Source organism: Limnothrix sp. FACHB-406, from assembly GCF_014698235.1.
GTDB lineage: Bacteria > Cyanobacteriota > Cyanobacteriia > CACIAM-69d > CACIAM-69d > CACIAM-69d.
Genome location: NZ_JACJSP010000023.1, coordinates 1 through 57,671 on the forward strand (window position 1 = coordinate 1; position 57,671 = coordinate 57,671).

At 57.9% G+C, this 57,671-nt stretch carries 38 protein-coding genes (1 of these 38 running past the window's edge); 27 read left to right on the forward strand and 11 right to left on the reverse strand.

From position 1 onward, the window contains the following. The 11 genes from H6G53_RS16710 to H6G53_RS16760 form a co-directional block, all read left to right on the forward strand. Positions 1 to 894, forward strand: an 894-nt coding sequence (locus H6G53_RS16710; RefSeq protein WP_190534899.1) for a transposase, incomplete at its 5' end; no start/stop codon positions are given. Positions 895 to 1,022: 128 nt separating this feature from the next. Beyond that, a complete protein-coding gene (locus tag H6G53_RS16715; protein ID WP_190534902.1) occupies positions 1,023 to 4,739 on the forward strand; it encodes a diguanylate cyclase domain-containing protein in 3,717 nt (1,238 codons plus the stop codon). Positions 4,740 to 4,845: 106 nt separating this feature from the next. Further along, the gene (gene sixA / locus H6G53_RS16720; protein WP_242030943.1) at positions 4,846 to 5,427 is read left to right on the forward strand and encodes a phosphohistidine phosphatase SixA; all 582 of its coding nucleotides are present in this window, start codon (positions 4,846 to 4,848) and stop codon (positions 5,425 to 5,427) included. A 17-nt stretch (positions 5,428 to 5,444) separates the two neighbouring features. Next, entirely contained in the window at positions 5,445 to 6,677 is a 1,233-nt protein-coding gene (locus H6G53_RS16725) for a citrate synthase (RefSeq protein ID WP_099535070.1), read from the forward strand. A 24-nt stretch (positions 6,678 to 6,701) separates the two neighbouring features. Further along, positions 6,702 to 7,658: an energy-coupling factor transporter transmembrane protein EcfT gene (locus H6G53_RS16730; RefSeq protein WP_190534907.1), complete on the forward strand. Its 957-nt coding sequence runs from the start codon at positions 6,702 to 6,704 to the stop codon at positions 7,656 to 7,658. 169 nt (positions 7,659 to 7,827) lie between these two features. Further along, a complete protein-coding gene (locus tag H6G53_RS16735; protein ID WP_190534910.1) occupies positions 7,828 to 9,870 on the forward strand; it encodes a hypothetical protein in 2,043 nt (680 codons plus the stop codon). 51 nt (positions 9,871 to 9,921) lie between these two features. Further along, positions 9,922 to 10,965, forward strand: a complete 1,044-nt coding sequence (gene tilS / locus H6G53_RS16740; protein ID WP_347343153.1) for a tRNA lysidine(34) synthetase TilS — start codon at positions 9,922 to 9,924, stop codon at positions 10,963 to 10,965. A gap of 274 nt (positions 10,966 to 11,239) precedes the next feature. After that, complete coding sequence (locus tag H6G53_RS16745; protein ID WP_242030944.1) at positions 11,240 to 12,409, forward strand: pentapeptide repeat-containing protein; 1,170 nt, start codon at positions 11,240 to 11,242, stop codon at positions 12,407 to 12,409. Positions 12,410 to 12,884: 475 nt separating this feature from the next. Then, positions 12,885 to 16,424 (forward strand): MHYT domain-containing protein, encoded by a 3,540-nt coding sequence (locus H6G53_RS16750; RefSeq protein ID WP_190534916.1) that lies wholly within the window; start codon positions 12,885 to 12,887, stop codon positions 16,422 to 16,424. A gap of 44 nt (positions 16,425 to 16,468) precedes the next feature. Continuing rightward, on the forward strand, positions 16,469 to 18,574 hold the full coding sequence (locus tag H6G53_RS16755) for a bifunctional diguanylate cyclase/phosphodiesterase (protein ID WP_199309295.1): 2,106 nt from the start codon (positions 16,469 to 16,471) through the stop codon (positions 18,572 to 18,574). A 23-nt stretch (positions 18,575 to 18,597) separates the two neighbouring features. Next, the gene (locus tag H6G53_RS16760) at positions 18,598 to 19,902 is read left to right on the forward strand and encodes a response regulator (protein ID WP_199291530.1); all 1,305 of its coding nucleotides are present in this window, start codon (positions 18,598 to 18,600) and stop codon (positions 19,900 to 19,902) included. 87 nt (positions 19,903 to 19,989) lie between these two features. On the opposite strand, the gene rbfA is transcribed toward H6G53_RS16760, so the two are convergent. From rbfA to H6G53_RS16785, 5 genes are all read right to left on the reverse strand, one after another. Beyond that, complete coding sequence (rbfA, locus tag H6G53_RS16765) at positions 19,990 to 20,511, reverse strand: 30S ribosome-binding factor RbfA (protein ID WP_190534919.1); 522 nt, start codon at positions 20,509 to 20,511, stop codon at positions 19,990 to 19,992. 82 nt (positions 20,512 to 20,593) lie between these two features. Next, positions 20,594 to 20,800, reverse strand: coding sequence for a DUF751 family protein (locus tag H6G53_RS16770; protein WP_099531454.1), 207 nt, complete (start codon positions 20,798 to 20,800; stop codon positions 20,594 to 20,596). 213 nt (positions 20,801 to 21,013) lie between these two features. After that, the gene (locus tag H6G53_RS16775; protein ID WP_234406415.1) at positions 21,014 to 21,985 is read right to left on the reverse strand and encodes an NAD(P)H-dependent glycerol-3-phosphate dehydrogenase; all 972 of its coding nucleotides are present in this window, start codon (positions 21,983 to 21,985) and stop codon (positions 21,014 to 21,016) included. Positions 21,986 to 22,043: 58 nt separating this feature from the next. Further along, on the reverse strand, positions 22,044 to 22,595 hold the full coding sequence (locus tag H6G53_RS16780) for a hypothetical protein (protein WP_190354885.1): 552 nt from the start codon (positions 22,593 to 22,595) through the stop codon (positions 22,044 to 22,046). A 221-nt stretch (positions 22,596 to 22,816) separates the two neighbouring features. Further along, positions 22,817 to 23,266 carry a tellurite resistance TerB family protein gene (locus H6G53_RS16785; protein WP_190534924.1) on the reverse strand — a complete coding sequence of 150 codons (450 nt, stop codon included), beginning with the start codon at positions 23,264 to 23,266 and terminating at the stop codon, positions 22,817 to 22,819. A 311-nt stretch (positions 23,267 to 23,577) separates the two neighbouring features. Between H6G53_RS16785 and H6G53_RS16790 the strand changes: the two genes are divergently transcribed. Then, complete coding sequence (locus tag H6G53_RS16790; RefSeq protein WP_099531451.1) at positions 23,578 to 24,561, forward strand: alpha-ketoacid dehydrogenase subunit beta; 984 nt, start codon at positions 23,578 to 23,580, stop codon at positions 24,559 to 24,561. Between the two features lie 180 nt (positions 24,562 to 24,741). On the opposite strand, the gene H6G53_RS16795 is transcribed toward H6G53_RS16790, so the two are convergent. Together H6G53_RS16795 and H6G53_RS16800 are read right to left on the reverse strand one after the other, a co-directional pair. Further along, positions 24,742 to 27,264: a GAF domain-containing protein gene (locus H6G53_RS16795; RefSeq protein ID WP_190534927.1), complete on the reverse strand. Its 2,523-nt coding sequence runs from the start codon at positions 27,262 to 27,264 to the stop codon at positions 24,742 to 24,744. A gap of 412 nt (positions 27,265 to 27,676) precedes the next feature. Next, positions 27,677 to 30,814: a hypothetical protein gene (locus H6G53_RS16800; RefSeq protein WP_190534930.1), complete on the reverse strand. Its 3,138-nt coding sequence runs from the start codon at positions 30,812 to 30,814 to the stop codon at positions 27,677 to 27,679. Between the two features lie 480 nt (positions 30,815 to 31,294). Here H6G53_RS16800 and H6G53_RS16805 point away from each other — a divergent pair, with 480 nt between their 5' ends. The 7 genes from H6G53_RS16805 to H6G53_RS16835 all read left to right on the forward strand — a co-directional run bounded on the left by H6G53_RS16805 (position 31,295) and on the right by H6G53_RS16835 (position 38,767). After that, positions 31,295 to 33,661, forward strand: coding sequence for an IMS domain-containing protein (locus tag H6G53_RS16805; RefSeq protein WP_190534933.1), 2,367 nt, complete (start codon positions 31,295 to 31,297; stop codon positions 33,659 to 33,661). Between the two features lie 115 nt (positions 33,662 to 33,776). Then, complete coding sequence (locus H6G53_RS16810) at positions 33,777 to 34,934, forward strand: AEC family transporter (protein ID WP_190534936.1); 1,158 nt, start codon at positions 33,777 to 33,779, stop codon at positions 34,932 to 34,934. Positions 34,935 to 35,143: 209 nt separating this feature from the next. Then, positions 35,144 to 35,872 carry a L,D-transpeptidase gene (locus tag H6G53_RS16815; RefSeq protein WP_242030945.1) on the forward strand — a complete coding sequence of 243 codons (729 nt, stop codon included), beginning with the start codon at positions 35,144 to 35,146 and terminating at the stop codon, positions 35,870 to 35,872. Positions 35,873 to 35,902: 30 nt separating this feature from the next. Next, positions 35,903 to 36,559 (forward strand): L,D-transpeptidase, encoded by a 657-nt coding sequence (locus H6G53_RS16820; protein WP_190534953.1) that lies wholly within the window; start codon positions 35,903 to 35,905, stop codon positions 36,557 to 36,559. Positions 36,560 to 36,825: 266 nt separating this feature from the next. Beyond that, the gene (locus H6G53_RS16825; RefSeq protein WP_099534409.1) at positions 36,826 to 37,056 is read left to right on the forward strand and encodes a DNA-directed RNA polymerase subunit omega; all 231 of its coding nucleotides are present in this window, start codon (positions 36,826 to 36,828) and stop codon (positions 37,054 to 37,056) included. Positions 37,057 to 37,243: 187 nt separating this feature from the next. Beyond that, positions 37,244 to 37,828, forward strand: coding sequence for a hypothetical protein (locus tag H6G53_RS16830; protein WP_190534956.1), 585 nt, complete (start codon positions 37,244 to 37,246; stop codon positions 37,826 to 37,828). 30 nt (positions 37,829 to 37,858) lie between these two features. After that, the gene (locus tag H6G53_RS16835; RefSeq protein ID WP_190527414.1) at positions 37,859 to 38,767 is read left to right on the forward strand and encodes a calcium-binding protein; all 909 of its coding nucleotides are present in this window, start codon (positions 37,859 to 37,861) and stop codon (positions 38,765 to 38,767) included. Between the two features lie 32 nt (positions 38,768 to 38,799). On the opposite strand, the gene H6G53_RS16840 is transcribed toward H6G53_RS16835, so the two are convergent. The 3 genes from H6G53_RS16840 to H6G53_RS16850 form a co-directional block, all read right to left on the reverse strand. Further along, entirely contained in the window at positions 38,800 to 41,691 is a 2,892-nt protein-coding gene (locus tag H6G53_RS16840; RefSeq protein WP_190534959.1) for an EAL domain-containing protein, read from the reverse strand. A 114-nt stretch (positions 41,692 to 41,805) separates the two neighbouring features. Continuing rightward, the gene (locus tag H6G53_RS16845) at positions 41,806 to 44,847 is read right to left on the reverse strand and encodes an HD family phosphohydrolase (RefSeq protein ID WP_190534962.1); all 3,042 of its coding nucleotides are present in this window, start codon (positions 44,845 to 44,847) and stop codon (positions 41,806 to 41,808) included. A 490-nt stretch (positions 44,848 to 45,337) separates the two neighbouring features. After that, positions 45,338 to 46,237, reverse strand: a complete 900-nt coding sequence (locus H6G53_RS16850; protein WP_190534965.1) for a hypothetical protein — start codon at positions 46,235 to 46,237, stop codon at positions 45,338 to 45,340. 226 nt (positions 46,238 to 46,463) lie between these two features. On the opposite strand from H6G53_RS16850, the gene H6G53_RS16855 reads away from it, so the two are divergent. Then, entirely contained in the window at positions 46,464 to 46,850 is a 387-nt protein-coding gene (locus tag H6G53_RS16855; protein WP_158234495.1) for a peptidoglycan-binding protein, read from the forward strand. Between the two features lie 483 nt (positions 46,851 to 47,333). After that, a complete protein-coding gene (locus H6G53_RS16860; protein ID WP_099534417.1) occupies positions 47,334 to 48,923 on the forward strand; it encodes an NAD(P)H-quinone oxidoreductase subunit 4 in 1,590 nt (529 codons plus the stop codon). A 155-nt stretch (positions 48,924 to 49,078) separates the two neighbouring features. On the opposite strand, the gene H6G53_RS16865 is transcribed toward H6G53_RS16860, so the two are convergent. Then, positions 49,079 to 49,321 carry a hypothetical protein gene (locus H6G53_RS16865; protein WP_190354973.1) on the reverse strand — a complete coding sequence of 81 codons (243 nt, stop codon included), beginning with the start codon at positions 49,319 to 49,321 and terminating at the stop codon, positions 49,079 to 49,081. A 474-nt stretch (positions 49,322 to 49,795) separates the two neighbouring features. On the opposite strand from H6G53_RS16865, the gene H6G53_RS16870 reads away from it, so the two are divergent. From H6G53_RS16870 to H6G53_RS16895, 6 genes are all read left to right on the forward strand, one after another. Then, complete coding sequence (locus tag H6G53_RS16870) at positions 49,796 to 51,283, forward strand: DUF2157 domain-containing protein (protein ID WP_190534970.1); 1,488 nt, start codon at positions 49,796 to 49,798, stop codon at positions 51,281 to 51,283. 130 nt (positions 51,284 to 51,413) lie between these two features. Further along, complete coding sequence (locus H6G53_RS16875) at positions 51,414 to 52,103, forward strand: GDYXXLXY domain-containing protein (RefSeq protein ID WP_190534973.1); 690 nt, start codon at positions 51,414 to 51,416, stop codon at positions 52,101 to 52,103. A 203-nt stretch (positions 52,104 to 52,306) separates the two neighbouring features. Then, a complete protein-coding gene (locus tag H6G53_RS16880) occupies positions 52,307 to 52,990 on the forward strand; it encodes a biopolymer transporter ExbD (protein ID WP_190534976.1) in 684 nt (227 codons plus the stop codon). A gap of 223 nt (positions 52,991 to 53,213) precedes the next feature. After that, positions 53,214 to 53,861 (forward strand): bifunctional phosphoribosyl-AMP cyclohydrolase/phosphoribosyl-ATP diphosphatase HisIE, encoded by a 648-nt coding sequence (hisIE, locus tag H6G53_RS16885; RefSeq protein ID WP_099533290.1) that lies wholly within the window; start codon positions 53,214 to 53,216, stop codon positions 53,859 to 53,861. Between the two features lie 161 nt (positions 53,862 to 54,022). Further along, on the forward strand, positions 54,023 to 54,877 hold the full coding sequence (locus H6G53_RS16890) for an SDR family oxidoreductase (protein ID WP_242030946.1): 855 nt from the start codon (positions 54,023 to 54,025) through the stop codon (positions 54,875 to 54,877). Between the two features lie 130 nt (positions 54,878 to 55,007). After that, positions 55,008 to 57,671, forward strand: the 5' portion of a protein-coding gene (locus H6G53_RS16895; protein ID WP_190534979.1) for an ATP-binding protein. 510 nt of this gene lie beyond the right edge of the window; 2,664 of the gene's 3,174 nt are visible here — the first part of the coding sequence; the start codon lies at positions 55,008 to 55,010; the stop codon falls past the right edge of the window.

Below are 57,671 nucleotides of genomic sequence, written 5' to 3' on the forward strand. Positions count from 1 at the left end.
TGCACTGCCGTTCGAGAAGCCAAGAAAAGCTTCAAAAAAGACGGACAAATTCGCAAATGTCGCTTCCGTAGTCGCAAAGATCGACAACAAACGATCTACATTCCCAAATCAGCCATCAGTGAAAACGGTGTTTACCACACCATCTTGGGAAAAGCAGCCCTAAAAGAATCAATTCCTGGTGGCTTCAGTGATGGTCGGTTGACACTTGCCTATGGCGAGTATTACCTGATCACCTCAACAGAAGTGCAACCCATTCAGTCCGAAAACCAAGGGCGAGTGGTTGCCTTAGATCCCGGTGTCCGCACATTTATGACCTTCTTTGCTGAATCCTTCTACGGATGGATTGGCAATGACTCGAACTTGCTGATTCAAAAGCTGTGCTTCAAGCTGGATCGCCTGATTTCCAAAATCACCAAGGCTAAATCAGCCCAGAAGCGCCGCTTCAAGAAAGCCGCCGATCGCTTGCGTTCCAAGGTGCAACACCTGGTGAAAGAACTTCACCACAAAACCGCACGGTTCCTGACTGAAAACTTTGATGTGATCTTGCTGCCCAGCTTTGAATCCTCTCAAATGGTGAGCAAATCACGTCGAAAGATTAAGTCGAAAACCGTTCGACAGATGTTGACCCTATCGCATTACCAGTTCAAGAAACATCTGGAGTGGAAAGCCTGGGAGTTGGGCAAGGTTGCCTTGACCGACATCAACGAAGCCTACACCTCTAAAACCGTTTCGTGGACAGGTGAAATCGTCAAGATTGGCGGCTCTCGGATCATCAAGTCAAAAATCGATGGGCGGTCAATGAATCGGGATCTAAATGGTGCTCGTGGGATTTTCCTACGGGCATTGGTTGATACGCCTTGGTTGAGAGACCATCTCAACTTATGCATTTGTTAGCATCCGTTAGCAAAAAAGTATCGGTTGAGTTTGGTCGCTGCTGGGCAAGCCTAGATGATGCCGCAACCTCAACTGAGCAGAAATTGAGCAGAAATTGAGCAGAAAACCTTGATCAGAAAACAGTTTTCATGATTCAGCAGTTGCGACGTTTGCCACTCCCGATCGTGTTGGTTGTGCCATTCATGGCGCAAATCTTGGTCATCGTGAGCTTGGTGGGATATTTGTCCTATGCTGGCGGCAAATCGTCCATTTTGGGTGTGTTGGCGCAAATGCAGCGGGATACGGCCGATCGCGCCGATGACCTGTTGCAGGAGGTTTTGCGCGGGTTACAAGACGCGAACCAACGAAATGCGAATAATTTGCGCCCGATCGTGGGCCAGCAGATTCAACAAACCAACACCATGCCCCAAGGGGGGCAACTCGATCGCCACCTGTGGAATCAGGTGATTACCAGTGATGATGTGGACTTGGTGGGGTTCGCAACGGCCACCGGGGAGTTCACGGGGGTTGAGCGTAACAGTCGGGGCAAGCTGCTGATCCGCAGCACCACTGATAACGGGGAACTTTGTCGCTATCTCGTGAACCATCAGGGCGATCGCCAGGCCCAGGTTGATTGTTTGCCCAACGTTCCCAATCCAGATTTTCGACAGCAGCCTTGGTATCGAATGGCGGTTGGGACAGGGGAACCCACTTGGAGCATTATTGATCCCCCTTTTCAGAAAATCACGACTTATTTAAGTGTGACTCAACCGTTGTGGGGCGATCAGGACCGCCCATCGGGCGTGTTGATGGCGGGGCTGCGGCTTTCGCATCTGGGGCAACGGCTGGCCACAATGCAAGCGGGAAAACCAGGGCAACTCCTGATCTTGGAACGGAGTGGCCATCTCATCGCTGCCTCCACGGGGGAAAAACCGGCGGTGCTGCCCTTGTCTGGGGGAGGTCGCCAGCGCCTGACGGCCACCAGCAGCGAGAACCCCGTGACGGCGGAGGCTGCCCGAACTACAATGCGGTTGATTCAGGGCCAGCAACCACTTCAGGATCGCCAAGCCACGATCACGGTGAACGAGGAACAGTACGCTGTTTTCTTGCGGCCGTTCAACGATGCCAGCGGTTTGGACTGGTGGTTGGTGGTGGTGACTCCCCATCAGGTCTACAGCAGCCCCCTGGAGCAAAATCGATGGCTGATTTTGGGGTTGTGTGGCGGTGCAATGGTGCTGGCGGGGTTAACGGGTTGGGGGTTGGCCCATTGGGTGACGCGGCCGTTGATGGAGGTGCATGAGGCAGCCCAGGCGTTGGCCAGTGGCCAGTGGCAGCGACGGGTGACGGGGGACGATCGCCCCGATCGCTTGGGGGAATTAGCCCGGGCCTTTAACTTCATGGCCAATTGCGTGGAGGGGGCTTTTATTCAACTGACGGCCCAAAATCAGGAGCTACGGCGAATCGATCGGCTCAAGGATGAGTTCTTGGCCAGTACTTCCCATGCCCTGCGATCGCCCTTGGCGGGGATGATTGCCATTGTGGAGTCTCTGTTGCGGGGGACGGGCGGCCCGCTGACTTCCCTGCAAAAAACAAATTTGGAACTGTTGTTGACCAGCAATCAGCGCCTGCAAAACTTGGTGAATGATTTGCTGGATGTGGCGCGGTTGCGCTACGGGGATGTGCGTTTGGATCCGCAGGCGATCGATTTGCGATCGGCGGTGCAGGTGGCGATCACGATGTTGCAGCCCCTGGCCGATCGCCGACACCTGACCCTGGTGATGCAAATTCCTGACCAGTTGCCGCCAGTGATGGCTGACCCCGATCGGCTCCAGCAGATTTTGCTGAATCTATTGGACTATGCCATTCAACAAGCTGCGGGCCAACAGATTCTGATTGCGGCTGAGTTTTTGTCTGAACAAGATATGGTGCGGGTTTCAACGCTCGATCGGGGCCCGGAACCGGCGATCGGGTCTTGGGGGCAAGAGTCGGCCCTTGCTCAGGAGGGTTCGGTGCTGCCCCTGATCGCTGATTCTCCCTCGTCCCTAGTCCTAGAGCCAGCTCAGTTAGATTCCATTGGTGGCCTGAGTGTAACCATCACCAAGCGCCTGGTGGAATTACATGGGGGAACGTTGGCTTTGGGCGATGCTTGCGGCCATGGCTGGCGGGATCCCTTGGGGAATCATCCGGAGAATGCCCCGGGAAATCAGGCAACGACTGCTGCTCCCACAATCCGCGAGCGCATCAGCTTCACAATCCCGATCGCCTGGACAGGGGAACCTCCCACCCTCCAGATTGCCCCCAGCGACCATTGGACAGCGCCCCAGCCCCAGCCCCCAACCACCGCCGATCCCGATTTGCTGCCGTCTCACATCCTGGTGGTGGACGATGACCCACTGATTTTGCAAGGGCTGGCCAATTGGTTGGCGCTGGAACCGGGGTTTCGGGTGTCTGTGGCCCTCAGCGGGCGATCGGCCCTGGCCCAAATTCAGCAAGGCCCGGTACCTGACTTACTGTTGCTGGATTTGCGAATGCCCGACCTCACGGGCTACGAGGTGATTGCCCAGTTGCGCCAAACCTGGTCACCCCAGGCCTTGCCGATCGTCCTGCTAAGCGAGCGAGCCTGTCCCCAGGAAATTGTGGCCGGCTTGGCGGCGGGAGCCAACGATCACCTCACCAAGCCGGTGACGGCCAGCGAACTGATTGCCCGCACCCGGGCCCATTTGCAAGTGCGCCAACTGCAACTGCAACAACAGCGAGCGGCCGCCGAGCATGAGCGCAAAATTGCCCTGTTTCTGGATGCGTTGCCCGTGGGGGTGGCGGTCTATCAAGCGGGGGGTGACCTGCTCTACCTGAACAGCTTGGGGCGACAACTGCTGAATTTAGATCCGAACTTAGACCCGAGTTTGGACCCAAGTTTAAATTCGGCTGTGCCCTTGTCGGTGTCGCTGGCCGATCGCCTGTATCGGGCCGGAACCGATCAACCGATTGAGTTGGCCCAGATCCCGGTGCAGTTGGGCGCAACGGGCCAAGCTGCCGTGACGGAAACCATTGAACTCGATCGGGGCAGCAGGCGCATTCCCTTTGAAATGCGGGCTGTGCCCATCACCGATGAAGCGGGGCAGGTGACCTATGCGGTGGTCACCTTTCAAGACATTACCGAGCGCCAAAAAACCGCTACCATTCTGGCCAACTATTCCCGATCGCTGGAAGCGGAAGTGGCCAATCGCACCGCAGCCCTGATTGAGTCGAATCGTCAGCTCGAAATTCAAATTTTGGAGCGGCAACGGGCTGAACAGGCACTCCAGCGGGCCAACCAAGAACTGACCCGCTTGGCGCAACTGGATGGGCTAACCCAAGTGGCCAATCGACGTGGGTTTGATGAGCACCTGGCGCGGGAGTGGGCCCGCTTGGCGCGATCGGGCCGTCCCCTGAGCCTGTTGCTGTTGGATGTGGACTGCTTCAAGGCCTACAACGACTGCTATGGCCATCCCTCCGGTGATGACTGCCTGATTCAAGTGGCACGGGTGTTAGCAGACATGATTTGCCGGCCGGCGGATCTGGTGGCTCGCTATGGGGGAGAGGAGTTTGCCATTATTTTGCCGGAAACCCCCTTGGAAGGGGCGATCGCCATTGCCCACCAAGTCCGCACCCGGATCCGTGGTCGTCAATTGCCCCATGAGCGATCGATCGTGGCCCCCTTTGTGACGGTCAGCATTGGCGTGTCTTGCCTCGTGCCTAGCAGTGACTGCAAACCTGCGACCCTGATTGCCATGGCCGATTCAGCGCTCTACTGTGCAAAACAGGCCGGGCGCGATCGCTATTGTGTGCGAGCCAATCACCCCTCGATCGGGCAAGCGGCGGTCTAGCCACGGTGAAAATTAGAAAATAATTAGAAACTCACTAGAAATTTTTGGAAACTTTTGGAAATTTGATGAGCACCCCGGAGTTGGCTAACCTGGTTTGGCTACTGGTTTGGCTAAAACCTCCATGTCCTCCGTAATTTCTGCCATTGAGCTGTATTTAATTCGCCATGGCATCGCCGCCGAACGCGGCACTTATGCTAACGATGATGATCGCCCCCTTACCCCCGTGGGCCAAACCAAAACCCGCGCCATGGCCGATCGGCTGCGGGAACAGAAGCTGTGCTTTGACACCCTGGTTACCAGCCCCCTCGTGCGGGCCCGGGAAACCGCCGCCATTCTGCAAGGGGTGGATTTGGCCGCCCAAGTGGAGACTTGGCCCGAACTGACACCCGATCGGGCGATCGACCCTTGGTTAGAGCGCTACGATCAGTGGCGAACCCAGCACCTGGCCCAAGCCGCCTTTCCCGCCAAGCCCTCTTCCCGGCTGCGGCTGGCCCTGGTGGGCCACGAACCCACCCTCAGCCAGTGGGCCAACCAACTAATCTGGGGCGATGGAAACCCGATCAATGATGCACGGGACACAATCGTGCTGAAAAAAGCAGGTATTATTGGTTTGATTTTGCCCCCCATGGGTTCTCCTCTTGGTTGCAGCCAGCTCTTTTGGCTGACCCCTCCCCGATTATTCCTATAGTTTTCTGCCCTTGCCCTATGGCTACACCAGCGACTTCCGATCGCGTCAACGAAAGCACTGGCGATTCAGCCAAAACGGCTGCCCCTGCCTGTGAATTCCGGCCGGGTCTCGAAGGTGTTCCCGCAACCCAATCGGCCATCAGTTATGTGGATGGCAAAAACGGCATCTTGGAATATCGAGGGATGGCGATCGAGGAGTTGGCGCGGCATAGCACCTTCCTGGAAACCACCTTTCTGTTGATTTGGGGCTGTTTGCCCACCCGGGAAGAGCTGGAAGAATTTGAGCATGACATTCGCTATCACCGGCGGGTGAAGTTCCGGATTCGGGACATGATGAAATGCTTCCCGGAAAGCGGCCACCCGATGGACGCGCTGCAAGCTTCGGCGGCGGCCTTGGGGCTGTTTTATTCGCGGCGGGCCCTGCCCAACCCGGCCTACATCCGCCAAGCGGCCATTCGGTTGCTGGCGAAGATTCCAACGATGGTGGCGGCCTTCCAATCAATCCGCAAGGGCAATGACCCAATTCAACCCCGGGATGATTTGGGCTATGCGGCCAACTTCCTGTACATGCTCAATGAGCGCGAGCCGGCTCCCCTGGCGGCCCGGGTGTTTGACACCTGCTTGATCCTCCATGCGGAGCACACGATCAACGCATCCACCTTCTCGGCCATGGTGACCGCTTCCACCATGACCGACCCTTACGCGGTGGTGGCTTCGGCGGTGGGCACGTTGGCGGGGCCGCTCCACGGCGGGGCCAATGAGGAAGTGATCGATATGCTGGAGGCGATCGGCTCGATCGAGAATGTGGTTCCCTACATTGATCGCTGTATCGCGGAAAAGCAAAAAATCATGGGCTTTGGCCACCGGGTTTATAAGGTCAAAGACCCAAGGGCTACGGTGCTGCAAAGCCTCGCAGAAGAACTGTTTGACAACTTGGGCCGCGACCAATATTACGACTTGGCCTTGGAAGTGGAGCGCGTCGTGTCCGATCGCCTGGGCCACAAGGGCATTTACCCCAACGTGGACTTCTACTCGGGCTTGGTTTATCGTCGCCTGGGCATCCCGACGGATCTGTTCACGCCGGTTTTTGCGATCGCCCGCGTGGCCGGGTGGTTAGCCCACTGGCGCGAACAACTGTCCACCAATCGCATCTTCCGGCCCACCCAAATCTACACGGGTGAGCATGGGGCATCGTACCAGCCGATCGAGCAGCGCCAATCTCTCGTGCGGTTTGATACGCTCGCCAACTAGCGCTGCCCTTAGGCGCTGCCGTTCATGGACCTAATGCGATCGCTCCCCTTGGGGCTGTATCTTGAACAACCGGTCACTTGGCTCCATCGCCTGGATTCTCGGGTGAAGCTGGGTTGGCTGCTGGCTTTCCTGCTGATGCCCGTTTTGGCCAGCGGGGTGGCCCGGTTGGGGTTGGTGGCCCTGTTGGTGCTGTTGACCGTGGGGGCCGGAATTCCCTGGCGAGTTTGGCGACAGCAGTTGGTTTGGTTGTTGCTGGTGGGCTTTTTTGCCACCTTGCTCACGGCCCTGTCTCCCGATGGCTATGGCCTGAAATATCAACCCCGATCGCCTGCGGACTTGAATTGGTCAAGTTTGAATTCGTCAAATAATCAAGACCCGGCCAGCGGTTCAGCCCCGGCGGGCCAGGCGATCGCCCCTGAAGCCTTGCCCCAGCCCACTCGATATCGATACTGGTTGGTACAACAGGGCTGGTTGAAAGTGTCCCGGCGATCGCTGGGTTTGGGCGTGCGGGTTGGCAGCTTGGTCTTCATTTTGATTTACAGCACCACGCTGTTTTTGTTGACCACGGCTCCCGAGGAAATTGCAGCGGGTTTAGAGAGCTTGATGGCTCCTTTGGGACGTTTGGGCCTGCCCGTGGCAGAAGTAACCCTGACGTTGACCCTTTCCCTGCGGTTCATTCCGCTGGTGTTGGAAGAGGTGCAAAATCTGGTGCGATCGATTCGCACCCGTGCCATCAACTGGCGGCGGCTGGGCTGGCGCGGCACGATCAAGATTTGGCTGATTTTGGCAGAACGCTTGCTGGAAAATCTGCTAATGCGGGCGGAACAGATGGCCACTGCCATGCAAGTACGCGGGTTCACCAGTCCCGATCGTCATTCTTTGCCCCTGTCTGTGCCTCGGCTGCGGGCCCGGGATGGGGTGGCGATCGGGGTGCTGTTGTTGATTGTTGGGGCGCGGCTCTGGTGGGGGTGGCAACCTTAAAATCAGGGGGCAAATTAGGGAGCGGCCCATTATGAATCTCGTCATCAAAACGTCAGATTAGCGTTTTGGGGATTGCACTCCAGAAAAAATTGCACTCCAGAAAATTGTATGCGTTACTGAGAAAGCCACCCTTTTTTGGGACGCTTGCGAAACGGCCCGAGCAGCGACTATGGATTTAACGCCCCCTTGCCCTGATTCTGACCAAGACTGGACGACGGTTAATTTTCCGGGAGCACTGTCTTTGGAAGCATTGGTTGAGGATGGAGCGGATGGCGGAGCGGATGCGGCCCTGGATCACCTGGCCGATCGGGGCGATCGCATGGAAGCGGGGGCGAACCCGGGTTCGGAGGTGAGCAACTCCCCAATCACCCATCCGACCAGCACCAACCCAGCAGCAACGGGGCCGGCGCGATCGGGCACGGACGTTTTGCAGCCCTATTGGTCAGGCAATCGGCCAGCCCGATCGCCTGCGGAGTTACCATTCCAGCGCGAGGAACCCAACCACGGCGGCTCTCGGTTGAGGGGGTCTCGGCCCAATGATGCCGCCTTGAATGGTTCCCGATTGGGTGACTCTCGACTCCGGGGCGATCGATCCTCAGGCGGTTTGCCCGCCGGGCCCACGGATGTGGCCCAGTTGGTGGCGGTGGCGGAGTCCCTGAACCAAGAAAACGAACAATTGCGGCAACAGGTGGCCCGGCTGGAAACGGCGGTGGCGGAATGCCGGGCCACGCTTGATTTGCAACAAATGCGGGCCCAAACCCAACAGGCCCTCTACGACGCGCGATCGCGAGATTTTGAGAGCACCAAACAGGAAGCGACGCGCTTGGCCGAAGCCTTGGCAGCGGCCCAAACCCAGTTGGCCCAACAGGATCAGGAGCGGGCGGAATGGGTGCAGCAGGAAGCCTGCGATCGGGGACGCATTGCCCAACTGGAACGGGCCTGTGCATTGCTGCAAGAGCAGTGCTTGAAGCAAGCCGATGAGCTGATGCAACTGCAAGGGCGGCAACAGGACTTGCAGGAACGACTCAAGCGCCAACAACGGCAAACCCTGCAACTGCGAACCGCCTTGGAACAATGCCTGGAGCAGGAATATGGGCGATCGGTGTTGCCGCCCCTGAACGAAACGGAACCCCGATCACTGGCGCAGCCGTTGACCTTGGCGCAATCTGAGCCGTCTTCCTTGGGCAGTGATGCCTTGACTGATGATCAAGGTGACTTGACTGATGATCAAGAGGATCAATGGGTTGATCAGGACTGGACTGATCAGGACTGGGCTGATCAAGATTGGGCAGCAGCGGTAACCCCGCCCCAAACACCGGAGCCACCTGCGGAACAGCCGGCCGACCCGATCGATGCCATTCGGACTGAAGAAATTTTGGCCTTGCTGAATTGGGACTTAGAGCAAACCGCTCCCAATTTGTCCTATCAAATCCGGCAGCGATCGCAATTGGCAGCGATCGATCAAGTAACAGCCGATCGCGCACGAACCAATCAGGCACAAGACATTACGCCCAAGGCTTTGCCCCCGATCGAGTCCAATGGGGCGGTCTCCGAGTGGGAATCCCTGCCGGACGCGGTTACAACCGATGACCTTGCTAGCCTGGATCGCGATGGCCTTGATGATCTAGCGGATGCCCTGTGGTTGAGTGATTGGCCCCGCCCCCTCAGTCCTACGGAGCAAAGCGATGTGTTGGCCCGGTTGATGGCCTTGGCGGAAACAGAGGAAGCGGATTTGCCCAGCCCTCTTTCCTCCACGCCAGCCCCCGCGCCGAAGCGATCGATCCAACTACCCTTGACCGAACCGCACCACAGCAGCTCGCCCCGATCGCTGGCGAATTTAGGGATGATCGAAGCCGAATCGGCCCAGCTCGATCGCCCGGCCCGCCCTTTGATTGACTTGTATCCCATTGACTCCCATTCGCCGGACTTCGATCCGCTGTCGGAGCCTGATCGACCGGATCGGAGCGATCGATCTCGGCAACCGGATTCGCTTGAATCTATTGATCTTGTTGATCTTGAACCCATTGATGGGGAAGATTTAGCAACACCTTTGGCGGAGGTGCTATCCCTAGAAGCGGAGTTGATGGATTGGCCGGCGCGATCGACTCCGGTGGCGACCTCAGAACCGTTGCCCCAATGGCCCGCCCCCACCTTGGCCAAACCTCGCAAGCGGCGCGATTCGCTGGCCGCCGTTGAGTTGCCCAAGTTTTAAATGAGAGTCCTCGGCAACTCAACTCTTTAAGGGGCAGGGAGAATAAGAAGGGTGGCGGAACCCTGGAGTGATCAACATGCCCGTTTTCATCAGACCCTGCGATCGCGCGGCTTACTCCCGATCGGAACCAAGGTGCTGGTGGCGGTTTCCGGCGGCCAAGATTCGATCGGCTTGTTGCGGTTGTTGGTGGATTTACGCCGCCTTTGGCACTGGGAATTGGTGGTGGGGCACTGCAACCACGGTTGGCGCTCCGATGCGACCGCCAATGGGGACTTCGTGATTCAATTAGCCAACGATTGGGGGTTGCCCGCCGCCCTGGCCAGTTGGGACGCACCCCAAGCCAACGAGGCGGCCGCCCGCGCCTGGCGGTACGATGCCTTGAGCAGCTTGGCCCAACAGCATCATTGCAGCACGATCGTGACGGGACACACGGCCAGCGATCGGGCAGAAACCTTGTTGCATCACCTGATTCGCGGCAGTGGGGGCGATGGGTTGGGGTCTTTGGATTGGCAACGATCGCTCGGGTCGCTGCAATTGGTGCGTCCGCTGCTGGATTGGACCAGGGCAGAAACGGCGGAATTTTGCCAAACTTGGCAGTTACCCTGCTGGGAAGACAGCACGAATCAGGATCAGCGCTATTTTCGGAACCGGTTGCGATCGCAGGTGTTGCCCCTGTTGCGAGCAGCGTTTAACCCCCAGGTGGAACGCCACTTGGCCCAAACGGCGGAACTGTTGGCGGATGAGGCCCAATGGTTGGAACAACTCACCGCCCAATGGCTGGAGACCCATGGGCACGATCGCGCTGGGCCAGGTCGGGGCAATGGGGGCGATCGGCTCGATCGCGCTCAACTGCAACGGGAGCCGATCGCCCTTCAGCGGCGGGTGTTGCGTCGCTGGTTAACCCAACAAACCGCCCGATCGCCCACCTATGCCCAAGTGGCAGCGGTGTTGGCTTTGGTGAACGCCCCCCAGGGCAGCCAAACCCGTTCCCTGCCTCAGGGGGCTGTGGTGCGGGTGCTTGATCGTTGGCTGATTTGGTTGCCGGCCGAGTCTTCCAGCGGTCAAACTGAGCAGGGCGATCGGTCACTGGGCTGACACTGGGCTGATCAGTTGATCAAAAGAGCAATCTTGATCGAAGGAGCGATCGAGGAGCCGATCAAAAACTGATCAAAAACCAATCGAGAACCGAATCAAGGGCTGGGGAAAGTTCTGCGCTCCTGAACCCGTTAGCTGCCACCCGATCGCTCGCCGTCTTCGCCAACGAATGCTAAAAACGAATGGATGCAAGAGCAGCTTGCCGCCAAACGACCGCGCCAAGAACGAATTTCCACTCGAATTTCAGCCAGCATTTCAACAATATTTCCCTGCCATGTCCGCGATCGAATCCCACTTCCGCAATCGTTCCCTGGCCATTGCTGCCGTTTCCGCCGTTGGCCGCTGGGGGTTAGCTGGCTCGATCGCCGCCCTGGCCATGGGATTTGCCACTCCCGCCCAGGCCAGCGACTTTAACCAAACCACCTTCAACCGGCGCAACTTGGTGCAAAGCAACCAATGCCCCAGTTGCAACCTGCAGGGCAATGATTTGAATGGGTTGGATCTGCGAGGGGCCAACCTGCGAGGGGCCAACCTGCGCGAAACGCTGATCATTCGGGCCAACTTGCGGGGAGCCGACCTGAGCGGCGCGGATCTGCGGGGTGCTTACCTGTGGGGCACAGATTTAACCGGAGCACGCCTCGATGGGGCGAACCTTTGCGGGGCGATCGTTCCCAGTGGTGCGCGATCGAACGTGGGCTGTGTGGACTTTTCCAGCTCTGATTTTCGGCCCTCGCCCCCAACGGCCAGTGGCCCGCAAGTGCTGTCTTTGAATGCAGCCGGGACGGCCGGCCGGGTCACCGGCACGGTCACGAGCGATCGCAGTGATGTGTGGTTGGTGAATGGGCGGCCCGGGCGAATGCAGGTGCTGATTTCTTCCCGCAATAGCAATGCTCGCTTTGATGTGTTGGGGCCCGATGGGTCTCGGTTGGCCACCAATACGGGCGAAGCATTCATTGAAATTCCCAGCGAAGGGCAATACCAAGTGGTGGTCAGCAGTTTACGCGGCCCGGAAACCTATGAACTGTCGGTGGAACTGTCCCCGATCGAGCAGCGGCCCCAATCCACCAACCGCGACGAGAGCAACCCTTGGGAGCGCGAGGTGGTGACTCGTCCTTTCCAGGCGGGCCCCACCCTGGCCGATCGCTCCAACACCTACGCCCTGTCGATCGACCCCCTCAGCCGCTACGGTACGGCCCAAGGAGAGGTGACCAGTGGCGAGCAAGATATCTGGCAAGTGGATTTACCGGCCGGGTCGGTTGAAATCCGGCTTGATTCTTACAATGGCCGCGCCAGGTTCGATTTAACCAATGATGACGGCCGCGTCCTGGCCCGCCAGGTCAGCAAAACGCGCTTCCGGGCCCCGGAAGACGCTCGCTATGACATTTCCGTGGGCACGATGGGCGGCTTCACCAATTACCGACTCTGGGTCAGCTTCGATCAATAATTCGATCAATAACTTGATCAATCAGCTCCACCAAATTCGCAGGAAAATCTATAGGTGCAAGATGCACAAATTGGCTCATTAAGGCACATTGCAAGAGGTACGTTGACAGGCTGTTGCCAGGGTTGAGACTCATCAAGCCTGTCAAGATTGATCATCATTTAGAAGATCATTGGGACTAACCAGCATGACCAATCGCCACTGATCAGCAATGTAGTAGCGCGACATCCTTAAAATATTGGGTCAAAGTTGCGGAGCCAGTCGTGGTAACAAGGGGCTTAAGCCCCTTGCTGCTTAACGATCAGGTGACGGTAACAGCTATGTCATTTAACCCAGTGAACTAAGGCAGCCATGCTAGTAGTTGTTTCCTCAGGGCCGAAATTCCCCGTGAGGCTGGGAAAACTATACAAAACAAGCTCTAATTGCCCGAGCTAATTGCTGCCCGCCACCATAGCCCTGAATTGCTAAACAATTGCCCATGGAGCCTCTGCTGAGTCCCGTTTTTGGGATGTATGACTGGTCGTTGGTTAGTGCTTCGCTGGCGATCGCGATCGTCGCATCCTACACGGCCCTCGATGTGGCGGGCCGGTTGCGCCTGGCCCAAACCGTGCGCCAACAGACGCTGTGGTTGGTCAGTGGCAGCCTGGCCATGGGGGTGGGCATTTGGTCCATGCACTTTGTGGGCATGTTGGCCTTTCAGTTGCCCATGGCCGTTCACTACGACCTCAACACCACGTTGCTGTCCTTGTTTTGGGCCCTGATCGCCTCGGGGATTGGCCTGTATGTCATGAGCCGCAGCACAGTGCGTTTTTCACTGTTGGTGGGGGGGCTGTGCATGGGGCTGGCGATCGTGGCGATGCACTATACCGGCATGGCAGCGATGCAGTTGCCTGGCGAGGTTCACTATTCCTGGCTGGGGGTTGGTGCTTCTGTGGTGATTGCCCTGGTGTCTGCCTATGGGGCGGCCTGGCTGTCGCTGCGGTTGGGGCGATCGGGCATGGAAGCGGCTGGCAGTGGCGTTCCCTTTACCTGGCAGTCCTTCAGCAGCGCCATCATTATGGGTTGCGGAATTGGGGGGATGCACTACACCGCCATGGCCAGCACGCAGTTTTGGATGGTGAATCACTCGGTTTTTGGGTTTTCGGAACAGACCCCGGATCTCCCGATCGGGAGCGGGGGTCTCAATCAGCCCTCCAACTTGCCCAGCATCACTTCAGCGGGGTTGGCGGTGGATGTGGCCTTGGGGGCGATCGTCATTTTGGTGATTGCTCTGGCCATTTCAACGTTTGAGCGGATGCTCGATCGACAGCGAGTGCGAGAGCAAACCCTCAGCGAAAGTGAGATGCGGTTTCGACTGCTGATCGATCGCCTGCCAACGGGGGTGTTGCTGGTGGACGCGGGTGGGCGCATTTTGTCTTGCAATCCCATGGCGGCCAAGCTGTTGGGCACTTCTGTGGAGGCCCTTCAGGGGCAAATTTTCCATGCGGGGTTGCCCACCCTCAATCCCAATGATTTCACCCTTGGCCAAGATCTGATGCCGCTTCAGCAGATTTTGGCGTTGGGGGAGCCGGATGCCACCGTGCCCGATCGCCCGATGGTGAACCGAGGCGTGGGCAACCTGCTGAAAGCCAATTTCACCGGCTTCAGTTCCAGCTTCAGCGCCAGTTTGGGTTGGGATGGGGGAGAAACCGGCAGCGGTGGGGCCACCAATCGATCGGCGGGGCAATCTTGGACAACCGATCGCACCACCAATCCCCAATGGCGCTTGGCCAACACCATCTTGAGCTTGAACGAAGGTGAACAGCGGCGCTGGTTGTTGGTCAACGCGGATCCAATTCTGAATGAAGATCAGCAGGTGGAGCGGGTGGTTTGTTCCCTAACGGACATTACCGATCGCCGGCTGGCTGAGTTAGCCCTCCAAAAAACTGCCCGCCGCGAAACCACCATCGCCCGCGTGATTCAGCGAATGCGGCGCACCTTGGAGCTGCAAACCATCCTGGACACCACCACCAGCGAGCTTCAGCAAATTATTGAGTGCGATCGTGTTTTGGTCTATCGCTTTGAGCCGAACTGGAGCGGGCGAGTGGTTTCGGAGGCCGTGGTTCCCGGTTGGACACCGGTTTATAACAACACCACCATTGAGCGAATTGCGGTCGATCGCCCGGAATGCATTATCAAAACGATCGATAGCCAAAACCTGTTGATCCAAGACACCTACCTCCAGGACACCCAAGGGGGCAGCTACCAAACCACCCGCAGTTGTCGCTGCGTCAGTGATATTTATGCCTACGGTTTCGATGATTGCTATCTCCGATTGTTAGAGGCCTTGGAAGCCAGGGCCTATATCATCGTGCCGATTTTCTGCCGGGAACAGTTGTGGGGCCTGTTGGCTTGCTACCAAAATGGCCAGCCGCGCAGTTGGACGGAGGTGGAAGTGGCCAGCGTGGTGCGGATTGCTGAGCAATTTGGCGTGGCCGTGCAACAGGCCGAACTGCTCGCCAAAACCCAACAGCAAACGACCGAGCTGTTGGCCGCCAAGGAAGAGGCCGATCGAGCCAACCGGGCCAAAAGTCACTTTTTAGCCCAAATGAGCCACGAACTCCGCACCCCCTTGAATGCGATTTTGGGCTTTACCCAACTGATGGCGCGTGATCCGTCCCTTTCCCTGACCCACCGCCAGCAGACCAATATTGTGAACCGCAGCGGCGAGCATCTCCTGGGCCTGATCAATAGCATTTTGGATATGTCCAAAATCGAAGCGGCCCAAATGACGCTGCAACTGGAACGGTTTGATCTGCACCGGTTGCTAGACACCTTGCAAGACCTGTTGACCGTGAAGGCGGAAAGCAAGGGGTTGGTGTTGCTTTTTGAGCGATCGGCCACCCTGCCGCAATTTGTGATCACAGATCAGAACCGATTGCGGCAAATTTTGCTGAATCTGTTGGGTAATGCGTTGAAATTTACCGATCGGGGGCGGGTGATTTTGACGGCGCGGGAACTGTCAACCACCCCGATCGGGGAGCGATCGTCACTGATCGCCGAGACCCCGGCCACCCGCGAGGCCGACCCCGCCGCCATTGGCCTGGAGTTCAACATCAGCGACACGGGGCCGGGCCTATCTGCCGAAGAAATTGCCCAACTGTTTCGGCCCTTTGAGCAAACAGCCGTTGGCCAGCGATCGGGTCAGGGAACCGGGTTGGGCCTGTCCATTTCTCGGGAATTTGCCCGTTTGTTGGGCGGCGACATCTCGGTTTATAGTCAACCGCAAACGGGAGCCACCTTCACGGTCACGATCCAAGCCCAGCGGGCAGAAATCAGCGGCGCGATCGACTCCGCTTCCCAGCAACCCATCCTGCGGCTGGCTCCGGGGCAACCGGCCTATGTGATTTTGGTGGCCGATGACCATGCGGACAGCCGCGCCCTGCTCACGGACTTGCTGAATCAAGTGGGCTTTCAGACCATCACTGCCATCAATGGTCAAATGGCTGTCGAACTGTGGCAACAGCACCACCCCCAGGCCATCTTTATGGATATGAAAATGCCTGGTTTGGATGGTTACGCGGCTAGCCGCCTGATCAAATCCCAGCCCGGCGGCCACCAAACTCTGATCATTGCTTTAACGGCCAGCGCTTTTGATCAAGATCGAGCGGCAATTTTGGCGGCTGGCTGTGATGATTTGATCTGTAAGCCTTTTAACTTCACCGATCTGCTGGAGTTGCTGGGTCAAAAATTAGGAGTGCAATACCTCTACCAAGCGCCTGCGGAACCAGAACCCAACACCGCCCCGATCGATGCGGATCCCCATACCTTGCTAGCCCAACTGGCGAGCTTGCCTGATCCTTGGCAACAACAATTCCGATCGGCCGTCACCCGAGGCAGTGATAGCCAAGCCTTGCAGCTTTTGGAGGCGCTGCCGGACAGTGCCAACGCCTTGCGGCAAGTCTTCAGCCAATGGATTGACGGTTTGCGGTTCGATCGGGTGTTGGAATTACTGGATGAAGCGCAATCCGCCCCCTAGATCAGTCCGTTTGTCTCAACATGCCGCCTGAGTTGTTGCCTGCCATGTCACATCCCCCATCTGACCAGCCACCACCGGACTCGCCTGCCGCCACTCACACACCGCTTGCGGGGCACTTGCCCAGGGGCGTGAGTGAATTCCAGGAGCCTGGCCTGGATCGATCGAGCGGCTGGCCCCACGCCGACCAACCGCTCGATCGACCCGCGGCCGCTGCGGTGATCGCTCCCGATCGGGCTGCGACCTCGGCAATGGCTGACATTAATGCTGACATTAACGCTGACACCCATATCGAGCCAGCTAGTTTTCAACAGGTGGATCTCCAGCCGGCCGATATCTTGATTGTGGATGATACCCCCGAAAACCTGAAGCTCTTGGCAGCCCTCTTAGCCAGTGAGCACTATCAAATCCGCAAGGCGATCAACGGTTCCATGGCCTTGCGGGCCGTGGCCGCCGACCCGCCAGATTTGATCCTGCTCGATATCATGATGCCGGACATGGACGGCTACAGCGTTTGCCAGGCCCTGAAGGCGGATCCCAGCACGGCCGACATTCCCGTCATTTTTCTCAGTGGCCTCAGTGATGCCTTCGACAAAGTGCGGGCCTTTGAAACGGGTGGCTCAGACTACATCACCAAACCCTTCCATGGCCAGGAAGTGCTGGCCCGGGTACGTACCCACTTGCAGGCGCGATCGGCTCAGCAGCGGATGGCCGAGCTGAACTTGGACTTGGAACGGCGTGTGCGGGAGCGCACTTGGGCCCTGGAGCAGGCGAATGCGGCCCTGCATACGGAAATTCAAGAGCGCCAACGGCTACAAGAACAACTGATGGATCTGGTGCTGCGGGATGACCTCACGGGGTTGCCCAACCGGACTGCTTTTACGCGGGAGTTGGCGGAACGGTTTCAAGCCGCTCGCCAAGCCCAAGCTGATCGGGTAGCAGTGCTGTTTGTTGACTGCGATCGCTTCAAAGTGGTGAACGATTCCTTGGGGCACTTTGTGGGCGATCAACTGCTAATTAGCCTGGCTCAACGGCTTCAGGGCTTGCTGGAGCCGCCCCACCTCATGGCGCGATTCGGAGGCGATGAATTCACCCTGCTGCTACAGGGGCCCGATCCCCTTGCCTTGGCCCAAACCTATGCCGATCGGGTCATGGAAGCCTTGCAGCGATCGTTTAAGCTCCAGGGCCATGAAATTTTCACCAACGCCAGCATTGGCATTGCCGTAGACTCCGACAACTACAGCCATCCGGAACACTTGCTGCGGGATGCCGATGCGGCCATGTACCAAGCCAAAACCATGGGCCGGGGTCAATACCAACAGTTCAACAAGGCCATGCATCGCTACGCCCTCCAAACCCTGGAGATGGAAACCGAGCTGCGCCATGCCCTCCAAAACCAGGCGCTGCAAGTGGCCTATCAACCCATTGTTTGCGTGGCCACGGGGGTGTTGGTCGGTTGCGAAGCCCTGGTGCGCTGGCCCCATCCCGTTCATGGTTATGTGCCCCCTTCGATGTTTATTCCCGTCGCAGAAGAGACAGGATTAATTGTGGCGATCGGGGAATTTGTGTTAACCGAAGCGCTGAAACAGATCCAACAGTGGAATCGCGATCGCCCGGGCGATCGACCTTTATTTGTGAGCGTGAATCTTTCGGTTCGCCAAATTAACCAACAGGATTTTTTGGAAAAATTCAATCAAATTGTTCAGAATTTGGCCGCAGATCTTTCCTGTCTCAAGCTAGAAATTACCGAAGGGGTGTTTATGGGTCATACCCCTCAAAACATTGCCGTTTTGAATAATTTGCGCGATCGACAAATTCAAATTTGCGTCGATGATTTTGGAACGGGCTACTCATCCCTGAGTTATTTACAGAAACTGCCCGTGGATATTCTCAAGATCGATCGCTCCTTCATCACGCCCCTGGATGAGTCCCACGAACGGGGCGAACTCGTGGCCGCCATCATCCACATTGCCCAAACCATGCAAAAACAGATTGTGGCGGAAGGCGTTGAAACGATCGCTCAACTCCAAAAATTACAAGAATTTAAATGTGACTTCATTCAAGGCTATTGGGTGGCTAAACCCCTCACGGTTGCCGAAATGGAGAATTTTTTGAGCGACTATCCCATTAAATCCTGGTCTCGTCAGGGTTGATATTTATTTCCTGAGTTTTGCCGATGAATGCCACGGTTGCACCCGCGATGTCTACCCAATCGGACACAAAAGAGGACATTCTGATTGTTGACGACACGATCGCCAACATTCAGTTCCTATCGTCCCTCTTAGTAGAACAGGGTTACTTGGTTCGCAAGGCCCTCAATGGCCCCATGGCTTTGCAATCAATCCATGCCGATCCGCCCAGCTTGATTCTGTTGGATATCAACATGCCGGGCATGAATGGCTATGAAGTTTGTCGAGTCCTCAAGGAAAATGATCAGCTTAAAAAGATTCCAATTATTTTCTTGAGCGCCCTGGATAGTGCCCAGGATAAAGTGCAAGCCTTTCAAATGGGCGGCGCTGACTACATCACCAAGCCTTTTCAGTTAGAAGAAGTCATTGCCCGCATTGAAAATCAGCTTGCTCTGAAGCGGGCCCAGGAGAGTCTTCTTGCCCAAAACTTAACCCTGCAAAGGGTTTTGGAAGAATTGCGCCAAACCCATTTGCGGCTGTTGCAGCAGGAAAAAATGGCCAGCATTGGTCAGTTGGCTGCGGGAATGGCCCATGAAATTAATAATCCCCTGAGTTTTATTGCGGGTAATTTGTCGCCTGCAAGGGAGTATTTGGCCACGCTGTTTGAGTTGCTGGATCAGTATCAAGCGGCTTGTCCTAATCCACCGGAGTCGGTGCAAAGGATTCTGAAAGAAATTGATTTAGAGTTCATTGCCCGTGACTTTAAATCACTGGTGGATGCGATGCAAAACGGGGTCGATCGCATTCAGTCAATTATTCTGGCTTTGCGCATTTTTTCGCGATTAGGAGAAGCCGAAATTAAGTCGGTGAACTTGCATGATGGGCTGGACAGCACTTTGCTGTTGCTGAATCAACCCCTAGCCGATTTAAAAATCCGCGTGATTAAAACCTATGGAGATTTGCCGCCTGTGAAGTGCCATGCGGGCCAGGTGAATCAGGTTTTTTTGAATATTCTGAATAATGCGATCGAGGCGTTGAGTTCTGCGGTGCAAAAACAGCAACTTCAAGAAGATCCGACGATTTGGATTTGTACCGAACGCACCAGCCCCACCACCATTCAGGTGCGAATTCGGGACAACGGGGTGGGAATTTCCCCAGAAGTTCAGCGCCAATTGTTTGACCCCTTCTTCACCACAAAACCGATCGGGCAAGGGGTGGGCTTAAATTTAGCCAGTAGCTATCAAATCATCGTGAATCATCACCACGGGCAATTAACTGTTGAGTCAGCCAAGGGAGTGGGGGCTGAATTCTGCATTGAGTTGCCGATCGCCCTGCGTGCCGAGGCCGTTTAAACCAATAAACTGTGGTTTGGCTAGCAAGGCGATCGGTCACTGACGAGTACCGATGATCAACATCAATTCTGCATTTTCTGCATTTAGTTAATTTTTGAAATCCAACTCTTCATCGTCGAATTCGTCTTCAAATTCGTCGTCCAGCTCATCATCGAATTCATCATCTAGGTCGTCATCTAGTTCATCATCAACATCAACTAAGGCTGCATCGGCCCCATTTTGGTGATCCGTCTCCAAGTCTAGGGGATGTTCTTTGCGGTGTTGTTCAAGCTGTTCCAAAAGACTGAGAACGCGGCTTCCCCGCTCGATCGAACTATCTTCGATAAAAATCACTTCCGGGGTTCGTCGCAGCCGCACCCGCTGCCCCAACTCACTGCGCACATAGCCAGTAGCCGATCGTAAACCGGCCATGGCGGCTTCGCGAGCTTCCGTCGTGCCATAGACACTGACAAAAATCTTGGCATGTTGCAAATCGCCGGACACATCCACATCGGTGACGCTGACCATCCCCAGCCCCACCCGATCGTCCTTGATATCATTCATCAGCATCTGGCTGACTTCGCGCCGAATCATTTCCGCCACCCGCGCGACTCGCCGGTTTGTAGCCATTGCTCAATTCTCCAAAAATGCAGTCGAAATGCCGCGAAAACGCTGGCCGTTAAATTTTGCCGCTGAGTTTTGCCGTTGAATTTTATTGAACTTCCGCCAAGCCCAACATGGCCCGCAGCGTGAAGAACACAAATCCCAAGGCAGAGGCAAATAAGCAGCCCACGGCAATGGCCGATCGCCGGTCTTTCATTAATCCCGTAAAGGGCGAGAGCAGCGTGAGCACCACGCCCAGGCTGAAGCTAATTAGAAAGCGGGGATAGCGTAAAACGTTATTCAAAAAGTCTTGCATGGGAATTTCAACGGTGATTTCAACCGGCGAGGGAAAGGCGATCGCCTGGGCAAGGGGCGTTGAGTTGGGAAACGCCGGCCCTGGAAGCCATGAGCCAATCCTTATTTTACGGGCAATTTGGCGAGTGCTTGGCGGGGCGATCGGTTGGCTTGTGGGACTTGGAATGAGTTGGGGCTGAACTGGGGCTGAGTTGGAGATTCACGGGCCGCTGGCTCAGAGTAGCTCGTCTTCAAATTCTTGCTTGAGGTCGCGATCGATCAAGGCGCGCACGGCCTGCTGTGGCGTGATTTGGCCATGCAGCAGGCGATGGACTTGACGGGCGATCGGGACGGGAATTTGTTGCTCGCGGGCAATGGCCACCAACACTTCCACGGTGTTGATCCCCTCCACGGTGCTGTGAATTTCCGCCAGGACGCGATCGAGGGGTTTCCCTTGGGCCAGCCCATAGCCCACCTGGTAATTACGCGAGAGCGCACTGTTGCAGGTGGCCAGCAAGTCGCCCAAACCCGCCAGCCCAAAGAATGTTTCCGCTTGGGCTCCCAAATGCGTGCCAATCCGAATCATTTCTGGTAGGGCCCGGGTCAGGAGGGCCGCCTTGGCGTTGGTTCCCAATTGCAGACCGTCACAAACTCCCGCCGCGATCGCCATTACGTTCTTGAGGGTTCCGCCCAATTCCGTCCCGATCGGGTCGAGGTTGGCATAAACCCGCAACACATTAGAGGCAAAAAGCCGCTGGGCTGCTTCGGCCGCCCCTTGGTCATAGCTGGCCACCACCGTCGCGGCCGGCAACCCATGTTCAATTTCCTGGGAGAGATTGGGCCCCGACAACACCACGATCGGGTTCTGGGGAAAAGCCGAATGCCACATCTGAGAAGGCGTTTGGTGGCTTTGGGCATCCAGCCCCTTGGTGGCGGTGATCAATACCGTGGAGGGGGGCATCTCCGTGGCCGCTAACCGGGCGATCGAGTCGCTTACCCCCTTCATCGACACCGCCGACAGGACAAAGTTGGCTCCCCCGATCGCCTCCGCCAGACTCTCGGGACTTCGCCGCGACCACAGCCGCACGATCGCCTGGGGATTTTGCCGCGCCAGCCGGGCCAAGGCCGCTCCCCAAACGCCCGCACCAATGATGGCGATCGTGACGGGAGCCATATCCACCCGATCGCCCCTTGCCGTGTTGATCATCACTCCTCCTCTCGCTCCTGTGCCGATCCCTCGCTGGATCGATCGCGCCGTTGGTTCTTCAAGGGAACAAGCCGCGCCGTTTGCGAGCCTCCATGGCCCGTTCCAACATGCCCAGCAGGCCGGGGGCCTCTTCCTGGAGGGCCAACAACAGCCGCTCCCCAGCCTCCTCATCGTTTGGGTCCAGCCCTGTTTCCATAACGGCCATCAGGCGCGGCATGGCGAAATCATCAACAATTTGAATCAGCCCCACCAAACAGCGGTTAAATTGTTTTTCCGTGAGGGGAGCATCTTCCAGGGGAAACTCAATGATGGCTCGAATTTCTCCATCGGAGGGGTCATATTCCCACTGGAGCATTTTGGTTTCCCAGGAAATGCTCAGCATGGTTTGCAAAATGGCGGCTTTGTGGGGGTGGTTTTGAATGCCGCTGATGACCTGGGGCGCAAACAGCTTGAAAAAACGCCCTTCTTCTTCGAGCTGCACCACCAATTGAAAGTCATCGAGGTTGTCGGCCTGAACGGCGGTGACAATCCACGATCGCTCGTGGTCAATGTCGTAGGTCCAACCCCGGCGATCGAGGTAGCTGGCAATTTGTTCTAAAGTCGCGCCCATTGAGGAACGTTGGAGATTGCATTTCGGTGCAAAGCCAGCCTAGCAAACGGTGCTCCCCAAACGAGCTTTTGGGGGAATCTTTCTGGGGCGGTGGTCAATCGCTCCGTTGATTAGCCCTCGGATTCGCCCTCAAAAACTGCTGCGCTTCTAGGGTGGCCTACCCCCGATCGCGATTCTTGGGCTGCTGACCTGTTGGCCTCAGCCTTAGCCGCGATCTTTGCTTAGCCGCGATTTTTGATGGTCATGGCGGTGATCAACAACTCAGCGGTTTGGGGGGAAATGGCGAGGGCGCTGGCCAGTTCCGTGAGAAATTCTTGCTCGGAAGCGTCCAAGGTTCCGTCGGTGAGGGTCATGTCGGCGGCCACGGCGTAGGCGGTTTCGCGCAGGTCTTCGGGCAAGGCCACTTGGGCCCCTTGAAACAGTGCATCGGGCCCTCGGGATTGCATGATGCCCAAGAGTTTGTCGATCATTTTGGCCATGTGCTCTTCGTCAAAGCGCTTGAACAGTTGCATTCGATAGAGACTGTCGCGAAGGGTGCGCACTTCTTCATCGGTGGCGTAACCGTCGGCGGCCATGGCAATCACCAAAATCGCCGCAAACGCCTCGGGCGAAGACAGGGTGATCGTCCCGTCGGGAGTTGCTTTCCGAAACACGCTGTCGAGTAGGCCCATAGTGAATCCGTCCTTAAAAAGTCAAAACCCTAAAAATCAAAACCCTAGCGAGCGCGGGGTTTGGGGTGCGCTTTGCGGTGGCGCGATTTCGCGATCTACGGTGGCGCGGTTTGCAGTGCGCGTTGCCTCGTATTGTGGCTTGGTTTCTGTGGGTTGGGGGCGATCGTTAAGGTTGATTTTTGAACAAACCGTGACGGGATTTGGGGCCCCACGGCCGGAGTTAGGCGCGATCGGGCGCAACCTTGGCGGTACAATAAACCCCGCTGAGCCAACCTTGATTCAACTTCCACAACGAATTCCACAACAAACCGATGGCAGAAACGATTTTCTTCAACGCCCTTCGTGAAGCAACCGACGAAGAAATGGCCCGTGACCCTCGGGTGTTGGTGATGGGAGAAGATGTGGGTCACTATGGCGGCTCCTACAAGGTCACCAAGGATTTGTATAAGAAATACGGCGATCTGCGGCTGCTGGACACTCCGATCGCGGAAAACAGCTTTACGGGAATGGCTGTGGGTGCGGCCATGACGGGTCTTCGCCCGATCGTGGAAGGCATGAACATGGGCTTCTTGTTGCTGGCCTTTAACCAAATTTCCAACAACGCTGGGATGCTGCGCTACACCTCCGGCGGTAATTTCACGATTCCGATGGTGATCCGGGGCCCCGGCGGGGTGGGTCGCCAGTTGGGGGCAGAACATTCCCAGCGCCTAGAGGCCTATTTCCAGGCGGTTCCGGGGTTGAAGATTGTGGCTTGCTCCACGCCCTACAACGCTAAGGGTCTGTTGAAGTCGGCAATTCGTGACAACAACCCGGTGCTGTTCTTTGAGCATGTGCTGCTCTACAACCTGAAGGAAGATCTGCCGGACGAAGAATATCTGTTGCCGCTGGACAAGGCGGAAATGGTGCGATCGGGCGAAGACATCACGATCGTCACCTACTCCCGGATGCGCCACCACGTGATGCAGGCGGTGAAAACCCTGGAGAAGGAAGGGATCGATCCGGAAGTGATTGACCTGATTTCCCTGAAGCCGTTGGATATGGCCACGATCGCCGCTTCGGTGCGCAAGACCCATCGGGTGCTGATTGTGGAGGAATGCATGAAGACGGGCGGCATTGCGGCAGAATTGACGGCCCAAATCATTGAACAATGCTTTGATGATTTGGATGCGCCGCCGGTACGGTTGTCTTCGCAGGATATTCCCACGCCCTATAACGGGATGTTGGAGAATCTGACGATCGTGCAGCCGGCCCAAATTGTGGAAGCCACGAAGAAACTGTTGGACAACCGCATTTAGTAGGAACGCTGCGCCGAATAGCACTGGTCGCACGACGGTTATTCGGGTTACTCACGACCGGTTCTTGGGGTGGGTTAACCCGAGAGTGCTACCGGCGTAACGAGATCGTTGAGGGCAAGGCGTTTTGGGCTGGTCGTTCAATCGCCCAAAACCCTGATGCCACCGTGGCGATCTTGTGGACTACATGTTGGGGGTATTAAACACCCCATCCCAATATTCCGGGGGCGGGCAATCCAGATACTGGGTTGCCCGTTCTATATGGAGTTTCACGGAATGATCATGGGGCCGCAGTTGTTGGGCGGCGGCAAAATGCACCATGGCTTTGTGGAAATGGAAGCGGTTAAAGGCTTCTTTGCCCAGTTCGTATTGCTCCAGGAAGGTTTCATCTTCAAAGGAGAGGGGACGGGCGCGATCGCCAATCAGTTCAAAGATGCGAATTGGTTTGGTGCGGCCTTTCACCCGTACCCGATCGAGTTCGCGCACCCAGAGCCGATCGGCACAGCGCTCGTAGGTGGCTTCGCTGAGGATGATGTCACAGCCATATTCTTTGGTCAGCCCTTCCAGGCGGGAGCTGACGTTTACGGCATCCCCGATCGCGGTGTAGTCCATGCGCCGTCGGGAACCGATGTTGCCCACAATCACTTCGCCGGAGCTGATGCCGATGCCAACCCGAAGGGGCGGTCGATCGGTAGCCACCAAGGCTCGGTTAAACACTTTCAGGCGATCGCGCATATCCAAAGCCGTCAGCACCGCTAGCCAAGCGTGGTCCTCTTCGAGGGGCAACGGCGCACCAAAGACCGCCATCAGCGCATCGCCAATGAACTTATCGAGCGTTCCCTTGCGATCGAAAATGGCCTCCACCATGGTTTCAAAATATTGATTCAGCAGGGCCACCACCTCCGTGGCATCCAGAGCCTCAGCCAAGCTGGTGTAGCCCCGGATATCGCAAAACAGGATCGTCACATCCTTGCGCTCACCGGTCAGCATGTCTGCCCCCAGTTCCACGGCCCGTTCGGCCACTTCAGGGGTCATGTAGCGAGACATGGTGGCTTTGAGTCGTTGTTCGCGGCTGATGTCTTCTAACACCACCAAACCGCCCCGCACTTTGCCATCCAAATCCGTCAGGGGATTCACGGCTAGGTTGACGTTGCGATCGAACAGTTGCATATCATCGGGATTCAGATACTCCAGCGGGCGGGCCGGATCGTTCCACAGCCGCACTTGATTGTTGCCCTGGGGCACAACCCAGACGGTTCCCTCTTGGGGGCTGAAGTAGCGCCCGACCCGCAGGGCCTGCTCAGGAACCCGATGGCGTGCGCCAGTGCTGAGGCTGTCTTTCAAGCGTGTTTCCAAGGACTCGATCGGGATAATTTCCCACACGGGCCGTTTCAGGAGTTGCTGTTCCCAAATGGTCTGGATGCTGCGGCGGCCCGCCATCCCATCCCGCCGCACCGGACAGCCCAGCAGTTCCAAGGCGGCTTCGTTGATTGTCACCACTCGCCCTTGCAGGTCGGTGGAAATTACGCCATTGGACAGGCTGCGCAGGATGTCTTTTTGGTACTGCTGTTCCGTGAGTACGCTGTCAAAGAGACGGGCGTTTTCCAGGGCAATGCCGGCCTGGGTGTTGAAGGCCCGCATAAAGGCTTCATCGGAAGCGGTGAAGTTGCCCTGTTTGCGGTTGAGTAGTTGACTCACGCCAATCAGTTGCCCCGAGGGGTCAAAGATCGGCAAGCAGAGGGCATTGCGAGTGTTCAGGCCATGGGGGCGATCGAGCAGGGCATCAAAATCTTCATGGGAAGGGGCATGGCTCAGGTTCAGGGGCTGTCCCTTGCGCACCACATGGCCCACCAAACCTCGATCGCTCGACACCTCCAACGATCGCCCGTCTTCAAAGGTGGTGCGCAGCCGGCCCGTGTCCCGATCGAGCCGGTACAACGTGCCATATTCCGCCTGCATAAAGTCGCGGGCTTCCGCCATCACCGCCTGCAAAACCCGATCCAACTCCAGGCCCGTTTGGGCAAACAGGGTGGTGACCTTCAGCAGCGCCGCCACCCCGCGTTGGTTGCGAGCCGCCTGATAAAAAGACTGGCAACTTTCCAGAATGATCCCGATCGATTCCGCGAATTCCCGAAAGCGGGCCTCGTCTTCGCGGTCAAAGGCTGGCGCAGTGGTTTTGTTCAGCAGTTGCACCACGGCCACCACGGCCCCATCGGTGCTGCGAATGGGCATACAGAGCAAGGCCTCCGTGGGGCGATCGCCCAGACCATCAAAGGCCAGCTCAAACCCCGCCGCCTGCTGCACATTGGCCATGTTCACCACTTCACCCGTGGCAGCCGATCGGCCCGTAATGCCCACGTTCAGAGGAATCCGAATTTCATCGGACTCAGGCACTTGATCGCCATTGGGTCGGGCCCAGAGTTCCGCGCGATCGGGATCCAGCAGAAAAATGGTGGTGCGTTCCGCCTGCAAAATCAGCCCAATTTTGAGGGTCAAGGCATCGAGAATTTGCTCCAAGATGCTTTCGAGCGCCGCATTATTGACCAAATCAAAGGCGCGCAAAAACTGCTGAAACTCCGCTGTGATGAAGTCCAGGAGGCAAACAAATTCCGCAACCGGAAGATCCTGAACCCGTTGGGTGAGCAAGCCCACCCGATCGGGTCGCGTTAACGATGCCAAAAAACTGCCAGTGCCAGCAAAAGTCATGACGATGGCGCAACCCAAAGGAGCAGAGGCGCAAACACAAAACGGAACCAATCAAATCAAGAATTCAGCCTAACCGCAAAGGGCCAGCTCCCCACCCAACGCCCCTTTGCAACCCACTTTATTGTTAGACCGAGGAGGAATAATTCGCCACCGATGGGTTGAAATTGCCCCACCGCCGGTTTTCCGTCAGTCAAAGCAATTCAGTCAAAGCAATTTAGTTAATTTAGCTAATTCGGTGAATTCAGCCAATCAAGCGCAAGGGATCCAACCCTAGCGCAACCGTAACGGAGCTTTGATCGTGCTTGGGGGTATCCACCCAACCGGTCTTTTCCCATGGGAGAGATTGATTGGTTATACAAACATTTGCGATCGTACCCCGGAGAGTTCTCTCTAGTCCCTGAGGTTTCACCCTCTAGGGGCTTGGCCAAGGGATGGTTTTCTGCTGGGCGATCGCATCTGTTAGGGCCTGGGCCCCGTAGCGATTGAGGTGGCTTGGATCCGAAAATCGATCATACTTATTCACCCAAAGCCGCGAAAGATTGAGGTACAACAACGGCTGTGAGTTCATGAATTGGTGAAACTTTTGCTCATAGGCCGATCGGGGTGGATCTAAATAATCATCCGTCAAGGGCACATTCACAAAAGCTACCTTTACTCCTCGCTGTTGGGCATATTGCAGAATTCCCGCCAGCGCATCAAACTGCTCGCCCCCCAAGGAAAAACTACGGTAATCGCTATCAAAATCCCCCGGAACCCGTGGGTAGGTTTGATAGTACGTAGCAGGATCAAACTTGACAGACAGGGGTAAGAAGCCGTGTAAATCCACTACCCCATCACGCCCTGCACCGGCCGTGGCTGCCACTTTCCCCAAGTGGGCCCGGGCCCCCTGCACCAAATCGGGCAGGGCAGGACTGAGACCCCGACGGAGGGTCTCGCGAGCACCCAATAACGCAAATAGATCCCACCCTTGCCACCGATCGCGCAGGGTGGCCTTGAGACTATCACGGCGGCTATGCACCTGGGATAGTCCCGTGGTGCGCTCCTGCAACCAAGCTTCCACATCTTCGGGGGTGGGGATGGTTTCGACGGTGGAGCCTAACCAAGATTGACGCAGCAGGGCCGGAGCTTCGCGGGTGCTTGTGAGGCTACCGGGGCGATCGGGCGGTTCCGGTGGTGGCGCTGTGGCCCCGCTCGGAGCACTGACCAGCGGGCTGACAGGGCGCGGAAATTTCCCCTGCTGAAGGGCCCGGTAAGCGGGTGAAGCGGCCATGGCTTGGTAGGTGGCATCGGCTCGCCCACTGTTAAAGGCGCGAGTGCCATCGGCCCAGAGAATGAGCTTGGGCAATTGCTCCGGCGGCAAAATTCCCTGCACGATCGCCTGCACCACCTTGGCCGTGGCCCCATTGATCCCAAAGTTAAAGATTTTGAGCTTGGGATGGCCATGGCGAGCCAACTGATCGCGCAGGCGAGCGGGGTCGATGCCGCGCAGCGCCCGGGAACTGCCCACTACCAAGACATCGGGCACGCCTTCCCGCAGCACAAACTGCTGATAGAGCAGAAGTTGCCGATCGAACTGGGGGCTATTGAAACTGGGAAATTGGGGCGGTTCCGGGAGCACCTCCGCCGCTTCGGCCGGGCCGCTGGAGAGGTTCAGCAGGGCCGAGGCGGAACGGCGGGCTTGGGCGGCCGAAGACAGGGCCCATTCGGGCCGGGCTGCGATCCAATCCAATCCCACAACGAGGCTGCACCCGATCGCCCCGGCGCTGAGGAGAGGGAGCCATGGGGCCGGTTCTGGGCGATCGGAATACCAAACCCGAGTGCGGGTGTTGGGATGGGCGGTGGCTGACTCGGCCGGTTCCGCGTCCGTGGTCCAAATGCCCGTGGCCGTGAGGGTCGATCGCGCTTCCAACCAAGCCCGTTCCCGAAACTGAGACCAAGACCAGCCCGATCGCCCCGCACCGGGCAACGACAGGGGCTGCAACGATCCTCGCTCAATGGGCTGATCCAGCTCTGGATCGAACGCTGGGGAATCCGCTGGGGAACGGGCCCGATCGGAACCTTGGGGGGAATGGGATTCGGTGGCGGAGGCTTCGGCCGCCCGGGCCACGGCTGCCTCCGCGCCCACAAAATCTGGAACCGCATCATGGGAGCTGAGACGGCCAGAGCGGGCGGTGAAATCTTCGGCAAATTGCCATTGGGGCTGTTTGCTGCCGGCGGCCCGGCCATAGATCCGCACCCCAGATAGGCCCGGCACTTGCAGATCATGGATCAGCTTGGCCACGGCGGTCGTTACGGCGGCCTGTTCGGGGCAACGGGGCCCATCCAACATCACATGCAGCAAATCGCCCCGCCGACAGAGCTGCACCCGCAGCCCGCCGGAAGCCATCCATTGATCCAAATGCGGATTAATCAACCGCTCCAGCAAGAACACCTGGGCTGCATGATCATCACTTTGGGCCAGGGTGAGGGTGGACTCGGCCAAGTCCGATCGGCTGGCCGCTGGCAAGTCCATCCATTCCACCCAATGGGGCGTGGCCTCCGGGCGATCGGGGCAGCCATAGAGCACCAAGGAATGGATGCCCTGCGGAGCGATCGCCCGCACCAGGGTGGAAACGGTGCTAATCACCTCCAGGGGCGTGGCCAGGGCCGATTCCTGAAGCTTCGCGAACACATGCAGCGTGGACTCTTCCAACACCGCCGACACGGATTGGGCCAAACGACTGCCCAAGGTGCGATCGAGCAAGTGCGAGAGGGCCTGCACATCCCCCCAGCGGGCCCAATCAAACAACATTTGGCGAGGAGCCGTCAGGTTCACCCGCAAAATCCAATTCGGTTCCGGTTCCGCAACGGCCTGGCCCAACACATAGCCATCCCGGAAGCCGTCTAGGTTCAGTTCCCGCAAGGCCAGGGCCATGGCCGGCCCCTGGGCAACCCAATCCACCGGTTCCGCCACTTGGCAAATGGCCCAAAGGCGATGGCCCGTAGCCCCGTTTGGCTCTCCCTGAATCACCCGGGGGCTGGGGGTAATTTTGACCGTCACCTTGGCTTGAATGCCCGATCGCTTCAGGGTTTCACCCACCTGCTGGGCGGCCCGCTGGGCCAAACCGGCCCAAGCGGCCTGGATGGGCGGCGCGTCGGGTGTTGAGGTCGCTGGCAACGGCAGGGCCGCAAATTCCTCCGAAGCATCCGCCGCCTGCATCACATCGGCAACCGTCGGCATTGGGGGTGCGGTGGGAGCGGTGGCCATCATGGAAGGCTCCAGCACCACGTAGCGCGTCCAGGCCGGCTTGGTTTGGCCCAGTTGCCGACCATAGAGCAACACCAGCCGGGGCAAGGTTTCCCAAGACAACTGATGCAGGGGCGATCGGGTCAAACCTTGGCGAAACCGGGCTTCCAAAACTGCCGCATCGGGACAGGTCAACCCTTCGCAAAGCACGTGCAAATGGGTTCCCGCTAGGCGCACTTGCACTTGCAGGCCTGGCCAGTTCAAAACCCGCATCACCCAACTATCGAGGGCCTCCGGTGCAAGATTTAACGGTGGCGAGTCCACGGGTCCCATTACATCTCCCATACTTGTCGCAAAGGCTAGCATACGAGTGCCGTTTGCCCATAGCGAATCCGGAAGCCTTGAATTAACAGAATATCCCCGAAACGGGCATCAACGGCTACGCTGTCTAGACTTACGCTGTCTAGACTATTGAAAAGCGAAATGCAGGGTTTTGTTGTCCAAGGTCGATCGCCTGATTGATGACCGATGGCTCGCCTGAATCGTCTGATCGATCGCCGATTGGCCAGCCACGTGAATAGCCCAAATAACGCCTAGCTGCTCTGAATCCTCGGGAATGATCGTGATCATCTTGCGAGGCTCGATCGAGATTGGGCCGGCGTTGAAGGCGATTGTGCTGAAACCATCAAACCAGAACCGTTCAACCTCCCTTTGTCCGTTCCATCCAGACCCCAAAAAGCCGTCAGTTCGCAAAATAATGTGGTATCGATTGATTGTTGTTGTTAGACCGCGAGGGTGGCAGTTGTGCTGATCCCCCTAGACTATTACCGAATCTTGGGCTTGCCGATCCAGGCCACCACCCCGCAACTGCAACAGGCCTATCGCCAGCGGAGTGACCAACTGCCGCGCCCGGAATATTCCCAGGCCGCCATTACCCTGCGGCAGCAGTTGATCGATGAGGCCTATCGCCAACTGAGTCAGGCCGCCAGTCGGCAGGCTTATGATGAAACCTTTTTGGCCGGTGGGGGTGGTTCGGCTCCGCCGCTGCTGGATGCTCAAGGCCGTCGCCGGGCGAAGCCGCCGGCCGATCGCGCGGAAACCCCCATGCTGGATCTGGATGAGCGCCAGTTTGTGGGGGCACTGCTGCTGCTTCAGGAGCTGGGGGAATATGAACTGGTGCTGGAGCTGGGCTATCCCCACCTGAGCAATCCGGGCACGATCGAGGCGGGCCGCTTTGGCGAACCGCAATTGGCCTTAGCAGACATTCTGCTGACCGTGGTGCTGGCCTACCTAGAACTGGGCCGCGAACAGTGGCACCAAGGCCAGGCGGAACCGGCCGCCACCTCCCTCAAGATTGCCCAAGAGTTGCTGTTGCACCATGGGTTGTTTGCCAGCTTGCGGGGCGAAATTCAGGCGGATTTGTACAAACTGCGGCCCTATCGCATTTTGGAGCTGTTGGCCCATCCGGACGAGAACAGCGTGCAACATCGCCAGGGCTTGCAGTTGTTGCGCAGCATGTTGAAAGAACGCGAAGGCATTGATGGTCAAGGGGATGACCGATCGGGCTTGGGCGTTGAGGACTTTCTGCGTTTTGTGCAACAACTGCGGGTGTATTTGACCACGGAAGAACAGCTCGCCCTGTTTGAAGCGGAGGCCAAGCGCCCCTCAGCGGTGGCCACCTTCCTGACGGCCTATGCGGCGATCGCCCGGGGATTTGGGCAACGACAGCCGGCCTTTGTGCGGCAAGCGAGCTTGCTGTTGCGTCGGTTGGGCAATCGTCAGGACGTGTTCTTGGAGCAGGCGGTTTGTGCATTGCTGTTGGGACGGCCCGAAGAAGCCACGCGCTACTTGAGCCAAAGCCAAGAACAGGAAGCGATCGCCCTGATTCGTCAGCAGTCGGCCGGTGCGCCGGATTTGTTGCCGGGCCTCTGTGCCTATACGGAACATTGGTTACGCCATGAGGTGTTTCCCCATTTCCGGGATTTGGTGCAGGGGAGTGTTTCCCTCAAGGAATACTTTGCGGATGCTTCGGTGCAAAGCTATCTGGAAGCCCTGCCGGAGGGGGAACCACCGGAGAATGAATGGACGGTGGTTCCCGATCGCGCTTCCGTGAAAGCGGCCACACCGATGACAGCAAACCGGGGATCGAACCGCACCTTGGCGGCCCTGGCCGAATTGGGCGATCGCCGGTCGATCGACATGCCCCAGTTTCCCTGGCAACGCCCTACCCCTGTGCCATCGGCCGCCAACCCGATCGAACCCACTGCCAGCACCATTCGACCGCTGCCCTTGCCGGAACAGTTGGGAACCCAAGCCACCCAGCATGATCCAACGGCCCAGGACTCCGGCGCGGTTGCCCGGGCCTTTGCGGACTTTGCGGCTCCGGGTTCCGCGCCGCCGCCCAACAACGTGATTCCCCTCAGCCGGGCCACGGGAGCCAACACAGGAACCAGCAACATGGGCAGCAGCGGGCGATCGAGCGTGGGAGCCGCGCCTCCGTTACCCCCTGCCGATCGCCCCAGTCGCAGTCGTCAGCGTTCCGATCGCCCTGCCCGGACTCGGGGGGGAGGCGGCGATCGACTCCCAATCGCGATCGGGGTTGGGATTATGGTGATTGGTCTTGGTTCGTTCCTCATTTGGCGCGTGTTCCAAGCTTTGGGCGAAACCTTCCAAGGGGGGCCCAACCTGGAGGGAGAACAACCGATCGTCCAGCTCGATCGGCCCGTGATTGAAATTCCGCCGCCGCCCGCAGTCCCCAACCCGGAAACCGCCCTCACGGCCCCTGGCCTCAACCCGGAAACCGCCCAACAACTGGTGCAAACCTGGCTGAGCGCCAAAGCCGCCGCCATGGGCCGCGAACACCAGGGAGAACGCCTCACGGAAATTTTGGCAGATCCGATGTTGCGCACCTGGCGGGCCCGATCGCGCGATGCCCTCAACCAAAAACTGCACTGGGAATACGAACATCAGGTGAAGCTGGAGGATGTGAAAGCCACGCCAGACCAGCCTGATCGCGGTCAAATTACCGCTGAGGTGCGGGAAGTGGCCAAACTGTTCAAAAATGGCAAGCCCGATCGCGCCGGTTCCTACAACGAAGTGCTGCGAGTGCGCTACGAAGCTCAACGCAAGGACGGGCGCTGGTATCTACGTGATGTTAAAGTGATCCGATGATTGGGTTAACCCATGGTTAAACGCCAGCTTGCTGAGCGGGTCGATCGGCCTTGGGCCCTAAACCCAAATCACCGTCCCTGCACCGGGCTGGCCTACGGCGATCGCGCAGTCCCGTATGGCCGAAGTACTGCTACATGCCTACACACCACTGTTGATTTGGACAGGGTTGGGACTTTTGTTGGGGCCCTGGTTACCCCGTTCTTGGCCACGACTGGTCGGGCGATCGCTCTATTGGGTCGGTGTGCCCCTCGAAGTCTTTTCCCTTGCCCGCCACACCAACTTTTCAGGCCAAATGGGTCTGGCTCCGGCCGGTGCGGCTCTCGCGGTGGTGTTGGGAGCCTTGCTGAGCCTGGCTTCGCTGCATTACCTGATGAGGCGCGATCTGCGCGTTGATATGCCGCCCGATCGCCCGACGGGGGGCCTTTGGGGGCGGCATGGCTCTGGGAAATTCGCAACGGCGATCGCCCTCAGCACCTCGCCCGCCCTGGCCCCGATGGTGACGAATTTGGAGACAAATTTCGGGGCAGATTGTGGAATAGATTGTGGGGCAGATTGTGGGGCAGACCTCGCGATCGATGTGATCGATCCGGCCAAGGCTCCGGAAGCAGCCCCTTGGTGGACAGAACCCGCCGCCCGAGGGAGCTATATTCTCTCCGCCATGCTGGGGAACACGGGTTTTGTGGGCTTGGCGATCGCCCCTTTGTTTTTGGATGCCAGCTCAGCGGGATTTCCAGCGTTTTACGCAGTGTCCCAAAACGTGATGGGAACCTATGGCCTCGGGGTGTGGGTGGCCAGCACCTTTGGTTCCACAGGGGGCGATCGCAGCCTTTGGGGCCAAGTCAAAACCATGGCCGCCGTGCCCTCTCTTTGGGGATTTGGGTTTGGGGTGGCCAGCCAACCGATCGCCCTGCCCTCCTGGATCGAAACCCTGTCCCATGGCTCCGTGGGGCTGGTGATTCCCACGGCGTTTGTGTTGATGGGTATTCGGCTCAGTCAACTGAAAGGGTGGGACTGTTTGCGGGTGGCGGCCGTGCCGGCCCTGCTCAAAACCATCGCCGTGCCGGCCCTGTTGGGACTGGGGGCGATCGTGGTTGGGATTGATCCGCAATTACGCTTGGGGCTGGTGTTGATGTCCGGAATGCCCACGGCCTTTGCTTGCCTGATTTTGGCGGAAGAATACGACCTCGATCGCTCCATGATTGCCACCAGCATCGCCCTCACCACCGTGCTGGTTTTGCTGGCCATCCCGATGTGGCTCAAATTGTTCGGTTAATGACCATAGGGGGAAAAATTCAGCATTGACATAAATCGCTTCCGATCACTTCAGGATTGGAGAGCGCAGGCGCAACAAGATTCGATCGGGATCAGGCCGCTCCCGAGGCCGCGCTAAAATGGCGAGCGATTTTGCAAGCCTCGGTTTACCCACCGCAAGCCTGCCTACCCCCTTCCGGATTGGGTCAAATTTGGTGTTAGGAACGCATGATGCACACTCGATCTACTCTGCCTTGGGCTTGGCAATTGGTGCAACGACGCACCCGTCGAGGATTGGCCTTGGGCCTGGCGATGGCCGCCTCCTGGACAAGCGCTGGGCCGCTACCGGTTTTGGCCAATCCTGTTCCGTCAACCATCGCTGCTGAGGGCCATGGGCTGAACGACTCGATCGGGCGGGCCCCGGAAGCCGCCTCACCCGCTCCAACGGTGATTCCCGCCAACATCCCCACCGACTCAGCCAACCCGAACGCAACTCCCGGCTCAACTCCGGCTCAACCGCCAGCCCAAGCCCCCAATTTGTCTCCCAGCCCCACCGCAGCGCCAGCGGAACTGCCCGTGAAGCTGGTGTTGCGACTGCGGGAACGGCGGGTTTATGTCTATCGGGGCGATCGGGTAGAAGTCAGCTACCCGGTGGCGATCGGGAAACCTTCCACCCCCACCCCCACCGGCACCTATCGCGTGTTCCAAATGGTGAAAAATCCCATTTGGCGCAATCCCTGGACAGGCCAGGTCACCAACCCCGGCCCCAACAGCGCCCTGGGGTTACGCTGGATTGGGTTTATGGAGCGCTCCAACGGCATCATTGGGTTTCATGGCACGCCCACGGTTAACTCGATCGGGCGGGCCGCCTCCAATGGCTGTGTGCGGATGCGCAACGAGCATGTTGTAGAACTATTTGAAAAAGTGCAAATGGGAACCACCGTTGTGGTTGAACCCTAGGCCCCTCTGCCTTGAATCCACACCCACCCTATGCAGTTCCAGCAACCGCCGCATTTTGGGGACTCTTCTCGCCCCTTGAACCTTCTGGCGATCCTGGGTCTGGGCTTACTGTCCGGGGGCCCGGCCTGGGCAGAGGGGCCCCAACCGTCCCCCAATCCGCAACCCCGCCCCGTCCAGGCCGTTAACCCAGCCGCCAATGAGTCGCCCCTAGAGCGGCCAGGCCTGTGGCCCCCGATCGTACAAACGGCCCAACCGCCGTTGCCCGGTTTGGGCCAATACCAAGCCCATGTCCCAGTCGTTTCCAGTGCCCTGGTGTTAAGGCTTGGGGAGCGGCGGGTTTATCTCTATCGCGGTACGGTGATGGTGCGCAGCTATCCCGTGGCGATCGGGCGGGATGGTTGGGAAACGCCCACGGGCCATTTTCAGGTCATTCAAAAAACAGTGGATCCCGTTTGGCAGCATCCCTTCAACGGCACGATCGTCCCGGCGGGAAAAGATAATCCCTTGGGGGTTCGTTGGATTGGGTTTTGGACCAATGGTGACAACTCGATCGGCTTCCATGGCACACCTAATCCGGAGCTGATCGGTCAAGCGGTTTCCCACGGTTGTGTGCGGATGCGCAATGAGGACATTGTGGATTTATTCGATCGGGTCACGGAGGGGATGCCCGTGCGGGTGGAGCCATGACGCAACAGACTAAAGCCGGACTGGCACGGGACTGAATCGGAGGTGGGCCAGTGAGCCGGCCCACCTGGGCCCATCCCCGATCGCCCTCCCGGGAACTGGTAATCTAAACAGGCTGGGTACAGGCGATCGGCCGCTCCGTGATTTTGTGGCGCTTGCTTGCAACCACGGTTGAGCGGCTCCTGTTGGGCCCGTTGCCAACGGCCCTGCTTCTTCCGCAACCCACAGCAACCTCGTCTCGTTGAATTTGCCCCATTCACTAGCCAACCATGTCTAAACTCGACAAGCCCTTTGACACGTCGGATTTGATGTATCGTGCTGCCTCGCTGATTTCCGAATCGTCCAATCGCTACAAAATCACGGTGCAGGTGGCCAACCGGGCGAAGCGTCGCCGCTACGAAGAATTTGACACGGGCGAAGAATCTGCCATGAAGCCGGTGATTCGCGCCATCATTGAAATGTCCGATGAGCTGACCCAGCCGGACATCATTGTTTCTTAGTTTGTTTTGTTTCTTAGTTTGTTTCTCAATTTCGTCAGTCTCCTAATGGCGCTTCTGAACGTTGGTTCTGTTCTGAACGTTATTTTTGAGCGTTAATTGAGGGTTCGGCCCGCCCGTCCGGAGCGCGGTCATCTCGACCGCCCGGATCAACCAAGATTCAGAATCCATGAAGCGAGCACGGCAGTTTATGACTCTGTTGAGCGGAAACGGGCGGCGATCGGGGCGTTGGCCCTGCCTGTGGGGCGTTTGGGTGGCCTTGGGCTTAGCGATCGCCCTGATGCTTCGGGGCCCCGCGATCGCCCAACTGCCTCCTTCCACCAATGATGTTTGGCGGCAGGTTTATCAAGTGCTGCCGGATATTCCCCGGGAAGATCACTACATCAACCGTGAGTCCCGAGAGGTCGATCGCGGCAGCAGTTTATTAGCCCGCATGATTCGCTACCACGTTTACCAAGTGGGGCGATCGCCCTTTTCGCGATTGGATTGGAAACTGACCCTCGCGGACTATTTGGGCCTGCATCAATACATTCCCGAAACCAGCTATCCCGGCAATGAACGCCTCACGGAAAATCCCTTGGATGGGGACCAGGCGGCCGTTCGACGCTTGAACCGGGCCCAGCGCGATCGGTTGGTGAACACCCTGGTGATTTTGTTTGACCCCAACGGCAATCGGGGTGAGCTGCCCACCGCTACCCCCGGCCCCACCAATACCCCGCGTCCCACTCCGGTGCAGCCTCGACCCGGTAGCGGTGCGGATTTGTTGCGCCTGTAATTTGTCCCCATTGAATTTGTCCCATTGACCATGGCCGACAATGATTACGAATTCGGCAGTTTCTTTAGCCTGTTTGCTGCCGATGGATTACCGGATACTCGCTTGATTCGCGATCCGCTGTCGCCCGATGATGGAACCCGACCGCGTTTTTTTGATCTGAGTGCCAATGGGCAACAGGGCGATCGGGTGCGGATTCCGTCCCTGCTGACGGCCTATCCAGGGGGGGTGCGGGCCCTGAATGGTGATGATTTGGTGCAGGGCAGCGAGGCCGCAGACATCATCTATGGCAACGGGGGCGGCGACTACCTGGAAGGCAACGGCGGGGCCGATCGCCTGATCGGTGGGCGAGGGATGGATTACCTCAGCGGCGGGGCCGGCAACGACACCCTATTTGGCAATTTACAAGCCGACTATCTCTATGGCGGTGAAGGGGATGATCTGCTGCTGGGGGGGCAGGGGGCCGATATCCTGACCGGTGAGGCCGGCAACGATACTCTCGCAGGGGACTTGGGGCGCGATCGGCTCTGGGGAGGTCGCGGCGCAGATACCTTTATCCTCCGGCCGGGCGATGCTCCGGCCAACAGCGCGATCGGGAGTGAGCAACCCCGTACCACCGACCCAATTTTCAACGTGGATGAGCTGGTGGTGGATATCATCCTGGACTACAACGCGGCCGAGGGCGATCGTATCCAGTTGGCGGATGGTGTGTTGCCGGCCAATGTGCGCCTCAGCCAGCGCTACTTGGTGATTGGCGATTCGCGCGACCATGCGCCTGAGGGGCCGTTTCCGCCAGGATCGATGATTCGGACGGCGGATTTTCGGGTGGAGGCGATCGCGGCCACGCTGATTACGGATAGCAGCACTGGCCTGGCTCTGGGGCTAGTGCGCGGTGCCAGTCCCGATCAGATCAGAATTGTGGGTCTGAATGCCGGAGGGTGACCTACCCAGGCATGAATCGCTCCGGCCCCTGCTCAGGGGTTTTGGGGATCCAATTCCTGGGGATCAAGGCGTTCAGCGGCGTAGTTGAGGGTGCGATCGATGGTGTCGATCAGGGCGCGGTTGGTGGCCGGAGCCGATCGCTCCTGGGGCGATCGAACAATGGTTAACCGCGGCCGGGGCGGTCGCACACGCCTTTGCCAATTCGTCATCCAAGCTTCCAAGGTGCGGGGGGTGCTGGCTGGACAGAAAAAGAACCCTTGCACTTGCCGACAGCCCAACCCTTGCAAGGTGCTGATGCTGGAGATGGTTTCGGCTCCTTCGGCGGTGACGGTTAACTCTAACTGCTCGGCCAGGTTCAAAATGGCGGCCACGATCGCCCGAGGTCGTTCTTGGCGATCGAGGTTATGGATAAATGACTGATCAATTTTCAGCCCCGACAGCGGCAATTGGTGCAAATAGCTGAGGGACGAGTAGCCCGTGCCAAAGTCATCAATCACCCAGCGCACCCCCAAGATCGCCAGGCGATCGAGCGTGGCCCGCAACTCCGGGGAGAGGTGCATCAACAGGCTTTCCGTAATTTCCAAAGCCAGGAGATTGGGGGGCAGCCCCGTTTCTTGCAAAATGGCCTCCACTTGCCCCACAAAGTCCGCCCCCGTCAGTTGACGAATGGAGCAGTTGACGGAAATGGGCAACTCTTGACACCAGGGATAGGCCGATCGCCAATGCTGTAGTTGCTGGCAGGCTTCCCGCAGGGCCCACAGCCCCAACTCCACAATGATGCCGGTTTCTTCCGCGATCGGGATGAACTCCGTGGGGGCGATCGACCCACGTTGGGGATGGTGCCAGCGCATCAGGGCCTCAAATCCCTGGATCGCTTGGGTCTCCAACGCCACCACCGGTTGGTAGTGCAGCACCAGTTCTCGCCGAGGCAGCGCCCACTGCAAATCCGAAGCCATCTGGAACCGACTGAGCACCTGGGCATGCATTTCCCGCCGGAAGACCACGCAAGTGCCTTTGCCCCGCTGTTTAGCCGCATAAAGGGCAATTTCTGCCTGACGCAGCAGGGTTTCCGCATCCAACTGAGGATTTACCCAGGTGATGCCGATGCTGACGCGCGCAAAAATTTCCAAACTCCCCAGGTCAAAGGGTTGGGCAATGAGGGTTTGCAGTTGAATGGCGCGATCGATCCCTTGGTCATAGCTGGCCAATCCTTCCAAAAACAGCGTAAATTCATCGCCCCCAAACCGAGCCAGCACCTCATTGGGTTGCAAATGGGCTTGCAGCCGCTGGGCCAATAGGGTCAGCAACTGATCGCCCACCCAATGGCCCAAGGAATCGTTCACCAGCTTGAAATCATCCAAGTCCAAATGCAGGATGGCGCTATAGTGACCGGGCCCGGCATCAATTAACCCTGGCCAGGGCTGAGGGTTGAGGCCGGTTGCCAATGGCGGTTCCCCCGGTGGGCCCATGGGGTGGACCATGTTTTGCGCCATTTGCTGTTCTATTTGCTGCTCCATTTGCTCTAGGCGATGGTCAATGGCTTGCAGCAGGGTGTGGCGATTGGGCAAATCCGTAAGCGGATCGTGGGCGGCTTGGTGGGCCAGGGTTTGAAAAGATTGGGCGAGCTGCTCCGTCATGGCGTTGAAGGTGCTGGCCAGGCGATCGATTTCGGCAATGGGCGATCGGGGCGCGCGATCGAGCCAGTTCCCCTTGGCCAAACCCTCCGCCGCCAAGACCAGGTGCTGAAGCGGCCGAGTTAGCCATTGGGTTAGCCATCCCCCCACCGCCGCCACCACCAGCAACATCACCAAACAAGCCACCACCGTTGTTTGTAACTGAGCGGCGATCGGGGCGTAAAAATCACTTTCCGGCACCACAATCACCACCCACCATTGCAGACCGATCGCGTTTTGGAACCGAGTGGCCTGGCCCAAATAGGCGCGATGGTTCACGGTCAGGGTAAAGGATTGGGGATTGGCAGCGGCGGAGGATTGAACTCCGGCTGGCGGGTCTGCGGAATTCGTTGGGGCGGTGATGATCCGATCGGCTGCGAGATGTTGGGCCGTGGCTCGAATCACCGGATGCAGGGATTGATTGGCCTTAATGCGGCTGGGTTGGGGTTGGTTGGGCCAAACCAATGGCGTGTCGGTGGAGGTGGCGATGAGCTGCCCATCGGTTTCCATCACAAAAGCCAAGCCCGATCGCCCGATCGGCAGGTTTTTCAGAAACCGGCTCACCGCCGACAGATACAGCCGCGACGTGACCACCCCAATGACTTGCCCATTGCGATCGCGCACGGGCTGGCTCACCGGCAGCGCCAAAATTTGCGGGTTGCTGTGGAGCTGAAAGACCGAATTCCAAACCAAACGCTCGGCTTTGAAGGTGTTGCTGTACCAACTCCGGCGGCGCGGGTCAAACACTTGGGCCACGGAGGTCAGCTTGCGGTTTTGGTCTAAATCAAACCCCAGCATTTTGCCGTCCGTGGCTCGCCCGGCCACCTGCAATTGGCGAGCGCTGCGATCGTCGGTGAACTGCACGGCGGCAAACTCCCCATCCTGGCCGCCATAGGCCACGTTGTCCACCGTGCCCTTGAAGATTTGGAAATATTCAATCAGGCGCTGTTCCCGATCGCTCGGATTCAAAAAATTCACCCGCCCCGTTTCCGAATCCTGGGCCATCAGTTGCACCACCTGGATCGGGGCTTGCAAACTGCCCTGCAAAAATTGCCCAATCCGCAGGCTGGTTTCCTGGCGCAGGCGGGTGCTGTTGGCGGTTAGCAGGTGGTTGGCATGTCGCCAGGCGAGCCAACTGGTTAGCCCAATCGCCCCCACCAACTGGATCGCCACGGGCATCACCAGCAGCCACCGCAGGGGAACCGATCGCGCTCGAAGTCCGAATGTTGAGATCGCCTTGGGGTTAATCAACCGTGATTAATTTGCTGTGGTTTACTGACATTTTTGCAAACAGGCGAGCCAACCCCGATCGTTCGGTGGTTGAATCAATCCTGCATTTCTGCATTGCTGCATTTTGAAGTTGCATTATTTGGCGCAGGAGTTGGCCGCCGGTTCTGCTGCTGGCCGATCGGGCACGTTTAAAGCGGCCTTGGGATAGGCAATTCGTTTGTGGTTAAACTGCTGCCAAACCGTAACGAACACTTCCGCAATCACCCGCAGGTCTTCCCGACTCAGACCCGAGCAAACGAGCTGATTGTCTTGCCAGCGGGCCCGCAACATTCGATTCACCAGTGCCAAGGCTTCCTCATAGGTGGCATTTTCCAGCGATCGCAGGGCCGCTTCGCAGGAGTCCGCCAACATGACAATTCCTGTTTCCCGCGATTGGGGAATGGGGCCCGGATACCGAAAATGGCTTTCCAGCACCGGACGCTGATCTAAATTGCAAGCTTGGTAGGGCGATCGCCCTTGGGGGGCCTTGTCCTGTTGGGTTGTTTGGGTTGTTTCGATGGTGGTTGTGGCGCGATCGGGCTGGTGGGCTGGATTTGCTTGACCTGCTCGATCGGCTTGGTCTAAGCGATCTACGCGATCGAATCGACTCGATCGCTCCACAGGAGTTTGCTCTAACCCGAAATGGGCTGTCTTGGCCCGCTGCTCTCGCTGTTCCTGTTGTTGCTTGGCTTGGTAATAGAAATAGGCAATCAGCATCGTGCCTTGGTGTTCCGGAATAAAAGCTTGGATCGCCTTGGGCAACCGGGCCCGCCGCGCCATCACCAAGCCTTCGCTCACATGCTTGCGGACAATTTCCGTACTCAGCCAAGGATCCGCCAGCTGATCGTGTAGATTGGGGCCGCCCATTTGGTTTTCGATGAAGGCGCGGGGGTTATGGAGCTTGCCGATGTCGTGATAGAGCGTGCCGGCCCGCACCAGTTCCACATTGCAGCCGAGCGATCGAGCCGCCGCCTCCGCCAAACTCGCCACAAACAGGGTGTGCTGAAACGTGCCCGGCGCTTCCGCCGCCAGTTGCTTCAGCAAGGGGCGGTTGGGATTCGCCAACTCCGCCAGGCGAATGGGAGTGACCAAATCAAACAGATGTTCCAGGTAGGGACTGAGGCCAATGGCGATGATCACCCAAATCAGCCCCGCAAACCCGCATAGGGCCGCTGAACCAAGAACCGTCAGCCAAACAAATTCGGCCGCGGCGCTGTTGATTAGGTTCATGACCAGGTATAGCCCCCCTTGGGCGATCGCCACGCCCCCGCCCAACAGGGCCAAGTCTTCGCGCGATCGGGCCCGGCCGGCCCAGGCCGCAGCCACCAAGCCCCCCGCCGCCACGATCAAGGCATCAACCCAACTCACCTCCAAACCGGGGGGCAACAGCAGCGCCAACAGCCCCACCAAAGACATGCCTACCAGGGAGCCGTAAAAACTGCCACTGAGCAGGCCAATGGCAGACAAATTGGCCAGCATGGTGGGGCTGGCCCAAGGCCAGGTGGCTCCCATGCTGATCAACAGGGGGGTGCTGGTGGCCAGCAGCAGCAACAGGAAGCAGTCTCGCTGGCGCAGTCGGTGATAAACCCGGCGCTCAATTTGCCAAAAGGCCACGATCGCCCCCGAGACCAACAGGAACAGCCGCAGAATTGCCCCCCAGTTCACATTCCGAGAACTGAGACCATAGCGATCGAGCAGGGCAAATTGGCCCGCATCAATGCGTTCACCCTGACGAACAATGGTTTCGCCCATGCGCCGCGACACGATCGAAAGGGGCACATCTTCCGCCGCCTGTTCAGCCAAGCGGCGGGTGCGGTCGGGATCTTCCGTGAGGGTGGGGCGATCGATCGTGCCCAGCAAAAGCTGCTGAGCCAGGGCCCGACCTTCCAGGGGAACCACCAACGCCACATGGAGTTGCACCGCCCGTTCAACGAGTTCCGGCGGTAAACCGGGCGCGAGGCCCTGCACCAACAGGTTTTCGAGGGCCACCAAGGTTTTAGCGCGGGTGGCCTGCCATTGGGCATCGGTCAAGGTGAACAGATCCACCGTGTAGTCCTGTTGCCCAAAGTCTTGCATCACGGCTTGGGCCATGGCGTAGCGTTCGCGGGCCTTTTCAATGGCGCTGATCACTTGCCGCAGCGCCGTTTCACCGGCCTGAATGCGGTAGGTTTTGAGGGCAACCACCAGGGGGTGTTCTGCTGAAATAGGCAGAACTTTGCCGGAGGCCAAGGAGGGCTTGAAGGGGTCAAACCCATCCGATCGCCCCGTGGGTCGGGGAGTGGGGTGGGGGGACGCTTGCCCCAGGGCCTGGAGCACCTGTTGCCAGTCCGCTTCATTGAGCGATCGCGCAATTTGTTGCAGGTCAGTGGACAGGTTTGCCGACGGCCAATAGGGAAACTGACCAGCCACCTGACGCAGTTCATCACTCCGTTCCAGCCGACGTTGCAACTCGGCCGCCAACTGTTGGGTGGCATCGGAGTCCATTTTCAGGGCGGGCACAATGCCGTTGCGGGCTGCCTCTCGACGGCTGCGCGTGGTGACTTGATCTACCACTTGGGCATCGTAGGGGGCAACGATATCCTGGGGGGCGATCGAACCAATGCCGTAACGCGGTTGATTTAACCAAGGCTGGCTCATGGTGGCCGTCAGAATAATCGCCCCCAAAATCCCTAGCAGGATGGTTTGCACCCGCTGACGGATCGATCGGGCCCGCCGCACATAGGGTTGGCCCATGGTTTGGCAACAGAGACTATGGCAAGCGCCGCGAATCACCCCAACTCCTCCGTTGATCGTCACTCGTTGAACCAGTGAACTCAGCCGACGGTTCAGCCAGCCAAGTCGCTCGGGCCAAAGCTGCCCAAATCCGTGCCGGGTCGATGGGCTGGGGGGCAATGGCGGCAATGGCGGTACTGAACCAGGCGGGGAAACGCTGCAAGAATTGGGCCCCAAGGGCGATCGGCCGGGGGATGGGTCGCGAAATGGCTCGGGCGATCGGCCGCCCACTGGCTCCACCGGATCCTCCGCATCTTCTAGGGAACCCTGGCGAGGTGGCGGTTCCTGCGCACTGGCTTCGGAGTCGGTGTGGGATGGGGCAGGCTGTTGCCCATCACGCCCCATCGGATTGGCGGGGGTCAACATCTGGGAGGCTCTCATTTTGCCCCTAACACCCTGCGCCGATTGCGCCAGTAGCCATTGCAATCCAAGTCACCATAATCAGTTCCACCCAATTGATTTGACCCAAAGAATGGGCTGAAAAATGCCATTCTGAAGAACCATCGGAGGTCATCCCAAAAGGGTCTCGTCTCCATGTTCATCTTGCAGGGACTCTGTCGGTACTTCAACCGGTTGGCTGAATTGGCCATGATCCCATGGGATTCATTCATCACTCTGGCCAACCGGTTGCTGGACAATTTCAACAGTCGTAGCGCTCTCGCAAAGATTGCGCAATGGGTTAACACCGGCCCCATGGCAGGATGGGGCCAGCTACCACCTGATCGCCCCATGGCGGGATTGGGGTGGCATCTTGGCAGTATCTCAGTTGATTGAAGCGTAGGGCATTTTATCGGTAATTTTGGCTGAATCGTCCCCAGTCGCGGATTTTGCGGGGTGCAATTGCTCAGCCTTCAACTCAGCGTCCCACCCTGAAATGGGTAATCAGGCGATCGCCCTCTGCGATCGAGTCGGTTAGGGGATATTGGGGCAAGCGACCCGACCAGCGATCAATCAACATCTGCGATCCCTGAATGGCCCGGGTCAGCAGCCGATCGGGCACAATTGCCCCCACATCGGCCGGAATGGCCGCGCAGCCCCCCACCGCACCCACCAATACTCCCGACCACAAAACCGCACTGGCCGACTGCTGTTGGCAGCGGGCCAAACTGCTGGCCCAGCGGCCACCGCTCGATCGCAGGCTATGGAGTGCCACCAAAATAGGCAAGGTTTCCGGCGTGGCCGCCCGCAGCCGTTGGGGCCAATCCAGGGCCAATCGATCCAACGCTTGCCAATCGCTGAGAATGTTGACCACCGACGGCCACAGGGTATTGGAGAGGGCATTGGAGAGAGCAGTGGAATGGGTCGCATGGGCCGCAGGATCGAACTCGGTTTCCTCTCGATCGCCCTGGGAGAATTCCAGCGTGGCAGCATTGGGATGCACCAACACCCAAGCCAACACCTCCGCCCCCAAAATTACCGCTTCGGGCAAAGGCTGATCCATCGCCTGAGTCCACAGTTGGCGCAACACCAAAGGGCGATCGAACCAGCGCAACAGCAAAGGCAACAGGGCCAAGCCCAACTGATCGCCCGGCCCCGCCATCAGCGGCTCCAGTGAGGCCAAGGCCAACAGCCCCGGATCCGGGCCCGCCTGTGCGCCAACGATCTCTGACAATTGGAGGGCCCCTTGCAAAGCCGCGTCCAAATTGCGTCGATCGCGCTCCCAGGTTCGATCGAGCTGGTGAAGTGCCACCAAACCTCCCACAAGGGCCCCTTCAAATCGACCGTGTAAACTGACGGGCCAATCGCCAAAACTCATGATTTGCCAAATCCAGCGCGATCGCGCGACAAGCGAATCTCTAATCTAAGGGATCTCTAATTCAAGATGGATGGCAAAAAACCGTCCAAGCTTGACCCTTGATTCCCGATGCTCCGCTGTGCGGCTGAGAATTCGTTCTTGAACCATTGCCTAACTGTTAATTAGCCCTATGGCTTGGAACCGCCTCCTTTCCATTCTCGAACATTTCAATTGTCCTAGGCTGGCCATGGCTCCAAATCCTGCATCGGCCCGAAAAGCAATTGCCTTCACCCGGCTGGGAATGCTCCTGAGCCTGGGGGCGATCGGCCTAGGCATCAGTCTCAGCCTGGGCATGGGGCCCGCTTGGGCCAACTGCCCGCCGCGTCGGGAACCCCTGCCCAACTTGGGCCCCGGTGACAGTGGCAGCGATGTGCGCCGACTTCAGGGCATTTTGGCGCTCCTGGGGTTCTATCAAGGCCCCGCAGACGGAACCTACGACACCGCTTTGGCCAACGCTGTTCGTCTTTTTCAGGAAACCCAAAAACTGGATCCCAGTGGTGAAGTGACCGCCGAAACTTGGGATGCTCTGCTGCCCAATCCCAACTGCCGGCCCCCTGCCCGCCCCGATCGCTAGGGCCTTGGGGCGATCGACCGCAGAAGCTTGAGCGTTAGGTACTTCCCGAGATCCCAAATCCCCCAATTTTTCCCAGAGTCTCCACAATCAAAGTCCAAGACTCCAAGCTGAAGACTCAAAACCTAGGGGAAGAAAGCATCCAAGGGTTAACATCCAAGGGTTAAGTAGCAGGCGTTAATCAACAAACGTTAACCTTGATCAATTCTTAAGAATTAATAAATTCCAAAAGCGATCGCGCCCGCAAGGGGAATTCCTGCCAAAAGCTGCATAGCAAAAAATTAGGAAATAGCCACAAACTGCAACGGAACTTTAAAGAGTTCAAAGTGCTTTGTAACCAAAGTATTAAGCGATCGCCACGGGATCGATCCCATTGCTTACACTGTCAGCAGTGAAGGCTAAAACCATCACCACTCAACGCTTTGAGTAACGCACCCACTAACGCTTTGCCAAGTCGCGATCGCACCTAGCGACGCAAGACTTCCTATGAACTTTCCCTGGCTGACGACCTCCATTCTCCTCCCCATCGTCGCCGCCCTGATCGTGCCCCTGTTGCCCGACAAAGACGGCAAAACCGTACGCTGGTTTTCGTTGGGAGTAGGACTCATTGACTTCATCCTGTTGGTGTATGCCTTTTGTACCCAGTACGACTTCGGCAACCCCGAACTGCAACTGGTGGAAAGCTACACCTGGGTTCCCGAACTCGGCCTGAAATGGTCAGTGGGCGCAGACGGCCTCTCCATGCCCCTGATCCTGCTGACGGGCTTCATCACCACCTTGGCCATCTTGGCCTCCTGGCCCGTCACCCTCAAGCCCAAACTGTTCTACTTCCTGCTGCTGGCCATGTATGGCGGTCAAATCGCCGTCTTTGCCGTTCAGGACTTGCTCTTGTTCTTCCTGGTCTGGGAACTGGAACTGATTCCGGTGTACCTGCTGCTGTCGATTTGGGGTGGCAAAAAACGTCTCTACGCCGCCACCAAATTCATCCTTTACACCGCTGGTGGCTCGCTGTTTATCTTGGTTGCCGCCCTGGCCATGGCCTTCTACGGCGATACGGTCACCTTTGATATGCGGGAGCTGGCCCTCAAACCCTATGGCCACACGCTGCAACTGTTGCTCTACGGCGGATTTTTGATTGCCTATGCCGTCAAACTACCCATTTTCCCGCTGCATACCTGGTTGCCCGATGCCCACGGGGAGGCCACGGCTCCAGTTCACATGCTGCTGGCGGGCATCCTGCTGAAAATGGGTGGCTATGCCCTGGTGCGGATGAATGCCGGAATGTTGCCGGAAGCGCACGCCACCTTTGCGCCCGTGTTGGTGATTTTGGGGGTGGTGAACATTGTCTATGCGGCGCTCACCTCCTTTGCCCAGCGGAACCTGAAACGCAAAATTGCCTATTCCTCGATTTCCCACATGGGCTTTGTGCTGATTGGCTTGGGTTCCTTCACGGACTTGGGCATCAGCGGCGCGATGATGCAAATGGTGTCCCACGGGTTGATTGGGGCGAGCCTGTTCTTCCTGGTGGGGGCCACGTACGATCGCACCCACACCCTGATGCTGGATGAAATGGGCGGCGTGGGCCAAAAGATGCCCAAGATCTTCTCGATGTTCACGGCTTGCTCGCTGGCATCGCTGGCCTTGCCGGGGATGAGCGGCTTTGTGGCAGAACTAACGGTGTTCCTGGGTTTTGCCAACAGTGATGCCTATTCGTTGCCCTTTAAGGTGATTGTGGTCTTCCTGGCAGCGGTGGGGGTGATTCTCACGCCGGTTTATCTGCTGTCGATGCTGCGGGAAATCTTCTACGGCCCGGAAAATCAGGAATTGGTGTCCCACGAGGTGCTGATCGATGCGGAACCGCGCGAGGTGTTCATCATCGCCTGTCTGCTGATTCCGATCATTGGCATTGGCTTCTATCCCAAGCTGTTGACCCAGATCTATGACTCAACAACGGTGCAACTAACGGCACGGCTGCGAGACGCGGTGCCAACCTTGGTGAGTCGGGAATCACAGTCGATCGGGCTGATGCCGGGCGCAAAACCGTTGGTGGCTCCGGCGATCGCCCTGGAACCCTAGGGGGGAACTCCTGAGACACAGGACGCTCTCAACAGGACGCTCCCAATAGATTTAGAGCCGGGCCACGGTGTGGCCCGGCTCTTGTCAGTTTTAACGATTCTCATTGCAGGTTAGCTGCTGGGGATTCGAGGCGGGAAAAGCTCCGCAGCCATTACTTACAGGGTGCTGCTGAAGAGTAGACCCCACAGGGCCCCTGCGGCCGCCAAGGCGAAGAGAATGTTGGTGAAAAAGCGTCCGGTTTCGGCATTGAAACCCAGGGCCTTATCTTCGCGACCCGCTGTGAAAAACAGAGACCAAGCTTGATTGAGGTTGATGGTTTCGCCCGTTGAGTTGAAGTCGGGGCGGAAGACGACGGAATCCAACAGGTAACGATTCGAGAAGTCTAGATCGGTTTTCATAACAGTCCTTGAGGGGGGGGTAGAGATGGGGGAGAACAGCGCGGTGGGGGCCGGTTGGGTGCTGCGTTGTTGTTAATAACAATAACATTTCGTGAAAAATATTTACAATTAGTTGACTTTGAAAATCCTTCGTGTGTACCGAACCTGGTCGGTGTAGCTTCCCGATCGCCCCTCAACGAGTTTGGGCACGGATTTGGGACAGGAACTGAGGTCGGCCCGTAGAGCAGGTGGCACAGGGGATGGATCGATCAACCCGAGAAATGCCAGATTGGATGCCATCGGGGCGATCGGGCTGGGAACATTGACCCATCGGGGATTGCCAGCCCTTGAACCCTAAGTTTCATCAACCGTTTGTTGCTAAGAGTTGCTAAGAATTGTCCCACTGTCTTCGGTCATGGTTGTTGAATCATGCCCCCCGGACAGGTCGGGAGACTGTCGATCGCGTTGGCCCGCAATTAGGGGAGGATTGACCGCGTGATTACCGAGCGCTTTCGTTATCAGTTGCGCCAGGAGGCCCGCCAGTGGGTGACCGATGGCCTGCTGCAACCGGAACAGTTCGATCGCCTAGCCGATCGCTATCAGTTCCGAACCCTCGATCAGGGGGCCCGCAACCGCTTCGTGACCATCCTGCTGTGTTTGGGAGGAGTGCTGTTGGGGTTGGGGGTGATCACCTTCGTGGCCGCCAACTGGCAGGAATGGCCCCGGGCGTTTCGGGTGGGGGTGTTGTTGAGTGCCCTATTGGGCGTTCAAGCTTTGGGTTTTTATTTGTGGCGATCGCCCGCTCCTCGGTTGGCTGGGCAACGCCGCTTGGGCCAAGCCCTGCTGTTGTTGGGTGGGCTGCTGTTGGGGGCGAATTTGGCCTTGACGGCTCAGATGTTTCACCAGGGCGGCCCCTTATCAAGCCTCTACTTCATTTGGGGCGGCGGTGTATTGACCATGGCGATCGGGCTGCGGTTGATGCCTTTGGGGTTGCTGGCGTTGATCTTGACGATCGTGGGCTACTGGTCGGGTCTCTATGACTGGTGGGAGCCTGAACCCAGTTGGCAGCGAGCGTTGGCGGAGCATATGCCCTTGGTGAGTGCCCTGGCTTTTTTGCCCCTGGCCCATGTGACGCGATCGCGCTTTTTGTTTGGCTTGGCTTGGTTGTTCACGTTGGGAACCTTGCAAACCAACTTTTGGTGGAGCTTGATGCACCCTTGGGTTGCCAGTGTGTTGTCTTTGGCGCTGCCCTTCGCTTTGGGTTGGGGATATCGCGATCGACTTTGGCCGGCCGTGCAACGTTGGTGGCTGCGGTTGCCGCTGCCCCGGACGTTGCGCCATTGGCTCGTGCCCGGTGGGGCGATCGACCCAAGGCCACTGAACTTTCAAAACATCACCCAAAATTTGACCATCCTGTGGCTGATGGGCACGTTTTACTTCACCAGCTTCTGGTTTTTCTGGGAAGGTTCCGGTCGCCAAAGCGGTTCCTCCACCGATGGCAATATCTATGACCCAGCGCAATTCGTCCCCTGGCTGGCGGTGGATGTGGCCGTGGCGGCCGTGGCGGCGGTGCTGATGTGGGCGCGGCGGGGTCGCGGCGTGGCCATGGGGGCCGATCAATGGCTCACGGACGCGGTGCTTTGGGCCCTGGTGTTGTTGTTGGGGTTGACCTTGGGTTGGCACTACAACGTGGCGGCTCTGCCCAATTTGGGAACATTGCTGGCTAACGTGTGCCTGTTCCTGTTGGGGGTGGGTCTGGTGCGCGAGGGGCTATCGGACGGGCGGCGCTTGGCCTTTTGGAGCGGTCTGTTGCTGTTGGTGCTGGATATTTGGACGCGGATGCTGGAGTACAACACAGATTTGCTGCTGAAGGCGCTGGTGTTTGTGCTCTGTGGTGTTGGGGTAATTGCGGCGGGCTTGTGGTTTGAGCGATCGGTGCAAACGCTGAATGGGTCGAATTCTTCCCCCACGGCGCGATCGTGAGCGATCGGGACTTGCGATCGCTGGTGATGCACCTCGATCGCCCTGCCAAATCAGCGCTCATCACAACCCCGTTCCTGGTCATTCCCTGCCCTTCATCAATTCCTTGTCATTTATTTTGGAAACCTGAACCATGACCCAAGACCTGATTTCCCCGATCGCCCCAGATAGCCCCCCTCCGAAGGCGGCCGGCTGGCGATTTTGGATCCCGATGTTGTTGCAGTTGGGCCTGGCGATCGGGGTTCCAGCTCAATCGGCCATGACCTACTACTGGGGGCGAGCTGTGGTGTTGCAAACCCGCCCGGTGGATCCCTACGACTGGATGCGGGGCTATTCCCAAACCCTCAGCTATGACATTAGCCAGGTGAGCGTTTTGGAAAAGCTGCCCGGCTGGGAAACCATCGCCACCGATCGAGATCAAAAACAAAAACCGCGCTTACCCTATGAACGGCGGGAGTTTTACCTGATTTTGCAACAACCGACCAACACCGCCACCGAAGACCCCAATCAACTGCCCGATCGGCCCAAGCCCTGGCAACCGGTCGCCATTCGTCCCGATCGCCCGGGCCAACTGCCCGTCAACCAAGTGGCCCTGCGGGGTGAAATCATGGCCGCCATGCCCCGCTACAACCTGGAAACCTATTACATGGACGAATCCAAGCGAGATCAAATCAATGACCAAATCAATGGCGTGAACCGCATGAATTGGGCACGTCCTCGCACGAATCGCCCCTTACCGTTTGTGGTGGAAATTCGCGTGGGTGCTGATGGGCAGGCCGTGGCCCACAGCCTTTGGATTGAGCAGGATCGCTATCAGTTCTAAAGATGGTTGCGAAGTAGTAGCCTGTAGGGTGGGCAATGCCCACCAACCCATAACTTCATGGCATCTGCGACCTAATGTATCCATTGCGCTAGGTCTGCGCTAGGTCAAGGCCGTATCAATTTCGATGCCCAGATTTGCAGTGCCGATCGTGCCATTAATTCGCATAATCGAATGAATTTCTGAATCAAGTTCTGAATCAATTTATGAAAATCAACCTCGACTCGTCCGATCAAGAAATTCGCATTGAGATCGTGCCGCTGATCGATGTGATTTTCTGCATTCTGACCTTTTTTATCCTGGCGGCGATCGGGCTGACGCGCCAACAGGGCATTGGGGTAGACCTGCCCCAAGCCAGCACGGGCCAGCCCCAGATGCGCAAGTTGGCGATGGTGGCCCTCAGCCCCGCCGGTCAGTTGTATTTTCAGCAAGCCCCGGTGACCAAAGAGGCGCTGCTGACCCAACTGCAAGCCTTTAAGCAAGCCCAACCCGACGGGACGATCGTCCTCTATGCCTCCCAGTCGGCTTTCTATAGCGATGTGGTGGCGGTGTTGGACTTGCTGCGATCGGTTGGGGGCGATCGGGTGGCTCTGGCCACCTTGCCCAGCGGCCAAAACCCAGCCCAGCGACCGGCCGACAACTTCGACCAATTCGGCAATCAGCCCCTCGTGCCCAACGATCCGAGTCAGGGGGGCGATTTTGGGAATCCGGGTTTCAATAGCCCTGGCTTTAATAATTCCAATCCCAATAATTCCAGTCCCAATAATTCCAATCCCAGCAGCCCGAATAACCCCGGCTTGGGCGGCAATGGTTTGAATCAGCCGTATTTGTTACCCAACCAGTCACCGGCTCCGGCGCAACCGGGCGATCGACTGCCGATTCAGCCCTAACGGACGGTGCAAGGGTGGGCAGATTATCCGGTTGGGTTAATCGAGGCGCTTGATGGGTTCTTTGGTTGGGCGATCGGGCGGAACTCGATCGGCCCCGCAGCGGGGAAGCGATGGAAAGTTGCTATGATTTGTCCTGCCATTTGGCGGCCGGTTGGCGCTGCAACATTGCGCCCGATGGCCAATGGTTTGCCCAATCCTCACTCCCCCCCACAGCAGCGATTCTATGGCCACCGATCTTGAAGCTTTGCGCCGTGCCGTTCCAGTCGATCGCATCGCCTACAACGAACAAGGATTAGTCGCGGCGATCGCCCAAGACTACCTGGATGGCACAGTGTTGATGATGGCTTGGATGAATGCGGAATCCTTGCAAAAAACCCTGGAAACTGGCGAGGCTTGGTACTGGAGCCGATCTCGCCAAGAACTGTGGCACAAGGGCGCAACTTCCGGACATATTCAAAAGCTCAAAAGCATTCGCTATGACTGCGATAGCGATGCCCTTTTAATGACCATTGAACAGATTGGGGATGTGGCTTGCCACACGGGGGCCCGCAGTTGTTTCCACCAAGTGGATGGGCAAGTGGTTCCGCCGCCTGCTGATACGTTGTCGCAGGTTTTTCAGGTGATTGAATCGCGCAAGGCCAACCCAAATCCTGAGTCCTATACCTGCAAATTGTTGGCCGGTGGGGATAACAAAATCCTCAAAAAAATTGGCGAAGAAGCGGCCGAAGTGGTGATGGCTTGTAAGGATGATGATCCGGAGTCGATCGCCTCAGAAGTGGCGGATTTGTTTTATCACACCCTGGTGGCGATCGCCCATCATCAGGTGGATTTAAAAGCGGTTTATCGCAAGCTTCAGGAACGACGCGGTTAAAGGCTCACCGCTTCTGAGGTGATTATTTTTGAGGTAATTACTTTGTAAGTAATGGCTTTTTGGGTGGTTACTTTTTAGGTGATTGCTGTTTCGAGCTTGGGATTCATTTCCCGTTGTGGATTTCCTGTTGTGGATTTTTTTGTTGATCTCCCGTGTTTTCCATGATGGACGCTGCAATCAATCGCTCAGGGTCGGAGTCGGTGATGATCTTGGGCTGTGGCTATGTGGGCCGGCTGATGGCGCAATATTGGCGATCGCAAGGATTGACCGTCACCGGCACGACCACCACCCCCGATCGCTTGGCGGAGCTGGCGGATTGTTGCGATCGGGCCCTTTGCTTGCGGGGGGACGATGAAGCGGGGTTGCGGTCGGCCCTGGCTGGGCAAACCACGCTGTTGGTTTGTTTGGGGCCCCGGCGATCGGGCATTTATCGGGAAACCTATTTGCACAGCGCCCAAACCCTGGCGCAACTGTTGCCTGAATTGTCCCAACTGCGCCAGGTGATCTACACCAGCAGCTATGGGGTTTATGGCGATCGGGGTGGGGCTTGGGTGGATGAAACCACGCCGCCCCAGCCCACCACGGACAATGGCCAAATCTTGCTGGAAACCGAGCAGGTGTTGTTGGGTGCGGCGCGGGACGGTTTGACCGTTTGTGTGTTTCGGCTGGGGGGCATTTGTGGGCCCGGTCGCGAGGTGGCGGATATTTTTCGATCGGCCAGTGGCCAAGGGCGGCCGGGCAGTGGCCAAGACTGGAGTAATTGGATCCATTTGGATGACATTGTGGGGGCGATCGCCTTTGCCCGAGCGGCACGGCTGTCGGGGCTGTATAACCTGGTGCATGACGAACCCTTGACCCAAGCGGAATTGCTCGATCGGGCCTTTCGCCGCCGAGGGTGGCCGGGGGTGACTTGGAATCCGGCGGAATCGGCCCAGCGTCCTTACAATGCGCGGGTTTCCAATCAGAAACTCAAAACAGCGGGTTACCAGTTTCGATCGGTCACGATTCCGCTGTAGGGCCCTGATCAGGAACTGGGCGATCGGGCTGTGGCGATCGGGCCGGTTGGTGGCAGTTGGGGGGAGGGGACGGCGATGATGGGGATGGGCCCGCCGCTGGCCCGCTGCCCCCTGACTCGGTATCTTCACTGTGACTGAATCTGGCTCTGCACCTGAATTTGCCCGATCGCCCCGTTGGCCCCTGAGCAAATTAATTGTCCTGGTCACGACCTTGCAAGCGTTGGTGGCCGTGGGGCTAACGGGACAAGTGGTGCTCGTTCAAGGACAACGGGCCGTGGATGCGCTGATGAACCGCCTTGGCTCCGAGGTCGATCGGCAAATTCAAACCTACGTGCATCAATACCTGAGCGAGCCGTTGCGCCTCAATCAGCTCCATGTGCAGGCTTTTGCGGCTGATCAGGTGAAGTTGACAGATTTTTCAGCGCTGGAAACCTATTTCCACGGAAAGTTGCGACTGTTTCCCCTGGTCACCACCACGGAGTTTGGAACCGCGGCCGGCGGCTCCTTGGAAGTTCGGGAATTGCCCAGCAGCACCCTAATTAAACGAAGCGATCGATTGGGATCGGGCTTGCGGCGAACCATCGAGGTCGATCGCCAAGGGCGGCGCGTCCTCAAAGGCAGCCAGCTCTATGATGTGCGCAATCGCCCCTGGTTCAAAACGGCCCTTGCCGCCCGCAGACCCCATTGGACTTCGGTGTTTGCCTTTTCGGGAACGGGGGAATTGGGCATTTCAGCGGTACAACCCCTATACGATCGCACCGGACAACTGGTGGGGGTGTTTGCCTCTGACCTGGCTTTGGAAGGAATCAGCACCTTTTTGCGGGCCCAAAATATTGGCCACAGCGGGGTGGCGGCCATTGTGGAGCGATCGGGCCAGGTGATTGCCACCTCCACCAACGACCCGATCTCCCCGGAGGGAAAACGAATTCGGGCCAAAGACCTCAAAAATTCAATTTTGCAAGCGGCCGTTACCACCATTGAACAGCGCTTTGGCACTTGGGCCGCCATTCCGCCCAACACCCCAACCACCCAACTCACAACCAAATTCATTGGCCCCACCCAACAAACCCGGTTGCTGGTTCAAGTGTCGCCCCTGCGCGATCGCAACGGTTTGGACTGGTTGTTGGTGACGGCGATTCCGGAAGCCGACTTTGCGGGGCCGGTGATGGCCGCGCGTCGAGACATCCTCACCATCATGTTGCTGGCCTTGGCTGTGGCGATCGGGCTGGGTTGGTGGATTGGGCGGCAGGTGTCACGGCCCTTGGTGAAACTCTGTGCGGCCACCGATGCCGTGGCCGCCAATCAGCTCGATCAGGTGGTGATGACGGAAGGAACCGCCGAAACGGATCAACTGGCTCGGGCCTTCAACACCATGACCCAGCAGTTACGACAGTCCTTTCAGGAATTGGCCGCCAGCAACCAAGCTTTGGAAGAACGGGTGGCCGAGCGCACAGCCTCCCTGCAAACCAGCGAAGCCCGTCTGCGCAGCATTGCCCAAAATATTCCGGGAGCCATTTTTCAGTTCAGCAATCACGAGGGCCAATGGACGATCGACTACATGAGCGATCGCGTCAGCGAGCTAACGGGATTCAGTGCCGAAGAATTCATGGCTGACCTGGGCCGGTTTATTAGTGCCATCCACCCGGACGATCGGGACGGCTACATCGAATCTGTGAGCCGCGTGGTAGACAACCCCACGGAATGGGTCTATGAGGCTCGGTTGATTCGTCCCGACGGTTCCCTCCGTTGGTGGCAAGGCGCTTCCACCCCCAAACGCACCGATGACGGCACGGTTGTGTTTAGCGGCGTGTTGTTTGATATCACCGCCCGCAAACAGGCGGAACTGGCCCTGGCGGAAGCCAAGGAAGCGGCGGAAGTGGCCAATTTGGCCAAGAGTGAATTTTTGGCCAACATGAGCCACGAGTTGCGCACCCCCTTGAACGGCATTTTGGGTTATGCCCAGGTGTTGCAGCGATCGAGCAATTTGCACGAAGAGCAACTGGCCAAAATTGGCGTGATTCACCAATGTGGCACTCATCTGCTGACCCTGATCAACGATGTGCTGGATTTGGCCAAAATCGAAGCCCGCAAAATGGAACTGCACCCCACAGAATTTCACTTTCGGGCCTTTCTGCGTGGCGTAACGGAAATGTGCCGTCTGCGAGCGGAACTGAAGGGGTTGCAATTCGCAGAAGAAATTGCCGATGACTTACCGGAAGGCATCCGCACCGATGAAAAGCGTCTCCGCCAAGTGTTGCTCAACTTGCTGGGCAATGCGATCAAGTTCACGGACAGCGGCACGGTCACCCTGCGTGTGTTGGCCATGGGGGGCGATCGGGTGCAATTTGAAGTACAAGACACGGGCGTTGGCCTAGAAGCAGATCAACTCAGCAGCATTTTTCTGCCTTTTGAGCAGGTGGGCGAGACCAAGCGCCAAACGGAGGGCACGGGTCTGGGGCTGGCGATCTCCCAACAAATTGTGGAGCTGATGGGCGGTCAAATTACCGTCGAGAGCCAACCCCAAGTCGGCAGCAGCTTTCGGTTTGCAGTGTCCTTGCCGGTGGCGGCCGAGTGGAGCCGCCATTCCCGCATGACACAACAGGGGCAAATTGTTGGCATTCAAGGGGATGCGCCCCAAGTGCTGGTGGTGGATGACAAGTGGGAAAACCGGGCCGTGCTGCGGGAGATGCTGGAGCCGATCGGGTTTGTGATTCAGGAAGCGGAAGATGGGGCCGTGGCTTGGCAGTTTTTGGAGCACCATCGCCCGCAGGTGGTGATTACGGATTTGTTAATG

What these genes read in the sequence shown, in the direction of transcription:
- H6G53_RS16715 (WP_190534902.1), top strand. Translation starts at nt 1,023, where the DNA reads ATGATTCAGCAGTTGCGACGTTTGCCACTCCCGATCGTGTTGGTTGTG.
- H6G53_RS16725 (WP_099535070.1), top strand. Translation starts at nt 5,445, where the DNA reads ATGGCTACACCAGCGACTTCCGATCGCGTCAACGAAAGCACTGGCGAT.
- H6G53_RS16730 (WP_190534907.1), top strand. Translation starts at nt 6,702, where the DNA reads ATGGACCTAATGCGATCGCTCCCCTTGGGGCTGTATCTTGAACAACCG.
- H6G53_RS16735 (WP_190534910.1), top strand. Translation starts at nt 7,828, where the DNA reads ATGGATTTAACGCCCCCTTGCCCTGATTCTGACCAAGACTGGACGACG.
- H6G53_RS16745 (WP_242030944.1), top strand. Translation starts at nt 11,240, where the DNA reads ATGTCCGCGATCGAATCCCACTTCCGCAATCGTTCCCTGGCCATTGCT.
- H6G53_RS16750 (WP_190534916.1), top strand. Translation starts at nt 12,885, where the DNA reads ATGGAGCCTCTGCTGAGTCCCGTTTTTGGGATGTATGACTGGTCGTTG.
- H6G53_RS16755 (WP_199309295.1), top strand. Translation starts at nt 16,469, where the DNA reads ATGTCACATCCCCCATCTGACCAGCCACCACCGGACTCGCCTGCCGCC.
- H6G53_RS16760 (WP_199291530.1), top strand. Translation starts at nt 18,598, where the DNA reads ATGAATGCCACGGTTGCACCCGCGATGTCTACCCAATCGGACACAAAA.
- rbfA (WP_190534919.1), bottom strand. Translation starts at nt 20,511, where the DNA reads ATGGCTACAAACCGGCGAGTCGCGCGGGTGGCGGAAATGATTCGGCGC.
- H6G53_RS16770 (WP_099531454.1), bottom strand. Translation starts at nt 20,800, where the DNA reads ATGCAAGACTTTTTGAATAACGTTTTACGCTATCCCCGCTTTCTAATT.
- H6G53_RS16775 (WP_234406415.1), bottom strand. Translation starts at nt 21,985, where the DNA reads ATGATCAACACGGCAAGGGGCGATCGGGTGGATATGGCTCCCGTCACG.
- H6G53_RS16780 (WP_190354885.1), bottom strand. Translation starts at nt 22,595, where the DNA reads ATGGGCGCGACTTTAGAACAAATTGCCAGCTACCTCGATCGCCGGGGT.
- H6G53_RS16785 (WP_190534924.1), bottom strand. Translation starts at nt 23,266, where the DNA reads ATGGGCCTACTCGACAGCGTGTTTCGGAAAGCAACTCCCGACGGGACG.
- H6G53_RS16790 (WP_099531451.1), top strand. Translation starts at nt 23,578, where the DNA reads ATGGCAGAAACGATTTTCTTCAACGCCCTTCGTGAAGCAACCGACGAA.
- H6G53_RS16795 (WP_190534927.1), bottom strand. Translation starts at nt 27,264, where the DNA reads ATGACTTTTGCTGGCACTGGCAGTTTTTTGGCATCGTTAACGCGACCC.
- H6G53_RS16810 (WP_190534936.1), top strand. Translation starts at nt 33,777, where the DNA reads ATGGCCGAAGTACTGCTACATGCCTACACACCACTGTTGATTTGGACA.
- H6G53_RS16815 (WP_242030945.1), top strand. Translation starts at nt 35,144, where the DNA reads ATGCACACTCGATCTACTCTGCCTTGGGCTTGGCAATTGGTGCAACGA.
- H6G53_RS16820 (WP_190534953.1), top strand. Translation starts at nt 35,903, where the DNA reads ATGCAGTTCCAGCAACCGCCGCATTTTGGGGACTCTTCTCGCCCCTTG.
- H6G53_RS16825 (WP_099534409.1), top strand. Translation starts at nt 36,826, where the DNA reads ATGTCTAAACTCGACAAGCCCTTTGACACGTCGGATTTGATGTATCGT.
- H6G53_RS16830 (WP_190534956.1), top strand. Translation starts at nt 37,244, where the DNA reads ATGACTCTGTTGAGCGGAAACGGGCGGCGATCGGGGCGTTGGCCCTGC.
- H6G53_RS16835 (WP_190527414.1), top strand. Translation starts at nt 37,859, where the DNA reads ATGGCCGACAATGATTACGAATTCGGCAGTTTCTTTAGCCTGTTTGCT.
- H6G53_RS16845 (WP_190534962.1), bottom strand. Translation starts at nt 44,847, where the DNA reads ATGTTGACCCCCGCCAATCCGATGGGGCGTGATGGGCAACAGCCTGCC.
- H6G53_RS16850 (WP_190534965.1), bottom strand. Translation starts at nt 46,237, where the DNA reads ATGAGTTTTGGCGATTGGCCCGTCAGTTTACACGGTCGATTTGAAGGG.
- H6G53_RS16855 (WP_158234495.1), top strand. Translation starts at nt 46,464, where the DNA reads ATGGCTCCAAATCCTGCATCGGCCCGAAAAGCAATTGCCTTCACCCGG.
- H6G53_RS16860 (WP_099534417.1), top strand. Translation starts at nt 47,334, where the DNA reads ATGAACTTTCCCTGGCTGACGACCTCCATTCTCCTCCCCATCGTCGCC.
- H6G53_RS16865 (WP_190354973.1), bottom strand. Translation starts at nt 49,321, where the DNA reads ATGAAAACCGATCTAGACTTCTCGAATCGTTACCTGTTGGATTCCGTC.
- H6G53_RS16875 (WP_190534973.1), top strand. Translation starts at nt 51,414, where the DNA reads ATGACCCAAGACCTGATTTCCCCGATCGCCCCAGATAGCCCCCCTCCG.
- H6G53_RS16880 (WP_190534976.1), top strand. Translation starts at nt 52,307, where the DNA reads ATGAAAATCAACCTCGACTCGTCCGATCAAGAAATTCGCATTGAGATC.
- hisIE (WP_099533290.1), top strand. Translation starts at nt 53,214, where the DNA reads ATGGCCACCGATCTTGAAGCTTTGCGCCGTGCCGTTCCAGTCGATCGC.
- H6G53_RS16890 (WP_242030946.1), top strand. Translation starts at nt 54,023, where the DNA reads ATGATGGACGCTGCAATCAATCGCTCAGGGTCGGAGTCGGTGATGATC.